General features: G+C 71.5%; 53 protein-coding genes, 2 pseudogenes and 1 riboswitch (1 of these 56 only partly in view). Of the genes and pseudogenes, 17 read left to right on the top strand and 38 right to left on the bottom strand.

The features are described 5' to 3' along the window. From IF37_RS0114815 to IF37_RS0114760, 11 genes are all read right to left on the bottom strand, one after another. On the bottom strand, positions 1-107 hold the start of the coding sequence (locus IF37_RS0114815; RefSeq protein WP_030741942.1) for a hypothetical protein. It extends 256 nt beyond the left edge of the window; only the first 107 of its 363 coding nucleotides appear in the window; the start codon lies at positions 105-107; the stop codon falls past the left edge of the window. Between the two features lie 165 nt (positions 108-272). Further along, positions 273-1,787, bottom strand: coding sequence for an Asp-tRNA(Asn)/Glu-tRNA(Gln) amidotransferase subunit GatB (gene gatB, locus IF37_RS0114810; protein WP_030741940.1), 1,515 nt, complete (start codon positions 1,785-1,787; stop codon positions 273-275). A gap of 16 nt (positions 1,788-1,803) precedes the next feature. Next, positions 1,804-2,043 (bottom strand): hypothetical protein, encoded by a 240-nt coding sequence (locus IF37_RS0114805; RefSeq protein WP_030741937.1) that lies wholly within the window; start codon positions 2,041-2,043, stop codon positions 1,804-1,806. Further along, the gene (gene gatA / locus IF37_RS0114800; protein WP_173456818.1) at positions 2,040-3,545 is read right to left on the bottom strand and encodes an Asp-tRNA(Asn)/Glu-tRNA(Gln) amidotransferase subunit GatA; all 1,506 of its coding nucleotides are present in this window, start codon (positions 3,543-3,545) and stop codon (positions 2,040-2,042) included. Before gatA ends, IF37_RS0114805 begins: the two co-directional genes overlap by 4 nt. Further along, positions 3,542-3,838, bottom strand: coding sequence for an Asp-tRNA(Asn)/Glu-tRNA(Gln) amidotransferase subunit GatC (gene gatC / locus IF37_RS0114795; RefSeq protein WP_003973500.1), 297 nt, complete (start codon positions 3,836-3,838; stop codon positions 3,542-3,544). The genes gatA and gatC overlap by 4 nt, the downstream gene beginning before the upstream one ends. A gap of 94 nt (positions 3,839-3,932) precedes the next feature. After that, positions 3,933-4,427, bottom strand: a complete 495-nt coding sequence (locus tag IF37_RS0114790) for a cupin domain-containing protein (RefSeq protein WP_030741931.1) — start codon at positions 4,425-4,427, stop codon at positions 3,933-3,935. Positions 4,428-4,559: 132 nt separating this feature from the next. Beyond that, entirely contained in the window at positions 4,560-6,797 is a 2,238-nt protein-coding gene (locus IF37_RS0114785) for a bifunctional diguanylate cyclase/phosphodiesterase (protein ID WP_030741929.1), read from the bottom strand. Positions 6,798-7,056: 259 nt separating this feature from the next. Then, entirely contained in the window at positions 7,057-9,252 is a 2,196-nt protein-coding gene (gene ligA, locus IF37_RS0114775; RefSeq protein WP_030741926.1) for an NAD-dependent DNA ligase LigA, read from the bottom strand. 15 nt (positions 9,253-9,267) lie between these two features. Continuing rightward, positions 9,268-10,275, bottom strand: coding sequence for a methionine synthase (locus IF37_RS0114770; RefSeq protein WP_030741924.1), 1,008 nt, complete (start codon positions 10,273-10,275; stop codon positions 9,268-9,270). Positions 10,276-10,396: 121 nt separating this feature from the next. Next, positions 10,397-11,095 (bottom strand): SDR family oxidoreductase, encoded by a 699-nt coding sequence (locus IF37_RS0114765; RefSeq protein ID WP_030741922.1) that lies wholly within the window; start codon positions 11,093-11,095, stop codon positions 10,397-10,399. 7 nt (positions 11,096-11,102) lie between these two features. Continuing rightward, positions 11,103-11,642: a TIGR00730 family Rossman fold protein gene (locus IF37_RS0114760; protein WP_030741920.1), complete on the bottom strand. Its 540-nt coding sequence runs from the start codon at positions 11,640-11,642 to the stop codon at positions 11,103-11,105. 61 nt (positions 11,643-11,703) lie between these two features. On the opposite strand from IF37_RS0114760, the gene IF37_RS0114755 reads away from it, so the two are divergent. Continuing rightward, a complete protein-coding gene (locus IF37_RS0114755) occupies positions 11,704-12,027 on the top strand; it encodes a DUF427 domain-containing protein (protein ID WP_030741918.1) in 324 nt (107 codons plus the stop codon). 38 nt (positions 12,028-12,065) lie between these two features. Continuing rightward, positions 12,066-12,848 (top strand): alpha/beta fold hydrolase, encoded by a 783-nt coding sequence (locus tag IF37_RS0114750; RefSeq protein ID WP_030741916.1) that lies wholly within the window; start codon positions 12,066-12,068, stop codon positions 12,846-12,848. A 428-nt stretch (positions 12,849-13,276) separates the two neighbouring features. On the opposite strand, the gene IF37_RS0114745 is transcribed toward IF37_RS0114750, so the two are convergent. The 4 genes from IF37_RS0114745 to IF37_RS45760 form a co-directional block, all read right to left on the bottom strand. Next, positions 13,277-14,029, bottom strand: coding sequence for a M48 family metallopeptidase (locus tag IF37_RS0114745; RefSeq protein WP_030741914.1), 753 nt, complete (start codon positions 14,027-14,029; stop codon positions 13,277-13,279). Between the two features lie 61 nt (positions 14,030-14,090). Then, positions 14,091-17,750 carry a type I restriction endonuclease subunit R gene (locus tag IF37_RS0114740; protein WP_030741911.1) on the bottom strand — a complete coding sequence of 1,220 codons (3,660 nt, stop codon included), beginning with the start codon at positions 17,748-17,750 and terminating at the stop codon, positions 14,091-14,093. Between the two features lie 105 nt (positions 17,751-17,855). Next, on the bottom strand, positions 17,856-18,206 hold the full coding sequence (locus IF37_RS39375) for an ATP-binding protein (protein WP_253915767.1): 351 nt from the start codon (positions 18,204-18,206) through the stop codon (positions 17,856-17,858). After that, positions 18,173-18,376 carry a hypothetical protein gene (locus IF37_RS45760; protein ID WP_253915766.1) on the bottom strand — a complete coding sequence of 68 codons (204 nt, stop codon included), beginning with the start codon at positions 18,374-18,376 and terminating at the stop codon, positions 18,173-18,175. Before IF37_RS45760 ends, IF37_RS39375 begins: the two co-directional genes overlap by 34 nt. A gap of 270 nt (positions 18,377-18,646) precedes the next feature. Between IF37_RS45760 and IF37_RS0114730 the strand changes: the two genes are divergently transcribed. After that, complete coding sequence (locus IF37_RS0114730; protein ID WP_030741909.1) at positions 18,647-19,498, top strand: helix-turn-helix transcriptional regulator; 852 nt, start codon at positions 18,647-18,649, stop codon at positions 19,496-19,498. 3 nt (positions 19,499-19,501) lie between these two features. Then, positions 19,502-19,705, top strand: coding sequence for a DUF397 domain-containing protein (locus IF37_RS42010; protein ID WP_367647070.1), 204 nt, complete (start codon positions 19,502-19,504; stop codon positions 19,703-19,705). Here IF37_RS42010 and IF37_RS0114725 read toward each other — a convergent pair. The 5 genes from IF37_RS0114725 to mnmA form a co-directional block, all read right to left on the bottom strand. Further along, a complete protein-coding gene (locus IF37_RS0114725; protein ID WP_030741907.1) occupies positions 19,674-20,876 on the bottom strand; it encodes a restriction endonuclease subunit S in 1,203 nt (400 codons plus the stop codon). The two genes, IF37_RS42010 and IF37_RS0114725, sit on opposite strands and share 32 nt — an antisense overlap. Further along, entirely contained in the window at positions 20,866-23,466 is a 2,601-nt protein-coding gene (locus IF37_RS0114720; RefSeq protein ID WP_030741906.1) for a class I SAM-dependent DNA methyltransferase, read from the bottom strand. The genes IF37_RS0114725 and IF37_RS0114720 overlap by 11 nt, the downstream gene beginning before the upstream one ends. A 121-nt stretch (positions 23,467-23,587) precedes the next feature. Then, the gene (locus IF37_RS0114715) at positions 23,588-24,355 is read right to left on the bottom strand and encodes an RloB family protein (RefSeq protein ID WP_079165736.1); all 768 of its coding nucleotides are present in this window, start codon (positions 24,353-24,355) and stop codon (positions 23,588-23,590) included. A gap of 22 nt (positions 24,356-24,377) precedes the next feature. Next, positions 24,378-25,673: an ATP/GTP-binding protein gene (locus IF37_RS0114710; protein WP_030741902.1), complete on the bottom strand. Its 1,296-nt coding sequence runs from the start codon at positions 25,671-25,673 to the stop codon at positions 24,378-24,380. Between the two features lie 120 nt (positions 25,674-25,793). Beyond that, complete coding sequence (mnmA, locus tag IF37_RS0114705; RefSeq protein WP_030741899.1) at positions 25,794-26,924, bottom strand: tRNA 2-thiouridine(34) synthase MnmA; 1,131 nt, start codon at positions 26,922-26,924, stop codon at positions 25,794-25,796. Between the two features lie 60 nt (positions 26,925-26,984). Between mnmA and IF37_RS0114700 the strand changes: the two genes are divergently transcribed. Further along, positions 26,985-27,722, top strand: coding sequence for an N-acetylmuramoyl-L-alanine amidase (locus IF37_RS0114700; protein ID WP_030741896.1), 738 nt, complete (start codon positions 26,985-26,987; stop codon positions 27,720-27,722). On the opposite strand, the gene IF37_RS0114695 is transcribed toward IF37_RS0114700, so the two are convergent. From IF37_RS0114695 to IF37_RS44875, 3 genes are all read right to left on the bottom strand, one after another. Continuing rightward, on the bottom strand, positions 27,719-28,888 hold the full coding sequence (locus IF37_RS0114695) for a cysteine desulfurase family protein (protein WP_030741894.1): 1,170 nt from the start codon (positions 28,886-28,888) through the stop codon (positions 27,719-27,721). The two genes, IF37_RS0114700 and IF37_RS0114695, sit on opposite strands and share 4 nt — an antisense overlap. 110 nt (positions 28,889-28,998) lie before the next feature. Next, entirely contained in the window at positions 28,999-29,277 is a 279-nt protein-coding gene (locus tag IF37_RS0114690; RefSeq protein WP_030741892.1) for a hypothetical protein, read from the bottom strand. A 31-nt stretch (positions 29,278-29,308) separates the two neighbouring features. Next, positions 29,309-29,473, bottom strand: coding sequence for a hypothetical protein (locus tag IF37_RS44875; protein ID WP_030741890.1), 165 nt, complete (start codon positions 29,471-29,473; stop codon positions 29,309-29,311). Positions 29,474-29,653: 180 nt separating this feature from the next. On the opposite strand from IF37_RS44875, the gene IF37_RS0114680 reads away from it, so the two are divergent. Continuing rightward, positions 29,654-30,280, top strand: coding sequence for a TetR family transcriptional regulator (locus IF37_RS0114680; protein WP_030741887.1), 627 nt, complete (start codon positions 29,654-29,656; stop codon positions 30,278-30,280). Between the two features lie 34 nt (positions 30,281-30,314). Here IF37_RS0114680 and IF37_RS39370 read toward each other — a convergent pair. Beyond that, positions 30,315-31,293: pseudogene (locus IF37_RS39370) on the bottom strand (helix-turn-helix transcriptional regulator). Positions 31,294-31,397: 104 nt separating this feature from the next. On the opposite strand from IF37_RS39370, the gene IF37_RS0114670 reads away from it, so the two are divergent. Further along, positions 31,398-31,997, top strand: a complete 600-nt coding sequence (locus tag IF37_RS0114670) for a TIGR03086 family metal-binding protein (RefSeq protein WP_030741885.1) — start codon at positions 31,398-31,400, stop codon at positions 31,995-31,997. Here IF37_RS0114670 and IF37_RS0114665 read toward each other — a convergent pair. Next, positions 31,984-32,844, bottom strand: coding sequence for a thioesterase family protein (locus IF37_RS0114665; protein ID WP_030741883.1), 861 nt, complete (start codon positions 32,842-32,844; stop codon positions 31,984-31,986). The two genes, IF37_RS0114670 and IF37_RS0114665, sit on opposite strands and share 14 nt — an antisense overlap. A gap of 154 nt (positions 32,845-32,998) precedes the next feature. On the opposite strand from IF37_RS0114665, the gene IF37_RS0114660 reads away from it, so the two are divergent. Beyond that, positions 32,999-34,246, top strand: a complete 1,248-nt coding sequence (locus tag IF37_RS0114660) for an esterase family protein (RefSeq protein ID WP_030741880.1) — start codon at positions 32,999-33,001, stop codon at positions 34,244-34,246. Here IF37_RS0114660 and IF37_RS0114655 read toward each other — a convergent pair. The 9 genes from IF37_RS0114655 to IF37_RS0114615 form a co-directional block, all read right to left on the bottom strand. After that, complete coding sequence (locus IF37_RS0114655; RefSeq protein WP_030741878.1) at positions 34,155-34,814, bottom strand: trimeric intracellular cation channel family protein; 660 nt, start codon at positions 34,812-34,814, stop codon at positions 34,155-34,157. The two genes, IF37_RS0114660 and IF37_RS0114655, sit on opposite strands and share 92 nt — an antisense overlap. A gap of 194 nt (positions 34,815-35,008) precedes the next feature. Then, on the bottom strand, positions 35,009-36,778 hold the full coding sequence (locus tag IF37_RS39365; RefSeq protein WP_079165735.1) for an ABC transporter ATP-binding protein: 1,770 nt from the start codon (positions 36,776-36,778) through the stop codon (positions 35,009-35,011). Further along, a complete protein-coding gene (locus IF37_RS0114645; protein ID WP_030741874.1) occupies positions 36,775-37,869 on the bottom strand; it encodes an ABC transporter ATP-binding protein in 1,095 nt (364 codons plus the stop codon). The genes IF37_RS39365 and IF37_RS0114645 overlap by 4 nt, the downstream gene beginning before the upstream one ends. Next, complete coding sequence (locus IF37_RS0114640; protein ID WP_030741871.1) at positions 37,866-38,873, bottom strand: ABC transporter permease; 1,008 nt, start codon at positions 38,871-38,873, stop codon at positions 37,866-37,868. The genes IF37_RS0114645 and IF37_RS0114640 overlap by 4 nt, the downstream gene beginning before the upstream one ends. Before the next feature lie 72 nt (positions 38,874-38,945). Further along, complete coding sequence (locus IF37_RS0114635) at positions 38,946-40,715, bottom strand: ABC transporter substrate-binding protein (protein WP_030741869.1); 1,770 nt, start codon at positions 40,713-40,715, stop codon at positions 38,946-38,948. A gap of 37 nt (positions 40,716-40,752) precedes the next feature. Beyond that, on the bottom strand, positions 40,753-41,751 hold the full coding sequence (locus tag IF37_RS0114630) for an ABC transporter permease (RefSeq protein ID WP_030741866.1): 999 nt from the start codon (positions 41,749-41,751) through the stop codon (positions 40,753-40,755). Positions 41,752-42,101: 350 nt separating this feature from the next. Next, positions 42,102-42,887 (bottom strand): enhanced serine sensitivity protein SseB C-terminal domain-containing protein, encoded by a 786-nt coding sequence (locus tag IF37_RS0114625; RefSeq protein WP_106981786.1) that lies wholly within the window; start codon positions 42,885-42,887, stop codon positions 42,102-42,104. A gap of 315 nt (positions 42,888-43,202) precedes the next feature. After that, positions 43,203-43,994 (bottom strand): enhanced serine sensitivity protein SseB, encoded by a 792-nt coding sequence (locus IF37_RS0114620; RefSeq protein WP_030741861.1) that lies wholly within the window; start codon positions 43,992-43,994, stop codon positions 43,203-43,205. A gap of 72 nt (positions 43,995-44,066) precedes the next feature. Continuing rightward, positions 44,067-44,735, bottom strand: a complete 669-nt coding sequence (locus IF37_RS0114615) for an AAA family ATPase (RefSeq protein WP_030741858.1) — start codon at positions 44,733-44,735, stop codon at positions 44,067-44,069. A 178-nt stretch (positions 44,736-44,913) separates the two neighbouring features. Further along, positions 44,914-45,017, top strand: a riboswitch (glycine riboswitch). Between the two features lie 156 nt (positions 45,018-45,173). On the opposite strand from IF37_RS0114615, the gene gcvT reads away from it, so the two are divergent. The 8 genes from gcvT (at position 45,174) to IF37_RS0114575 (ending at position 52,874) form a co-directional block, all read left to right on the top strand. Then, on the top strand, positions 45,174-46,301 hold the full coding sequence (gcvT, locus tag IF37_RS0114610) for a glycine cleavage system aminomethyltransferase GcvT (protein ID WP_030741855.1): 1,128 nt from the start codon (positions 45,174-45,176) through the stop codon (positions 46,299-46,301). Between the two features lie 135 nt (positions 46,302-46,436). Next, positions 46,437-46,814: a glycine cleavage system protein GcvH gene (gene gcvH, locus IF37_RS0114605; protein ID WP_030741852.1), complete on the top strand. Its 378-nt coding sequence runs from the start codon at positions 46,437-46,439 to the stop codon at positions 46,812-46,814. Between the two features lie 14 nt (positions 46,815-46,828). Continuing rightward, positions 46,829-48,094, top strand: coding sequence for a serine hydroxymethyltransferase (glyA, locus tag IF37_RS0114600; protein ID WP_030741850.1), 1,266 nt, complete (start codon positions 46,829-46,831; stop codon positions 48,092-48,094). Positions 48,095-48,155: 61 nt separating this feature from the next. Beyond that, complete coding sequence (locus IF37_RS0114595; RefSeq protein ID WP_030741847.1) at positions 48,156-49,523, top strand: L-serine ammonia-lyase; 1,368 nt, start codon at positions 48,156-48,158, stop codon at positions 49,521-49,523. Positions 49,524-49,591: 68 nt separating this feature from the next. Next, positions 49,592-49,999: a hypothetical protein gene (locus tag IF37_RS0114590; RefSeq protein WP_030741845.1), complete on the top strand. Its 408-nt coding sequence runs from the start codon at positions 49,592-49,594 to the stop codon at positions 49,997-49,999. Then, positions 49,986-51,143, top strand: a complete 1,158-nt coding sequence (locus IF37_RS0114585; protein WP_030741841.1) for a WD40 repeat domain-containing protein — start codon at positions 49,986-49,988, stop codon at positions 51,141-51,143. The genes IF37_RS0114590 and IF37_RS0114585 overlap by 14 nt, the downstream gene beginning before the upstream one ends. A 53-nt stretch (positions 51,144-51,196) precedes the next feature. Further along, complete coding sequence (locus IF37_RS0114580) at positions 51,197-52,228, top strand: phosphatidylinositol-specific phospholipase C domain-containing protein (protein ID WP_030741838.1); 1,032 nt, start codon at positions 51,197-51,199, stop codon at positions 52,226-52,228. Positions 52,229-52,319: 91 nt separating this feature from the next. After that, complete coding sequence (locus tag IF37_RS0114575; protein WP_030741835.1) at positions 52,320-52,874, top strand: glycoside hydrolase family 25 protein; 555 nt, start codon at positions 52,320-52,322, stop codon at positions 52,872-52,874. A gap of 13 nt (positions 52,875-52,887) precedes the next feature. Here IF37_RS0114575 and IF37_RS0114570 read toward each other — a convergent pair. Beyond that, a pseudogene (locus IF37_RS0114570) lies at positions 52,888-53,613 on the bottom strand (NADPH-dependent F420 reductase); the annotation flags it as partial. Between the two features lie 87 nt (positions 53,614-53,700). After that, complete coding sequence (locus tag IF37_RS0114565) at positions 53,701-53,913, bottom strand: EF-hand domain-containing protein (RefSeq protein WP_030741830.1); 213 nt, start codon at positions 53,911-53,913, stop codon at positions 53,701-53,703. A 173-nt stretch (positions 53,914-54,086) separates the two neighbouring features. Here IF37_RS0114565 and IF37_RS0114560 point away from each other — a divergent pair, with 173 nt between their 5' ends. Continuing rightward, positions 54,087-54,740, top strand: coding sequence for a GNAT family N-acetyltransferase (locus IF37_RS0114560; RefSeq protein WP_030741829.1), 654 nt, complete (start codon positions 54,087-54,089; stop codon positions 54,738-54,740). On the opposite strand, the gene IF37_RS0114555 is transcribed toward IF37_RS0114560, so the two are convergent. Both IF37_RS0114555 and IF37_RS0114550 read right to left on the bottom strand, forming a co-directional pair. Next, positions 54,707-55,891, bottom strand: a complete 1,185-nt coding sequence (locus tag IF37_RS0114555; RefSeq protein WP_030741827.1) for a YncE family protein — start codon at positions 55,889-55,891, stop codon at positions 54,707-54,709. The genes IF37_RS0114560 and IF37_RS0114555 overlap by 34 nt on opposite strands. Next, on the bottom strand, positions 55,891-56,517 hold a 627-nt coding region (locus tag IF37_RS0114550), incomplete at its 5' end, for a polysaccharide deacetylase family protein (RefSeq protein ID WP_030741824.1). The genes IF37_RS0114555 and IF37_RS0114550, both read right to left, overlap by 1 nt.

The following is a 56,517-nucleotide window of genomic DNA, read 5'->3' as shown; positions in this document are numbered from 1 at the left end:
CCGCCGTCCTCGCCGCCTTCGCCGTCCCCGGCGCGTCCGGTGCCCGCGGTGTCCTCGGCGTCCTCGGCTATCGCCGGCTCGGTGTCGGTATCGGTGCGTCCGCTCATGGCGGGCGAGCGTACCGCCCGGGCCGGCGGAGGCGGTGCCACGGTGCCCCGCTGCGCGAGGAGACCGACGGGACGGAACCGCCGGACCGGCTCAAGGACCGTCCGGGGCGCACGCGTACGGCCCCGGAGGGCATGCCTTCCGGGGCCGTACGGCGCGCAGCGGGCTCAGCCCTCGCCGACGCCCAGCTTCTCCAGGATCAGCTCCTTGACGCGGGCCGCGTCGGCCTGGCCGCGGGTGGCCTTCATGACCGCGCCCACCAGGGCACCGGCCGCGGCCACCTTGCCGCCGCGGATCTTGTCCGCGATGGCCGGGTTGCCGGCGATGGCCTCCTCGACGGCGGCGGTCAGCGCGCCCTCGTCGGAGACGACCTTCAGACCGCGCTTGTCGACGACCTCGTCCGGGGTGCCCTCGCCCGCGAGGACGCCCTCGATGACCTGACGGGCCAGCTTGTCGTTCAGGTCACCCTTCACGACCAGCTCGGTGACCCGGGCCACCTGCTGGGGCGTGATCGCCAGCTCGTCCAGCGCGGTGCCGGACTCGTTGGCGCTGCGCGCCAGTTCGCCCATCCACCACTTGCGGGCGGAGGCCGCGTCGGCACCGGCGTCGATCGTGGCGACGATCAGGTCCAGCGCGCCGGCGTTGGTGATCGCCTGCATGTCGGTGGCGGAGATGCCCCACTCCGCCAGCAGCCGGGTACGGCGGGCCAGCGGCAGCTCGGGCAGGGCCGCGCGGATCTCCTCGACCCACTCGCGCGAGGGCGCGACGGGGACCAGGTCGGGCTCCGGGAAGTACCGGTAGTCCTCGGCCTCCTCCTTCACCCGGCCCGAGGTGGTGGACCCGGTGTCCTCGTGGAAGTGCCGGGTCTCCTGGATGATCGTGCCGCCGGAGGAGAGCACGGCCGCGTGCCGCTGGATCTCGAAGCGGGCCGCGCGCTCCACCGAGCGCAGGGAGTTGACGTTCTTCGTCTCGGAGCGCGTGCCGAACTTCTCGGTGCCGTTCGGGCGCAGCGAGAGGTTCACGTCGCAGCGCATCTGGCCCATCTCCATACGGGCCTCGGACACGCCGAGGGCCCGGATGAGCTCGCGCAGCTCGCGGACGTACGCCTTCGCCACCTCGGGGGCGCGCTCGCCGGCGCCGACGATGGGCTTGGTGACGATCTCGATCAGCGGGATGCCGGCGCGGTTGTAGTCCAGCAGGGAGTGGGACGCGCCGTGGATACGGCCGGTGGCGCCGCCGACGTGCGTCGACTTGCCGGTGTCCTCCTCCATGTGGGCGCGCTCGATCTCCACGCGGAAGGTCTCGCCGTCCTCCAGCTGCACGTCGAGGTAGCCGTTGAAGGCGATCGGCTCGTCGTACTGGGAGGTCTGGAAGTTCTTCGGCATGTCCGGATAGAAGTAGTTCTTCCGGGCGAAGCGGCACCACTCGGCGATCTCGCAGTTCAGCGCGAGACCGATCTTGATCGCGGACTCGACGCCGGTCGCGTTGACGACCGGGAGCGCGCCGGGCAGGCCGAGGCAGGTCGGACAGGTCTGCGAGTTGGGGTCGGCGCCGAGCGCGGTGGAGCAGCCGCAGAACATCTTGGTGGCGGTGCCGAGTTCGACATGGACCTCAAGGCCCATGACGGGGTCGTACGACGCCAGCGCGTCCTCGTACGACACCAGGTCGGTCGTGGTGGTCACGGTGAAAACTTCCCTCTCAGCCCAGCAGGACGTCGTCGTCGCCCAGCCGCTTCAGCTCGCGGTAGAGGATGGCGAGGCCGGTGACGATGCCGGCGGCGGTGACGACCGCGTCGACGAGCCGCAGCGTGTCGTTCTCGGCGCGGGCCTTCTTGATCTGCTTGGCGGCGCCGACCGCGCCGAACGCGGTGGCGGCCATGGACAGGTACGTACCGGACTTGGACTTCTTGAAGCCCTTGGCCTTGGACAGTGCGCTCACAGCGACGGTGCCTCCTCCAGCAGCGGGTGACCCCACTTTTCCACGAAGGCGGCCTCGACGGCGGCGCCCACCTTGTACAGCCGGTCGTCCGCCAGCGCCGGGGCGATGATCTGGAGACCCACCGGGAGGTTGTCCTCCGGGGCGAGGCCGCAGGGCAGGGACATGGCCGCGTTGCCCGCCAGGTTGGTCGGGATGGTGCACAGGTCCGCGAGGTACATCGCCATCGGGTCGTCGGCGCGCTCGCCGATCGGGAAGGCGGTGGTCGGGGTCGTCGGGGAGACGATCACGTCGACCTGCTCGAAGGCCTTCTCGAAGTCCCGCGTGATGAGCGTGCGGACCTTCTGGGCGGAGCCGTAGTACGCGTCGTAGTAGCCGCTCGACAGGGCGTACGTGCCGAGCATGACGCGCCGCTTCACCTCGGCGCCGAAGCCCGCCTCACGGGTGAGCGAGGTGACCTCCTCGGCCGAGTGGCTGCCGTCGTCCCCTGCGCGCAGGCCGTAGCGCAGGCCGTCGAAGCGGGCCAGGTTGGAGGAGCACTCGGACGGCGCGATCAGGTAGTACGCCGACAGGGCGAGGTCGAAGGACGGGCAGTCCAGCTCGACGATCTCGGCGCCCAGCTCCTTCAGCAGCTCGACCGACTCGTCGAAGCGCTGGAGGACACCGGCCTGGTAGCCCTCGCCGCGGAACTGCTTGACCACGCCGACGCGCATGCCGGCGACCGAGCCGTTGCGGGCGGCCTCGACCACCGGCGGGACCGGCGCGTCGATGGAGGTGGAGTCCAGCGGGTCGTGGCCGGCGATCACCTCGTGCAGCAGGGCCGCGTCCAGGACCGTACGGGCGCAGGGGCCGCCCTGGTCGAGGGAGGAGGAGAAGGCGACCATGCCGAAGCGCGACACCGCGCCGTACGTCGGCTTCACACCGACCGTGCCGGTGACGGCGGCCGGCTGGCGGATGGAGCCGCCGGTGTCGGTGCCGATGGCGAGCGGGGCCTCGTAGGAGGCGAGCGCGGCGGAGGAACCGCCGCCGGAGCCGCCGGGGATCCTGGTGAGGTCCCACGGGTTGCCGGTCGGGCCGTAGGCGCTGTTCTCGGTGGAGGACCCCATGGCGAACTCGTCCATGTTGGTCTTGCCGAGGATGACGACGTCGGCGGCCTTGAGCCGCTTGGTGAGCGTCGCGTCGTACGGCGGGATCCAGCCCTCCAGGATCTTCGAGCCGACGGTCGTGGGCACGCCCTCGGTGGTGAAGATGTCCTTGAGCGCGAGCGGGACGCCGGCCAGCGGGCCGAGCTTCTCGCCGCGGGCCCGCTTCTCGTCCACGGCACGGGCCTGGGCGAGGGCGCCCTCGCGGTCGACGTGCAGGAAGGCGTGGACCTTCTCGTCCACGGCCTCGATGCGGGCGAGGTGGGCCTCGGTGACCTCGACGGCCGTCAGCTCGCCGGAGGCGATCTTCTCGGCGATCCGCGCGGCCGTGAGCTTGATGATGTTGCTGTCCGTCATGGTCACTCCTCCCCCAGGATCTGCGGCACCTTGAAACGCTGCTGCTCCTGGGCCGGGGCGCCGGAGAGCGCCTGCTCGGGGGTGAGCGAGGGACGGACCTCGTCCGGCCGCATGACGTTGGTCAGCGGGAGCGGGTGCGAGGTCGGCGGTACGTCTTGGTCGGCGACCTCGCTGACGCGGGCGACCGCGCCGATGATGTCGTCCAGCTGACCCGCGAAGTGTTCGAGTTCTTCGGGCTTCAGCTCCAGACGCGCCAGCCGGGCGAGGTGGGCGACCTCCTCGCGCGTGATGCCAGGCATGCAGCGTTCCTCTGGGGTGAGTGTGTGTGGTTTGGGCTCAATCCTATGGGGCGGGGCCCGGTGCCCGTGAAACGGTTTGCCGCGACCCCCGTCCTCAGCGGTGCCGGCCGTCCCAGACCGGGCTCGGCAGGAAGTGGTTGTCGTACCGCTCCTGGACCTCCAGCAGGCTCTCCGGGGTGGCCTCGCCGAGGCGGACGCGCTGGAGGTGGCGGAAGTAGTCGAAGCGTTCGACGCCCGGGGCGATGACGACGAGCAGGTCGGCGGTGGAGCCGGGGACGGCGGCGAAGGCGTGCGGCCGGTCCGGCGGGACGATGACCAGGTCGCCGCGGCCGGCGGTGACGACGTCGTCCCCGGAGAGGATCTCGACCGCGCCGTCGAGCAGGTAGAACATCTCGGCCGAACGGTGGTGCACATGCGGGCGGGCGCCGTCGGCGCCCTCGGCGAGGGTGACCCGTACGGTGGACAGCGCGCCGCCGCCGGCGCTGCTGTCGGCCAGCAGTCTGACCCCGACCGGGGTCCCGCCGAGCAGCTCGGCCTCCGCGTCGCGGACGAGCACGGTGTCGTCGAACTCCGGGACGAACAGTGACATGGCGCGGGGCTCCCTGCCGTGGCGGTCGGCTATGGGACCACGCTACGGCCGCCCGCGCGTTCGGTCGGCGCTGACGCCCCTCGGGACAGGGCAAGGAATCCGATGGCGTCCCGGCCCGGGGACGCGGGCGGGCTATTCGGCGGGCAGCGCGGCGCGCGGCCGCTGCCAGCCGCGGGAGCCGCGCGCCAGCAGCCAGGCGGTCGTCTCGTCCGGCGGCATCGCCGCGGCCACCAGCCAGCCCTGTACGGCGTCGCAGCCCAGGTCGCGCAGCCGCTCCCAGGTCTCGTCGTCCTCGACGCCCTCGGCGACGACGAGGAGGCCCAGGGAGTGGGCGAGGTCGACGGTGCAGCGGACGATCTCGGCGTCCTCGGCGTCGACCGCCAGCCGGGCCACGAAGGAGCGGTCGATCTTCAGCTCGCTGACCGGCAGCCGCCGCAGGTGGACCAGGGAGGAGTACCCGGTGCCGAAGTCGTCGAGGGACATCTTGACGCCGTGGCCGGTGAGCCCGGCGAGGGTGTCGGCGGCCCGCTGCGGGTCCTCCAGCAGCACGTGCTCCGTGATCTCCAGCTGGAGCGCCTGGGCCGGGACGCCGTGCCGGGCGAGCCGGGCGGCGACGGAGCCGGCGAAGCCGGGCGTGTGCACGTCGCGCGGGGAGACGTTGACGGCGACCGGGACCCTGAGGCCCTGCGCCCGCCACTTGGCGACCTGGCCGAGCGCGGTGTCCAGCACGTACTCGGTGAGGTGGGGCATCAGCCCCGAGGACTCGGCTATGGCTATGAACTCGTCCGGCGGCACCTTGCCGCGCTCGGGGTGCACCCAGCGGACCAGCGCCTCCAGGCCGGCGACCTGTCCGTCGAAGCGGACCTTGGGCTGGTAGTGGAGGTGCACCTCGTGCGCGTCCAGCGCCCGGCGCAGGTCGCCCAGGAGGCCGAGGCGGTCCGGGGTGTTGGAGTCCCGCTTGGACTCGTAGACCTCGACGCCGGTGCGGTCCCGCTTCGCCTGGTACATCGCGACGTCGGCGCGGCGCAGCAGTCCCTCGGCGTCGAGGGCGTGGTCGGGGAAGACGGCGACGCCGGCGCTGGCCTCCAGGACGAGGGTCAGCCCGTCCAGGTCGAGCGGGGAGCTGAGGTCGGTGACGAGGCCGCGGGCGACGCGCGTGGCCGACGTGGTGGAGTCGGCGACGGGGAGTAAGACGGCGAACTCGTCGCCGCCGAGCCGGGCGGCCTCGGCGCCGCGCGGCAGGGCGAGCCGCAGCCGGTCGGCTATCTGGAGCAGCAGCCGGTCGCCGGCGAGGTGCCCGAGGGTGTCGTTCACCGACCGGAAGCGGTCGAGGTCGATCAGCATCAGCGCGGAGCGGGCGCCGATGCGCTCGGCGTCGTCCAGGGCGGTCCAGATCCGGTCCAGCAGCCACTGCCGGTTGGGCAGCCCGGTCAGCGGGTCGCGCAGCTGCTCCTCGGCGCGGGCGCGGGCCATCCAGAGCGTGGAGTCCAGGGCGATCAGCGGGATCGCGAAGAGCGGCAGCAGGACCGGCTGGGCTACGGCGACGACGCACAGCAGGGGCGCGATGCCGAGCAGTGCGACGGCGACCAGGCCCTGTCTGACCAGGGTGGTGCGGGCGACGGCGGGCATCCCGCCGTCGCGCGGGGCGTACAGGTACCACAGCAGGCCGCGGCTGACGGCCAGGTAGGCGACCGCGACCAGGACGACCTCGGGGACGGTGGCGACGGTCCAGCTCTCCGGCCGCCAGGGCTCCTCGACGCTGGGGACCCGGCCGAACGCGCCGAGCAGCAGGGCGCCGACGCCGATGCCGAGGATGTCCACCGCGCCGTGCTGCACGCCCTGCCGCCAGCGGTGCCGGCGGGCGACGCAGACCAGGACGACGACGGTGAGGCTGACCAGGCCGGCGGGCAGCCAGCCGTACAGCAGCAGGACGGCGAGGGTCAGGGCGGCGCCCGATCCGGTGCCGCCCCACCAGCGGGCCCGGCCCAGCATGACGAGGTGGCCGACGATGACGCCGGTGAGCAGGGCCAGCGCCCAGCCGACCGTGCCGCAGGGGAAGAGGGCGTGGTGGCCGGTGTAGGCGCGGTGGAAGCCGGCGCCCAGGGCGAGTGCCGCGGCGGCGACGACGGCCGCGGGCAGCGCCGGCCAGGCCGGGTGCCGCTCGGTGTCGGCGCCTGCCGGGCCGGGGGCGCCTTCGACGCCCGACGGCAGGACGGAAGCGGCTTCGACGGCGGCCGGTCCGGCGGGGCGTGTCCGCACGCCCGTACGCACCTCGGCCCACCCGGTCGTCCACCGGTGCCCGCGCCAGGCGCCCGCTCGGCGGCGCAGGCGCAGCCGTGAGTCCGGGGCGGCGCTCTCGGTCGGTTCCATTCCCGTCCCTCTCACAGCCGGCGGTGCCCACGCCACGCGGCCCGATGCCCGACAACCATCAGCAGCTCCGCGTCGAAGAGACCTTCCCCGGACCTGAGGAGGGCACGGAGGCGCCCCAGCCGCAGCTGGGCACGGCAGGCGCACACCTCAACAGTAGGCCGCGGAAGGCTTCCACGGGCAGCGGTCTCCGACGGTTGCCCGAATGCGCCCGGGCCACCCGTATGCAACTGATATGCGCCGAACGAGTGGCCTTCAACCGCTACTCCTCGGCCGAAAGCGCGACTTCGGCCGCCGCTTCGGGACCCTGCTCCAGAAGGACGGCGAAACCTTCCTCGTCCAGGACGGGAACCTTCGCCTGCACGGCCTTGTCGTACTTCGATCCGGGGTTGTCGCCCACGACGACGAACGAGGTCTTCTTCGAGACGGAACCGGTCACCTTCGCGCCCCGGCTCTGCAACGCCTCCTTGGCGCCGTCCCGGGTGAAGTTCTCCAGGGTGCCGGTGACCACGACGGTGAGCCCCTCCAGCGGACGCGGCCCCTCGTCCTCGCCGGACGCCTCGTCCTCCAGCGGGACGCCCGCGGCCTTCCACTTGCGGACGATCTCGCGGTGCCAGTCCTCGGCGAACCACTGCTTGAGCGCGGCGGCGATGATCGGGCCGACGCCGTCGGTGGCGGCCAGCTCCTCCTCGGTCGCCCGCTCGATGCGCTCCAGGGAGCGGAACTCGCGCGCCAGTGCCTGCGCGGCCACCGGGCCCACGTGCCGGATCGACAGCCCGTTCAGGAAGCGGGCGAGCGGGCGGGACTTGGCCGCCTCGATGTTGGCCAGCAGGGCGAGGGTGTTCTTCTTCGGCTCGCCCTTCTGGTTGGCGAAGACCGTGACGACCTTCTCCTCGCCGGTCTTGGGGTCCCGCTTGGGCAGACCGCTGTCCGGGTCGAGGACATGGGCCTTGATGGGCAGCAGCTTCTCCACCGTCAGGTCGAACAGGTCGCCCTCGTCCACCAGCGGCGGGTCGGCCGGTTCCAGCGGCTGGGTGAGCGCGGCGGCGACCACGTCGCCGAAGTGCTCGATGTCCAGGCACTGACGACCCGCCAGGTACGCGACGCGACCCCTCAACTGGGCCGGGCAGGTGCGGGCGTTGGGGCAGCGGAGGTCGATGTCGCCCTCCTTCATGGGCCGCAGCGCCGTACCGCACTCGGGGCACTCGGCCGGCATCACGAACGGCCGCTCGCTGCCGTCCCGCAGGTCGGCGACCGGGCCGAGGATCTCGGGAATGACGTCACCGGCCTTGCGGAGCACCACGGTGTCCCCGATGAGCACGCCCTTGGCCTTGACGACCTCCTGGTTGTGCAGGGTGGCGAACTCCACCTCGCTGCCCGCGACCTTGACCGGCTCGACCTGGGCGTACGGGGTGACGCGGCCGGTGCGTCCGACACCCACCTTGATGTCGACGAGCTTGGTGTTGACCTCTTCCGGCGCGTACTTGTAGGCGATGGCCCAGCGGGGAGCGCGCGCGGTGGAGCCGAGCCGGCCCTGGAGGCGCAGCTCGTCCAGCTTGATCACGGCACCGTCGATCTCGAACTCGACGGAGTGGCGGTTCTCGCCGTAGTACGCGATGAACTCCCGCACCCCGCCGAGGCCGTCGACCACGCGGTTGTGCCGGGAGGTGGGCAGGCCCCAGGTCTTCAGCAGGTCGTACGCCTGGGAGAGCCGGGTCAGGCCGGCGAAGCCCTCCAGGGCGCCGATGCCGTGGACGACCATGTGCAGCGGGCGGGTGGCGGTGACCCTCGGGTCCTTCTGGCGCAGCGAACCGGCGGCGGCGTTGCGGGGGTTGGCGAAGGGCTTGTCGCCGGCCGCGACCAGACGTTCGTTCAGCTTGAGGAACTTCTCCATCGGGAAGTACACCTCGCCGCGGATCTCCACCAGGTCCGGCACCTCGTCGCCCGCGAGGCGGTCCGGGATCTCCGCGATGGTGCGGACGTTCGGCGTGATGTCCTCGCCGCTGAGGCCGTCGCCGCGGGTGGCCGCCCGGATGAGGCGGCCCTTCTCGTAGGTGAGGTTGACGGCCAGGCCGTCCACCTTCAGCTCGCACAGGAAGTGGTACTCCTGCTCGCCGAGTTCCCGCGCGATCCGGTCGGCCCAGGCGGCCAGCGCGTCGTCGTTGAAGGTGTTGTCGAGCGAGAGCATCGGCTGGCGGTGCCCGACCTCGGTGAACTCCGTCGCGTAGGACCCGGCGACCTTCTGGGTGGGCGAGTCCGGGGTGCGCAGCTCCGGATACCGGTCCTCCAGCGCCTCCAGGGACTTCAGGAGCCGGTCGAACTCCGCGTCGCTGATGACGGGAGCGTCCTTCACGTAGTACCGGAAGCGGTGCTCCTCGACCTGCTCCGACAGCTGCGCGTGCTGGTCGCGGGCCTCGGCGGGCACCGCCGTCGTCTCCGCCTGCTTGTCGCCGGCCACCGTGTTGTCCTCCCGTTACTCTGGGTTGTCCGCGAGGGATCTCGCCGCCCGGACGCAGTGGGCGAGCGCCTGGCGTGCCCAGGCGGGCGAGGCGCCCGCCAGACCGCACGCCGGGGTCACCGTGACCGCCTCCGCGAGCAACCCCGGATGCAGCCCCAGCCTGCGCCACAACGTCCTGACACCCATGACGCTACCGGCAGGGTCCGACAACGGGCCGTCCGTGCCCGGCACGACACCGGTGAACAGCCGCAGGCCGCCCTCGACGGCCTCGCCGATCGCCTCGTCGTCACGCTCGGTGAGAAGCGAGAAGTCGAAGGAGACGGCCGCCGCGCCGGCCCGCCGCAGCAGCGCGAACGGCACGTCCGGGGCGCAGGAGTGCACGACCACGGGCCCGCCGTCGTTCACCCCGACGACGTCCCGCAGCGTCGCCTCCACCAGCTGCCGGTCCACGGAGCGGTGGGTGCGGTAGCCGCTCGCCGTACGGACCTGGCCGCGCAGGACCGCGGTGAGGGAGGGCTCGTCGAGCTGGAGGACGGTGCGGGCGCCCGGGACCCGGCGGCGCACCTCGGCGAGGTGCAGCCGCAGCCCCTCGGCGAGCGAGCCGGCGAGGTCCCGGCAGGCGCCGGGGTCCGCCAGGGCGGCCTCGCCGTTCCTCAGCTCCAGGGCGGCGGCCAGCGTCCACGGCCCGACGGCCTGCACCTTGAGGTCGCCCTCGTAGCCCTGGGTGAACTCCTCCAGGGCGTCCAGGTCCTCGCCGAGCCAGGACCGGGCCCGCTTGGTGTCCCGGCCCGGCCGGTCGCCGAGCCGCCAGCCGCTGGGCTCCACGCGCGCGTACAGCTCGACCAGCATCCCCGCGGTACGGCCGATCATGTCGGCGCCGGGCCCGCGCGCGGGCAGTTCCGCGAGGAAGGGGAAGTCCTCGAAGGTGCCGGTGACGGTCTTGGCGGCCTCCCGCGCGTCACCGCCGGGCAGGGAACCGACACCGGTGGCTCCCGGGAACCTGAACTGGCTTTTTTCGCTCACCCCGGCAGGGTACGTAACACCGGCCGCCCGGTTCACGGCCGGTCGGCCCCGGACCGGCGCCGGAGGGTGTGCGGCCGGGCCGCCGCCGGCCGGGCGCGGGGTGTGCGGCCGGCCCTCCCGGTCACCGCCCGGGACGCACCGTCAGGTCGTTGATCTCCGCGTCCGCCGGCAGGTCCAGGGCCGTCAGGATCGTCGTGGCGACCGACTCCGGGTCGATCCACTTCGACGCGTCGTAGTCCTTGCCCTCCTGCTGGTGCACCTTGGCCTGCATGGGGCTGGCGGTGCGGCCGGGGTAGACCGAGGTGACCCGGACGCCCGCCGCGTGCTCCTCCTGGCGCAGGGCGTCGGCGAGGGCCTTCAGCCCGTGCTTGGAGGCGGCGTACGCGGACCAGCCGGCGTGGGCGTTGAGGCCGGAGCCGGAGTTGACGAAGACCACGTGGCCGCGGGCGGCGCGGAGCTGGGGCAGGAAGTGCCGGGTCAGCTCGGCCGGGGCGATCAGGTTGACGTTGAGCTGGTGGTGCCAGGACTTCGGGGTCAGGTCGCCGACGTCACCGAGGTCGACCACCCCGGCGACGTGCAGCAGCGAGTCCACCCGGTCCGGCAGCGTCTGGTGGGAGAACGCCCAGGACAGCCTGTCCGGGTCCGCGAGGTCGCCGACCAGTGTGCGGGCGCCGGGGAACCGGGCCGCCAGTTCCCTGGCGCGGCCCGCGTCGCGCGCGTGCAGTACGAGGTCGTCCCCGCGCGCGTGCAGCCGGCGGGCCACGGCCGCGCCGATACCCGATCCGGCACCGGTGATCACATGAGTTGCCATGTCCGCCATGCTCGCATCAGCGGCGGCCGAGCCGCTCCTCCAGGTGGGCCAGCGCCCCGGCCGGCTCGTCGGCGAAGAAGACCAGCTCCGCCAGCGGACGCGGCAGGAAGCCCTCCGCCTCCATCCGGCGGAACTGCTGCTCCAGGCCGTCGTAGAAGCCCGCCGTGTTCAGCAGTACCACCGGCTTGTCGGTGCGGCCGTGCTTCTTCAGTTCCAGGATCTCGGTGGCCTCGTCCAGCGTGCCGGTGCCGCCCACCATGATCACCACGGCGTCGGCCTTCTCCAGCAGCAGCCTCTTCCGCTCGGCGAGGTCCGCCGCGATGATCATCTCGTCGGCACCGGGCCGCGCCTTGTTCGCCAGGAACTCCACGGAGACCCCCACGAGCCTGCCGCCCGTCTCGTGCGCGCCGTCGGCGACCACTTTCATCAGACCGCTGTCGGAGCCGCCCCAGACCAGGGTGTGACCGCCCTTGCCGAGCAGTTCCGCGAACTCGCGCGCGGGGCGCGTGTAACGCTCGTCGAGGTCGGCGGCGGAGAGGAAGACGCAGATGTTCATGGCTTCCACCGTACGGTGCCCGCGCCGGGAAGAAGCGCGGCCCGTGCGGCGCTGACCGGATATGAGCGAAGGACACACGATCACGATCCACCACAGCGGGCGGCACGTGCGCGTGGAGCGCGACGGCCGGGTGCTCGCGGAGACCGACCGACCCCTGGAGCTGCGCGAGACGGGCTGTCCGGTGCGGTACTACATCCCCGCCGAGGACGTCCGCCTCGACCTGCTGACGCCGTCCGCGACGCACACCGTCTGCCCCTTCAAGGGCACGGCGTCCTACTGGTCGCTGCCGGACGCCCCCGACCTCGTCTGGGCGTATCCCGACCCCGAGCCCGCCGTGGCGGAGATCCGGGACCACTACTGCTTCTACGACGCCGACGTGTCGTGACCCGGTGAGCCCCGTGCCGTGCGGCAGTCTGCACGGCCATGGACAAGAAGACGACTTCCCGCGACGGCACCTCCCTCGCGTACTCGGTGACCGGCCGGGGCCCCACGGTGATCCTGGTGAGCGGCGCGATGTCCACCGGCGGCACCATGGCGCCCCTGGCCGAACGCCTCGCGGACCAGTGCACGGCCGTCGTCTACGACCGCCGGGGCCGCGGCGGGAGCGGCGACACGGCGCCGTACGCCGTCGACCGCGAGGTGGAGGACCTGGCCGCGCTGATCGACGCGGTCGGCGGCGAGGCGGCGCTGTTCGGGGTCTCCTCGGGCGGCGCGCTGGTGCTGCGTGCGGCGGCGGCCGGGCTGCCGGTGGGCCGGGCGGCGGTGTACGAGGTGCCGTACGCCGACCACCTGGCGGACGGTGCCGCACGGGAGGCCGCCTACAAGGAGCGGCTGGGCCGGGCGCTCGGGGAGGGCCGGCGCGGGGACGCGGTGGAGCTGTTCCTGCGGCTGACGGGCCTCGCCGAGGAGATGATCGAGCGGGCCCGCCAGTCCCCGATGTGGGCGGGCATGGAGGCGGTCGCGCCGAGCCTCGCCCACGACGACACGGTCATGGGCGACGGCCTGCTCCCCCGGGACCGGCTCGCCGCGATCGGTGTGCCCGTGCTGGCGGTCGCGGGCGGGGCGAGCCCGGAGTGGATGCGCGCGGCGGCCCGGGAGATCGCGGACACCGTGCCCCGGGGCGCGTACCGGGTCCTGGAGGGGCAGACCCACATGGTGGAGCCGGATGTGCTGGCCCCGGTCCTCGCGGACTTCTTCACCGGCTGACCGGTCTCGGTGACGTAGGGACGGGCCCGGCCCGCCGGGGCGGTGCCAGGCATGTCCTCGTCCTCAGTGGCCACTGCCCGGACCCATCCCCCGGGGGTGGATCCGGACAGCGACAGGGTGTCCCCCGGTCTCGCTCCCCTCCTGTCGAGTCCGGGACCCTGCGTGGGGGGGTGTCTCTGTGTCCTTCGCCGAGGGCATGGTGTCGTGTTCGGTGCTGTTCGGGTTGGTCATGCGGCGAGGGTGATGGCGGAGGTTCTAAATTCGTAGAAGTTGCCGTCTCGTAGCACGGCGAACCAAACGCTCCCGGCATCGAGTGTCAGGACCTGGTGAAGAGAGTGAGCCTCCAGCAGGGTGCTGATCTGTCATCCTCATTTACGATCATTCGCTCGCCACTTCCTGTGCAGACCGCATCGAAGCCCGAGCGCCAGCTAGTGCCTTGGCGAGGAGACAGCTCCGCGCCACAGTCGCGGCTCTTCCTGCGCGAACCGCCGTTCGCGCACGTCGGCGTCGGGTAGGGCGAGCCGGACGGCCCCTCGGAAAGCCGCTCCGTGTCCGGGGTGCTTGAGGTGGCAGAGTTCATGGATCAGGACGAGGTCCACCAGGGCGACCGGGAGCTGTATCACAGCCCAGTGCACGGTGATCGCGCCCTCAGGGGAACAGACACCCCAGCGACGGCCGAGGTCCCGCACCTCGATGCCGGCCGGGTCACGCACTCCGGCCAGTGAGGCCAGCGGCGGCAGCCGGGCGGCGAGCCAGCGCTCCCCGCGGCTGCTGTACCACTCCACAAGGGGTCCCGCATCAGCGGCGGCCGACCGCGATCGGGGCAGCTCCAGCCATCCCTGTCGCAGTCGTGCGTGACTGCCGGCGTCGTCGGCAGTGAGCTTGAGCCGGTATCGGCGGCCCAGGTAGGCGAAGCCTTCGCCGCCGATCAGGTCCTTGACCGGTTCGGCCGCCCGCAGGTCCTGACGGCGGCGGACCTCGGCGGCGAGACGCGGCATGCGGCCACGCACCGCGTCAGCAATCTCCTTGGGATCCGCGTCTGCGGGAATCGCGAAGAGCACACGGCCGTCCTCGGCGATTTCGATGCCGAGTGTGCGGCGCCGGGGCCGCACGACGACATCCCACCGCCATCCCCGGGGCACGGGGAGATCAGCGATGGCCTGTTCGACGACGGTGCTCACCCGTTCTTCCTACCATCCGGGCACGACATCACTCTGCCTCGCGCCATCGGCGGTCACCGATTCAGGTGCCACCGCCGTCCGCCTCGTCGCGCGGCTGGTAACCGAGGAAGTACTCGTGCCTCTCCACGGCCAGCTCTGTCAGATGGCTCGCGAGGTCGCCGATGTCGTCCCAGTCCATGGCGAGCCAGGTCTCCAGGTGCTCACAGAGTTCACTGCGCATGCGGTTGCGGGCGGCGATCTGCGTGTGTATCTGCGGCCGCCGGACGAGCACCGACATCTCCATGGTGAGGCCGCGGGCCGCCCGGATCAGATCGGTTTCCGGCGGCCATGGTTCGCGCACGGCGCCTTCGGCGTGCTGCTGGAGCAGTCCGAGGACCAGTCGTTCGGTCCGGGAGTCGAGGCCGTCGTCGTTCTCCGGCTCCCGCTCCGCCGCGGCCACGTCCCCGACCAGACGCGCCAGGTCGGCCGCGGCCTGCTCGAAGTCGTCCTCCATCCGCGCGATGATCTCTTCGAGCCGGAGACTGAACCGCTGGTAGCCCGCCCGGTCGCCGCCGATTTTCGCGGTGATGCGTAGCTTCAGCGAGCCCGTCATGTACGAGCATCGCGTCCGGGGGTCGGTATTCGCGTCGACCCGTGCCATGAACTCCGGGTCGGTGAGTTCGACGGGTGGGATCCGCTGTCGGATCCCAGTGGTCTCGATGTGCTGCGAGATGAGCCGGCGCACCTTGGCCCCGTAGCGGCGCGGGCTGAACTGTTCGCGGCCGTCGAGGTAGCGGCGTCTGGCCATGTACTGCAGTGTGCCCAGCTGGCCGGCCAGCTCCCGGTACTTCAGGGCCTCCGGGTCCGGCAGGACCGCGTTGAGCGCGGTCAGGAAGTCGCGGACGCGTTCGTCGAACTCGCCGCGCCGCAGCGGGTCGTCGAGGCGCCGGCCGAGGAAGTCCTCCCACTGGGACTCGTCGCCGGGGTCGGTGACCTTCTGCCCGGCCAGGAAGCGGGTGACCTTCGCCCCGAGGTCTTCCAGGAGGGCCTTGGCGGCGGCGTCGGACCGCAGCAGCAGGCCGTCCCGGTCCGGGCCGCGGCCGTCGGGCTGCGGTCCCTCGTAGTCCGGCTGGAGGTGATCCACGGATACGTTCCGGTAGCCGAGGACGTGCCGCAGGTGCTCCTGGTCGTAGGAGGCGAGCGAGCGGGCCAGTTCGGGACCGATGCCGACGTAGTCGACGACCCGGCCCCACTCCTTGGCCGGGTAGGGCCGGTTGGTGCGGGCCACGGCCTGCAGCAGTCCCGCGCCGGACAGCTTGCAGTCCAGGTAGAGGACCTGCTCGACGGGTGCGTCGAAGCCGGTGAGCAGCATCGACTGGACCACCAGGAAGGCCATGGTCTCCGGTGACGCGCCGCCCTCCGTGTCCGGCGGCGCGGGCGGTCCGCCGTCGGCGGGCAGGTCGAGATCGACGTTCCACACCTGACCACCGCTCGCCGGGGTGCCTACGCCGGACGGCTGCAGCCCGTGCGTCCTGACGTTCCACGCCGGGTCGGCCGTGATGTCGCGTGGAGGCAGCCCCTTCTTGAAGCGTTCGATGTGCGCGTCCTGATGGCTCTTGGTGATCCACGGCCGCCAAGCCTCCGGATCGCTGCTGCCCTGCCTGGCCGAGGAGATGACCACGGCCGCGTCGAGCGTGCGCAGTACCTCGCGGTCCGGCAGGAGCATGAGGAGCGCCCGCTCCTCGTCGTCGGCTTCGAGCGCGGCCATGGGGTCGGCGATCAGGGCCGGGTCGAGCGCGTCGAGACGGGCGACGAGCCGGTCGCGGGCGGCGAGCAGCGCGGTGTGGTAGCGGACGGCGGCGAGCCGGGAGACGGTGGCGATCTGCGCCCCGAAGCGGTCGGGCAACGCGGTGCGGGCCCAGTGGTCGAGCATGTGCTCGGCCTTGGCCTCGATCACCGAAGGGGCTTCCAGGATCTCCTTGCGGCGGCCGAACGCGCGCAGCACCTTGGCCCGCAGCTTCGGATCGGTCGGCACCTTCTCGTCGAACCGGGCGTCGAGGGCGGCCTGTTCGATGACTTCGAGCGGTACGGCGTACGCCTCGTAGCGGACGGGCACGACGGACCGGTCGAGTTCGGCGTCGCGCAGGGTGTACGTGTCCGCGTACGAGCCGAAGATCTCCTCGCTGCGTTTGCGGTTGGTGCTGATCACCGGGGTGCCGGTGAAGCCGACGAAGGCGGCGCGCGGGAGCATGGCCCGCCAGCGGGCGTGCTGCCACTTGTCGTGGCCCCGGTGGGCCTCGTCGACGAGGACGACGACATGGTGGTGGGGATTGGCGACCCGGTTCTGTACGTATCCCTCGTCCTCGCCACCGTCCTCGTCATCGTCGTCGTCGGGGACGGTGTCGGGCAGTGACTCCTCCCGGCCGTCGTACGCGGTGTCGTCGCGCTGCGCCTTCTGCAGGGTGACGAGGACGACGTCCCCGACGTCCACCTCCAGGTACTTCCTGGCCCGCTTGACGCTCGGGGCGCGGTGCACCTTCTCCTCGGTGGCGGCGAGGCTCGTCCGGATCTGCTTCTCCAGGTCGAGGCGGTCGGTGACCACGACCACCTTGTGCGACTTCAGAGCGGGACGGCTGCGCAGGTGCCGGACCAGGAACGCCATGGTCAGGCTCTTGCCGGAGCCCTGGGTGTGCCAGACGACACCGCCCCGGTGGCTGACGGCCACACCGGCCGCCGCCTTCCGGTCCCGCTCCTCCAGCTTCCGCGTGAGTGCCTTCACCGCCTTGAACTGCTGGTGGCGGCCGACCAGTTTGACCGTACGGTGACCGCTGCCGAGCCGGGTGGTGAAGTCCCGTACCAGGTCGAGGAGATGGGCAGGGCGCAGCATCCCGGCGACCAGGATCTCCTGGTCGGTGAGGGCTGCCGACGCGGGCTTGTGCACCTCCTCGCGTACGCGGTCCTCGCTCACGGGCGCGACCGTGCGCCAGGGGGCGAAGTGCCGGGGTTCGGCGGTGACCGTGCCGGTCTCGGCGTGGTCGCGGTCGGTGGCGACCAGGACCTGCGCGAAGCGGACGAATTCCGGCACGGCGGCCGGGGAGTTGACGCCCGCGTACCGAAGGACCTGGTCGACGGCGTGGTCCAGGGCGGCCCGCACGTCTCCCTGAGGGCCGGACACCACGGGCGCCTTGCACTCGATCACCACCCAGGGCAGCCCGTTGACGAACAGCACGAGGTCGGGCGTGACGGGAGCGGCGTCCTTGCGCTCGATGCGGAACTGGGAGACGACGAGCAGGTCGTTGCCGCCGCCGGGAGTGTCCGGCCGCTCCCCGAACTCGCCGTCCCAGTCGACGAGCCGTACGTGCTCGGGGTCGCCCTTCGTCCAGCCCGGCAGGGTGCGGGCGTTGAGGCCCTTGCGCAGGAGGTCGGTCACCTCCAGGTTCCCGGCGACACCGCGTTCCTTCGGGCCCTGCCCCGGCGCGGTCCCCTGGACCAGGGCGAGGAGGTGGTCGAGCTGTGCGTCGCTCAGCCAGGGTTTCCCGTCCGACGGCCTCGGGTTGATCCTGGCCACGGCGGCCTTGAAGCGGTCCGCGTACACGACGGTCTCGAAGCTCGTACGGTCCGAGGCGCCCGGCGCGGTGGCGGGTCCGGCGGTCGGGCCGCCCCGGAGATGGGTCCAGCCCATCGCCGTCAGCTGCTCGATCAGCGGCCGCTCGGTCCTGACGTACTCCGGCTGCTCCGCCACGCGCCTGCCCTCCCCGGCCACCGGCCTCGATACCTGCCCTCCGGTACAGGACAGGTGATCGAAACTCTATCGGCGGCCGGGGAGCGTGGGCGAGGTGCGCGCGGATCAGGCCGCGAGCACGGGTGAGGGTGGCTGGAAACCATCCCCGAGAGCGAGTTCGAACCAGATGGTCTTGCCGCCCCGCCCGCCGTTCGGCCCGTCGACGGACCCGCAGCCGCCCCACCGGTCGGCGAGACCCTCGATGATCGGCAGCCCGCGTCCGGAGGGAGCGGTGGGATCGGGCATCGCCGCGCCCGGCGCGAACGGAGGCAGATCCGGACTCGCGTCCCACACGCTCACGCGCAGCGCGGGGCACAGCCACTGCATCCGGACGATGACCGGGCCCTTGGTATGCCGCACGGAGTTGGTGGCGAGTTCGCAGGTCAACAGCTCGGCTCGGTCGGCGAGTTCAACGATGCCATGTGCGTGGAGTACGGCGCGGAGGGTGCCCCGGACGATCCGGGGGCCGCGTGGATCGCAGGGGAGGTGAGTTCGTACACCCAGGGGGCGGTGAAGAGGAGGGGGGCGGGGTGGTCGCCGTAGTTGGCGTCGTGACTGAGGGGGTGGGTCGGTTCGTTGCTGCTCACGAGGGTGTACCTCCGTGGTGCGGAACGGGTTCTTTGGGGCGCCTGTTTGCGAACTGCCGGCCGGCGGTGGCAGTGCCGGGATCCTGCCTTCCGGAGGGCAGGGGGCCGGTGCGCTTCCGCGGGCGGCGGGAACTTGAGTGACGCGCTACACAATGTAGAGCGATCCACTTAACCCGTGCCATGCTTTGAACTGGAACGAGTGAATAATTGGATTCGGTTGGACCCGCCCCACCAGCGTCGGCACACTGTGCGCGAGCAAGGAGGCTGCAAATGGCACCGAAGCACCAGCCCACGATCCGTCAGCGTCGACTGGGCGCCGAGCTGCGTCGGCTCAGAGAGTCCGCAGGCATGTCCGCTCCCAGGGCAGCCGAGTTGCTGGGCACCGACCGCACCAACATCTCCAACATCGAGGCCGGTCGGTACGGCATCAGTGAGGATCGTCTGCGTCGTCTCCTGAGCATCTACGAGTGCGACGACGAGGAACTCATCGATGCCCTGGCATCCATGACCGGCGGCCGACGGAACGGCTGGTGGGAGGAGTACCGGGGCAAGATCCCGCCCGATTTCCTCGACACATCGGAACTGGAGCACTACGCCACGAGCCTGCGCTCAGTCCAGACAGCCCATCTTCCCGGCATCTTCCAGACCGAAGACCACGCGCGCGCCCTCTTCGACATGTTCATCCCGGCCCTGCCCCGCCTTGAGGTGGAACTCCGCATCGCTCATCGGCTGGCGCGGCATGCACGGATCGCAGACGAGCCCGGCATCCCCTACGTCGGACTCATCCACGAATCCGCGCTGCGTATGCAGGTGGGCGGGCGCAAGGTGGCCAAAGCCCAGCTCACTCGCCTCCTGGAAGAAGGCGAGCGTGACAACGTCACACTCCGGGTCATCCCGTTCTCGGCGGGCGGCTTCCCTATGGCCGGCGACTCCGTGATGTACGCGGTAGGCCCCAGCCCTCACCTGGACACCGTCCTGGTCGACTCCCCGCTCGGCGCCGCTTTCTTCCACTCCTCCACTCAACTCGCCAACTTCCGTCGGCGACTGGACGCGATCGAACAGGTGGCGTTGAATCCGGAGCAGTCATCAGATGCCATCGTCAAAATCGCCAACGACCTGTAAGAGGTGCCCGTCGTGTCCGCCCTGAAGTGGATCAAGTCCTCCTACTCCGAGGCCAGTGGCAACAACTGCGTTGAGGTCGCCTGGACGCAGACAGGAGTCGCCCTGCGGGACAGCAAACGCCCGGCGGATGTGATCGTCATCGGCCGGGCGTCGCTTGGTGCGCTGATAGGAAGCCTCAGGTCCGGTTCACTCGGGACCGACCGCTGAGGAGGTCCTCGATCACGCCCTGCTGGATCGTGCGGAGCTTGGCGATCTGCCGCTGAACACCCTGACTGCGCTTCCGGCTCGCAGAAACCGCAGCGACCGCCTTCCGCTGCACGTCCTTCGGAACGTCCGGGACCATCAACTGCCGCACCGCGCTCTGGCCGATGTTCTTCATGCTGGCACTCGTACCGGTGGCTCGCGAGCGCACCTGACTGCGTACTGACGGGCTGAGCAGCGCGAGTTCGATGAACTCCGCATCGGCCACGCTCGTGTCGGGCACGAGTCGCAACGTCTTGTCGCTCAACATCAGGCGTTCGGCGCGTTCCCGAACCACGCAGGCAAGTCCGACGAGTTCCTCAGTGTTGGCACGCGTCATGAGAAGGTCTCCGGTGGAAACCGCGTACCGTGCGTTAATGAACTCCGCCTCGCGAATGACCTTGTTCTCAGTAGCCTTGAACCATCCCGGTTGCACGGCGCTCACCTTCAGGACGCCCCACTCGCCATCGCCCGCAGGTGTGTCCTCAGCCATGGGACTCTTGCCCGCCTCGATGGAACTCAGCCATCGACCAAGCTCAATACGTCCTCCAGCCTCGGCCATCGTCCCAGCCACAACGGCGTCCTCGACGGTCCTAAGCTTGGCCAGCTCCCGCTCCAACGCCCCGATCCGCCGCTCGAACGCCTCGTTCGCGGCGACGATGTCGCGTTGTTCGGGCAGCGGCGGCAAGGGAATCCGCAGGTTCTCGACCAGCGAGGCACTGATCTTGACCATGCTCTCACTCGTGCCGCGAGCCCCCGCCTGAATCTCCCTCCGAACATCCGAAGACCGGAGCACGATCTCCAAGTACCTGGGAAGGCAGCGATCGGCCTGCGGTCGCAGCCTCATCATGAGATCCGGGTAGATGCAGGCCGTCCCAATGTCCGTGAAGCGGCCTACGAGACCGACCAGTTCACGTGTATTGGCCCGGCTCATCAGCAAGTCGCCGTTGACCAGCGTGAACCGCCGCGCCGTTGCGCTGTCTGGCACATTCTTCAGCTGGCTCGGCGCAAACCCCCTCGGTGTCAGACACCCGAGCCCGAGCGCCTTCAACCCAGTCCACTCCGGAACGTCCTTGGGCGAGTAGCCGTTCTTCGGCGGCGACTCCAGCACGCTGCCCAGTCGAACCTCAACGCTCATAACCCAGCACCCTCAACCACTCCCCAAGCCCCTTCGCCGCGTCATCGCTGGCGTTCTCCAGGTCCGTCAGCGACACCTCGTACTTCTCGGCCCAGCGTCGGAAGGAAGCGACGATCTCGCGGCGGCCCGCCGCCAACGCCGCGTTCAGGCGGTCGGACAGGTCACGGCGGAGGACGGCGAGGACGACGCCCTCCGGGCCGCCCGGTTCGGACAGTTTCCGCTCGGCCGCCTTTTTCAGCTCCGGCAGGAAGCTGTCGTCCAGCTCCTTGCGCTTCTTGCGCGCCGCCGTCAGGGACCTCTTGGCCGCTGTCAACGCCTTGTCCAGGGCGGCGAGCTCCTCCGGGGCGACCGGCTCCGCCGGTTCACCGGACGCGGACTCGGACTCGTCGTCCACGTCCGTACCCGCATCCGTCACCGCCGCCCTCGCCTCAGCCGCCGTCTTCGCCGCGGCCTCCGCCTCCGCGACGGCCTTGTCGGCCGCCTTGACCAGCTCCAGGAACTCCGGGATCAGCTCCCGTACGACCGGCTGGTCGAGGGCCCTGCGTCGCTCCGCCGGGGAGACCGACGTGCGCTTCGCGTCATCCGCGCCGCCACCCGGCACCGCCGGGTCGACGATCGCCTCGACGGAGTCGACCCAGCCTTCCAGGACCCGCTCGAAGCCGCCCGCCGCGAGGGCCTTCATGTCGTAGCGGTTCTCCGTCCACCAGGCGGCGATGATGCCGGCGGTCGTGAACTCGTCGAGAACCCCGGCTCCGCCGACCGCAGCCGTGAACCCGTCGAGAAGCCCGCCGCGCAGGTCCATCAGCTTCCGGTCCGCCGCAAGCTGGGCGAAGAGACCGGAGCTCTTCATCCACCACTCGTCGAACGTCTCTCGCAGCTCAGCCTCCCGCGCGTACGTCAGTCGCGGAATACGGGCGGCCGTGGCCTCCGCGCCCTCCGGCAGGAAGTCGTAGTACTCGCCTGAACCCTCCCGGCGCGCGAACAGCGAACCGGCGTCGACCCCGTACGCCTTGAACAGCCCCTCCTTGGCCGCGACCTCGGCGACCGGCACGCCCCCGTACAAGTGCGCCCGCACGTCCTGCGGCTCCGCGGGCGGCGAGTTGTCCACCCAGCGGCGGATGTTGAAGTTCGCCTCGGGGACGCCCTTCGCGTCGGGGGCGAGGAGTTCGTCGCGGTGGACCTCGCGCGAGTAGCCGTCGATGAGGCGCCATTCGCGGAAGACCGTCACGATCTTCTCGACGTGTTCGGGGCCGAGTTCGTTCTGGTTCCGGCCGGGAGTGAAGTCCCGGTCAGCGTTGATGAAGAGGACCTTCTCCCGGCGCTTCGGGGCGGTCTTCCCGTGCGGGGGCCGCAGGATCAGGATGCAGGCCGGGACGCCCGCGCCGTAGAACAGGTTCGGGCCGAGGCCGATGACGGCCTCCACGCAGTCCGCGCGGAGCATCCCGATGCGGATCTCGCGTTCCTTGCCGCCCCGGAAGAGCACCCCGTACGGCATGACGACGGCCGCTCGCCCGCCGTCCTCCTCCAGGACGGACACCATGTGCTGGACGAACATCAGGTCGGCCTTCTTGCCGCTCCCGGGCGTCCAGCCCCAGTGCATCCGCTTGCCGTGGTCCTCGTCGGCCTTGGCGACGGCGTCCTCGTCGTACGGGAGGGAGAACGGAGGGTTGGACAGGATCGCCGAGAACTTGCGCAGCCGCCCGTTCTCGTCGAGGTGGAGCGGCTCGGCGAGGGTGTCGCCGTGCTGGAGGTCGAAGGTGTGGATGCCGTGCAGGACCATGTTCATACTGGCCATGGACCAGGACGGGCCGTTCTTGTCCTGCCCGTTGACCGACAGTTCCTCAGGGTCGCCGCCGTGTTCCTCGACGTGCTCGCGGGCCGCGATCAACATGCCGCCGGAGCCCGCGCACGGGTCGTACACCGACTCCCCGGCCTGTGGATCGACCAGGCGCACCATCATCCGCACCACCGAACGCGGCGTGTAGAACTCGCCGCCGCGCTGGCCGGCCGAGTCCGCGAACCGGCCGAGGAGATATTCGTACGCCGCGCCCAGCATGTCGGGGAACTCGAAGTCCTCGTTGCGCAGCCGGTAGAGGCTGAAGTGCCGGACCAGCGAACGGAGCTCGGGGTCGGTGAAGCGCGGCTTGGTGCCAACCACCTCGTTGAAGCTGATGTGTGAGGCGATGCCCGCGAGCAGGTCGTTGCCCTCCTGAAGCGCCACCAAGGCCTCGTCGAGGCCCTGGCCGACGTTCTCGGTCAGGGCCATGATGCCGGGCGCCGGGGTCTGCGGCCTCTCCGGGTCGTGGTGTGGTCCACGCCACCAGCGGGCCCGCGGCGGCACGTAGAAGACGCGGGGGTAGGCGGCCGGGTTGTTCGCCTTGGCCAAGGCCCTCGCCTCGTCACCGCCGGTCTGCGCGAGCCGCTCCTCGTACACCCGCTTCCACTCCGGCTCGAACTCGTCCGAGGCCCGCTTCAAAAAAAGCATCCCGAAGATGAAGTCGCGGTACTCGGAGGCGTCCATCCGGCCGCGCAGGATGTCGGCGGCCGAGAAGAGATGGCGTTCGAGCTCGGGCAGGGTGATTCTGGCCACGCGCGGATCCTTCGTACGGAAAGTGGAGGTGCTACGGAAGGTTAGACGGCCCGCCGGTGCGGGAGCCAACCCGCGCGGAACCCGGACATCGCCGCTGCACGGCGAGGGGCGCGGCCGTCGCTCAGACCTTGACGATGCCCAGGCTGACCAGGAGCCGCCACACGTCCGTGGACGGGTCGCGGCTCAGGACCTCGCAGTTCTTGGCGTGCCCCGAGCGGGCGGCCCGTTCCTTCGCCGAGCGACCGTACTTCGGAGCCTCGAAGGTGGCATTGGCGGGCTTGCACGAACCGTGCTCGCACTGACCGACCAGGGCTCGCGCGTGCTGCACCGCCGCCTCCTCCTTGCCCTTCAGCGCCTTGGTACGGGCATCACCCAGACTCTTGTCGGGCTTGTCGAACCGCTTGTAGGCAGGGTCGGCCTTGCGCAGCTTCTCCAGGACGTGCGTGTTCTTCGCCGCGCCCTGGGCGCCGCCGAACGGCTGGAAGTGCAGCAGCAGCCACAGTTCGAAGGAGGGGTGGGAGAAGCAGACCTCGGTGTCCGAGGCCGCTGCGGCCTCGAAGGCCTCCGGGATGTCGTGGTGGCTGTCCCGGTCGAAGAGCACCCAGGTCTCGTCCTCCCCCTGAGCGGCCTCGACCACCGCCTTGACGGCACGGGACGGGATCAGGCCGTCGGCCTTGCGGACCGGCTTGATGGTGAAGGCCGGCCGGCCGGTCTCGCTGTCCCCGCTCCCGTACTCCTTGTTGAGGTAGCGCAGGTAGTCGTACTCGGTCGCCTCGCCTTCGCATCCCACGTACAGCACCCGCTCGCGACGTGAGTACTGCGACGGAGGCGCCTGCGGCGGCATCACCGTGCTCGCCGCGTCCTTCTTCGACCTGCGCCTGCTGCTCATGCTCCGTGCCCACCCCGCTCGCTCACGCCGTCGCTGCCGCCTTCTCCTCGAACCACGACACCTCACGGGCGATCTCGCCCGGGGTCACCCGGGGCACCCCCCCGTACCGGCCCCGCAGATAGCCCCGCTCCAGGTCCTCGCCGGCCTCCGGGTGTGCGGCGACCAGCGGATACAGCTCGGTCGCGCCGGACTTCGTCTTCGCGGTGAGCCATACCTGGTCGCGGCCGAGCGGACGGTCCAGCACGGCGTTGCCGAGCAGCGTGGCGTCATGGGTGGTGAAGATCAGCTGGGCACCCTTGGCATTGGCCTTACGGTCCTGGAAGAGGCGGACGACCTCGGCGGCCAGCGTGGGATGGAGACTGGAGTCGAGCTCGTCGACCAGCAGCGTCGTCCCGTTGTCGAGGACGGTGAGCATCGGGCCGAGGAAGGCGAACCACGCGTGTGTGCCGAAGCTTTCCTCGGTGAGGAAGTCGAGGGCCACGGCTTCCGTCCCCTCCGTCCGGTGCCGAAGGGAGACCGCACCGGTGTCCGGATCGAGATCGAAGCCGGTGACGCCCAGGTCGGCGGCGGCCAGGAGCTGGACGAGCCGTTCGCGATAGCCGGTGTCGTCGTGGAGCTCGGTGAGGCGGCGCTTGGTCCAGTCGGCACGGTGTGTGATGTCCTCACCCGGGGTCATCAGCCACAGGTTGTTCAGGAACCAGCGGTGCAGGGCGGACAGCTGAGGGTCGTTGAGGGTGGCCGCCGTGGAGAGGAAGAGGGCGTTCGGCCGGGTGAGTGCGACCAGGTCGTCGCGGCGGCCGGTGAAGGCCGGGCTCTCGAAGAGGTACTCGTCGCCGTCCTCCGCCGGGCGGTCCGCCTCCCTGTCGAACCACACCTCCCGGACGCCGCCCGGGTAAGCGTGCAGCCATTCGGCCTCCACCCGGTCGTCGGAGAGCTCGAAGCCGTAGGTGTAGCGGACGGGAGTGCGGGCGCCGAGGACCAGGTCGACCTCGAAGAGGGTGGTCTCCTCGGCGCTGGCCGCGTCCAGCTTGAAGGGCTGCCGGTGAGGTACCCCGGGATACTTGGCCCAGTCCGCGAAGGAGGTACGTACCGCCTCCCGCATGGCATGGAACGCGCTGAGCATGTTGCTCTTGCCGGAAGCGTTGGCACCGAAGATCCCGGCCACGGGCAGCACCGGCACGGGCCCGCCATCGCCCTGGGCGATCCCGCTGTCCCGCGCGATGCTGTCGGCACTGTCCACACTGCCCGCAGCAACAAGTGTCAGCTCGGCCTCGTCCCGGATCGAGCGGTGATTCGCCACTCGAAAGCGCAGAAGCACCGTCCACCTCCCGAAGGGGCGGGGAAGTCCCGCCGCCGGCTCACACTGCGCGGACCTTCCGCGACGGCCAGCCTATGCCGGGCTGGGCGGACCGTGCCAGCTCCTGCGAGCCCTCGATGATCAGGCTGTGGCAGCTTCCCGGCGAGCCGTGGCCGCGATCGTCGCCGAGCCCACCACGCGCGTGCCGTCGTAGAGCACGATCGCCTGGCCGGGGGCGACCCCGCGGACCGGCTCGGTGAAGGTGACCCGCAGTTCGCCGTCGACCGGTTCGGCCCTCACCTCGGTCTCGCCGCCGTGGGCGCGCAGCTGGGCGGTGTAGGTGCCGGGTCCGGTGGGGGCGGCGCCGCACCAGCGGGGCTTGATCGCGGTGAGCGCGGTGACGTCCAGGGCGGCGGCCGGGCCGACCGTGACCGTGTTGGTGACCGGCGAGATGTCCAGCACGTAGCGGGGCTTGCCGTCCGGGGCCGGGGTGCCGATCCGCAGCCCCTTGCGCTGGCCGATGGTGAAGCCGTACGCGCCGTCGTGCGTGCCCAGCTTCGCGCCGGACTCGTCCACGATGTCGCCCTCGGCCTTGCCGAGCCGCCGGGCGAGGAAGCCCTGGGTGTCGCCGTCGGCGATGAAGCAGATGTCGTGCGAGTCGGGCTTCCTGGCCACCGCCAGGCCCCGGCGCTCGGCCTCCGCGCGGATCTCGTCCTTGGTGGTGACCGTGTCGCCGAGCGGGAACAGCGCGTGCGCGAGCTGCCGGTCGTCCAACACACCGAGCACGTACGACTGGTCCTTGGCCATGTCGGAGGCGCGGTGCAGCTCGCGGGAGCCGTCCTCGTTCACGATCACCTTGGCGTAGTGGCCGGTGCAGACGGCGTCGAAACCGAGGGCCAGCGCCTTGTCGAGCAGCGCGGCGAACTTGATCTTCTCGTTGCAGCGCAGGCACGGGTTCGGGGTGCGGCCGGCCTCGTACTCGGCGACGAAGTCCTCGACGACGTCCTCGCGGAAGCGGTCGGCGAGGTCCCAGACGTAGAACGGGATGCCGATGACGTCGGCCGCGCGGCGGGCGTCGCGCGAGTCCTCGATGGTGCAACAGCCCCGCGCGCCGGTGCGGAAGGACTGCGGGTTCGCGGAGAGCGCGAGGTGGACGCCGGTGACGTCATGACCTGCTTCCGCGGCGCGCGCGGCGGCGACGGCGGAGTCGACCCCGCCGGACATGGCGGCGAGGACGCGGAGGGGGCGGGTGCGCTGCGGGGTGTCAGTCATAGCCCTTCCAGGGTACGGGGGCGCGGGAACCAGGTCCGCCGGATATGCGTTGTGCTTCACATGGGGGCGACGGCAGGGGCGGGCACGGGTGCGCCGGCGGGCGACGGGGACCGGCGGCCGGGGCGGCGGGCCCTGCTGATCGGCGGCGCCGTGGCGGCCGCGGGCACGGCGGTGCTGGCCCGTCAGGAGCTGTCCCGGCTGTGGTGGCGGCTGCCCGGGGTGGGCAGGCCGCGGGTGGCGGGCGCGGTGGACTTCCGGGGCGCGCGCTGGGTCGGGGCCTCGGCGGCGAACTTCCGGCGGGCGGACCGGCCGGCCGACTACCGGGTGGACCGGGTCGTCGTCCACGTCACCCAGGGCGGGTACGCGTCGGCGGTGCGGGCGTTCCAGGACCCGGAGCACGGCGCCGCCGCGCACTACGTCGTGCGCCGGGACGGCCGGGTGACCCAGCTGGTCCGCGAGCTGGACGTGGCCTTCCACGCGGGCAACCGGCAGTACAACGAACGCAGTGTCGGCATCGAGCACGAGGGCTTCGTGGAGGACGCCTCGTCCTTCACGGACGCCCTGTACGCGGCCTCGGCCCGGCTGACGGCGGCGGTCTGCGGACGCTACGGCATCCCCGTGGACCGGGAGCACCTCATCGGGCACGTGGAGGTGCCGGGAACGGACCACACGGACCCGGGGCGCTTCTGGGACTGGGAGCGGTACCTGCGCCTGATCCGCACCGAGCGGGACCGGGCCGAGCGGGACCGGGCCGGTCCGGACGGAACCCCTGACGCGACCCCGTCCGGGAACCCCTAGGTGAGTCCGGCCGCCCGCGCCCGTTCCACCGCGGGGCCGATCGCCTTCGCTACGGCCGCCACGTCGGCCTCGGTGGAGGTGTGGCCGAGGGAGAAGCGCAGGGTGCCGCGGGCCAGGTCCGGGGCGGTGCCGGTGGCGAGGAGGACGTGGCTGGGCTGGGCGACGCCGGCGGTGCAGGCGGAGCCGGTGGAGCACTCGATGCCCTGGGCGTCCAGCAGGAGCAGCAGGGAGTCGCCCTCGCAGCCGGGGAAGGTGAAGTGGGCGTTGGCCGGCAGCCGCCCCCCGGGGGCCGGGTCGCCGCCGAGGATCGCGTCGGGCACGGCCGTGCGGACGGCGTCGACCAGCTGGTCGCGCAGGGCGCCGATCTCGCGCGCGAACCACTCGCGCCGCGCGGCGGCGAGCCGGCCCGCGACGGCGAAGGAGGCGATGGCCGGCACGTCGAGCGTGCCGGAGCGGACGTGCCGCTCCTGGCCGCCGCCGTGCAGCACCGGTACGGGCGTGTGCTCACGGCCGAGGACGAGGGCGCCGATGCCGTACGGGCCGCCGACCTTGTGGCCGGACACCGTCATCGCGGCCAGGCCCGAGGTCTCGAAGCCGACCGGGACCTGACCGAACGCCTGGACCGCGTCGGCGTGCAGCGGGACGCCGAACTCGGCCGCGACGTCCGCCAGTTCACGGACCGGCATGACCGTGCCGATCTCGTTGTTGGCCCACATCACGGTGGCCACGGCGACGTCGTCGGGGTTGCGGGCGATGGCCTCGCGCAGTGCCTCGGGGTGGACACGGCCGTGGGAGTCGACGGGGAGGTACTCGACGGTGGCGCCCTCGTGCTCGCCGAGCCAGTGCACGGCGTCGAGGACGGCGTGGTGCTCGACGGGGCTGGCCAGGACGCGGGTGCGGCCCGGGTCGGCGGCGCGGCGGGACCAGTACAGGCCCTTGACGGCCAGGTTGTCGGCCTCGGTGCCGCCCGAGGTGAAGACGACCTCGCTGGGGCGGGCGCCGAGTGCTTCCGCGAGGGTCTCGCGGGATTCCTCGACCGTACGGCGGGCCTGCCGGCCGGACGCGTGGAGGGAGGATGCGTTGCCCGTGATGCTCAGCTGGGCGGTCAGTGCCTCTGCCGCCTCCGGGAGCATCGGGGTCGTCGCGGCGTGGTCGAGGTATGCCATGGTGCCGCCGATTCTACGGCGCCGGGCCCCCGCGGTCGGCTCCGGCCGCGTGTCTGGCCGGTCCGCGCGGGTGCGTGGCCGTGGCCGGGCGGCGGACCGCCCGCCGCCGGTCACAGGCTCCAGGACACCGTGCCCGTGATCTCCATCGCGGCCACCAGGACCACCAGGTCGGCGACGCCCAGGCCCAGGCCCAGGTAGGCGCGGCCCGGACGGCCGGTCCCGCGCCAGAGGGCGGCCAGGGCCAGGACGATGGCGATCGGGCCGAGGAAGACGTTGAGCACGAGCAGGCCGAGGAGGCCGAGGATGAAGGACGCGACGGCCATGCCGTCGGCGTCGCGCGGAAGCGAACCGGTGTCGGTGCGGCCGGTGGCCGGTGCGGTGAGACGCATGGTGCTCAGCTCCTGAGGTCGTGGGCGACGGTCAATTGGCCGGATTCCGGCGGCGGCCGTGGCGCTCGCGGAGCGCGAAGACGCCGAGCCAGACGGCGATGACGGCGGCCAGGGCGCCGGTGACGGCGAGCGGCGCGTGGGCCACGGTGCCCAGGACGACACCGAGCAGCATGAGTGCGGCGACGAGGAACAGCATGGGATCGGATCCCCCTCCGAGATGCCTCGTGTCCGGTCGGGCGTTCGGCCGGACATCCAGCCGGACGTTCAGCCGGTGTGAAGTTCTGGTGAACAGTTGTAGTAACAGTTGTTCACTGACTTTGAGTCTAACGCCTCCCGCGGCTTTCCAATTCCGGAGAACAGTTGTTAACTGGATGACATGAGTCACACCCTCGGTGTCCGGCAGGCCCAGAAGCAGAAGACCCGGCAGGCGTTCCTCGACGCGGCACTCGTCCTGCTGGAGGAGCAGAGCCTGAGCAGCCTGGGCCTGCGCGAGGTCACCCGGGCCGTCGGTGTCGCCCCGACCGCCTTCTACCGGCACTTCCGCTCGACCGCCGACCTCGGTGTGGCCCTGGTCGACGAGGCGCTGGGCAGCCTGCACCCGATGGTGCGGACGACGGTGTCCACGTCGGGCGACAGCGGGGAACGCATCACGCGCGCCGTCGAACTGATCGCCCGTCATGTGGACGCGTACCCCGCACATGTCCGTTTCATCGCCCGGGAGCGACACGGCGGTGTGCAGCCGGTGCGCGAGGCCATACGGGCCCAGCTGGTCAGGTTCGCCGAGGAGGTGAAGGCCGAACTGGCCAAGGACCCCGAGGCCGCGGGCTGGAGCGACGACGACCTGCTGATGCTCGCGCACCTCTACGTGGATCAATTGCTGATCACCGCCTCGCTGTTCCTGGAGGCGCTGGAGGCTCCCGAGAGGGAGCGCGAGCGGGTGACCCGGCTCGCCACCCGCCAGCTGCGGCTCATCACCCTGGGCCGCGGCCACTGGCTGGACTGACGCGACCGCACGGCACCCCCGCCCCGCCCCGGGCTCAGCCGTCGGCCGGGTCCGTCCCCCGGTACACGGCCGCGACGGAGCGGGCCGCCGCCAGCAGTTCCGCGCGCGCCTCGGGCGGGTCCAGCAGCTCGACCCGGTCGGAGAAGGCGAGGAGCTGGCGCACCGCCCGAAGGCTGGGATAGGCCAGACGCGCGGTGACCCACTCGCCCGTGCCGTCGTCCTCGGGCGGCGCCGTCAGCTGGGCGGCGGCCATCCGCTCGAACATGTCGCACAGTTCGCGCCGGACCCGCACGGTCACCCGTACGGCGTCCGCCCGCTCCTCCACCCGTCGGCGCAACACCTCCCAGACGTCGGCGAGTTCCACCCCGGGCCGGCGCCGTACGGGTTCGTCCAGCGGACGGGCCGTGCGCACCCGGTCGGCGCGGAACAGCCGCGGCCGGCCGCGGCTGTCGGCGACCAGGTACCAGACCCCGGCCTTGGCGACGAGGCCGTACGGGTCCACGGTGTGCGTGCGCGGCTCCCGCTCCCCGCTGTGCCGGTACCGCAGCCTCAGGCGCCGGTCGGCGAAGACCGCGTCCCGGAGCACCGCCAGGTCCACGGCCCGCTGCGGGCCGCTCTTCCAGCGGGTGGGCGTCGACCAGGACCCGGCGGCTGGTCACCTCGGCGGCGGGGCGGTGCGGCGCCGGCAGCGCGGCCATCACCTTGCGCAGCGCCGAGCCGAGGGCGGCGTCCAGACCGAGCGCGGCGTGGGCGCCCTGCGCGGCCAGGACGAACAGGGCCCGGGACTCGTCGGCGGTCAGCCCCGTGACATCGGTGCGGAAGCCGGCCAGGAGCGCGATGCCGCCGTGCCGGCCGCGCTCGGCGTAGACCGGGACCCCGGCGGCGGAGAGCGCCTCGACGTCCCGGTAGACGGTGCGCACCGACACCTCAAGCCGCTCGGCGAGTTCGGGGGCCGGGACGCGGCCCCGGGTCTGGAGGAGCAGCAGGATCGACAGCAGCCGGTCGGACTTCACCGCGCCAGCATCCCGCCGCGTGGGGGACCGGAACAATACCTGACGGTCGTTGTCAGGTTTTCCGTTGATCATCCGCCTTGCGACCCGACGAAGAGAGGCCGGTCATGACCACCGATCCCCGCCCCCTGTACGCCCGTGCCACCGCCCAGGCGGCCGCCCTCATCCGGACCGTGCGCCCGGACCAGCTCTCCCTGCCCACCCCGTGCACCGAGTACGACGTGCGCGCGCTGCTGGGCCATGTCGTCGGCGTCACCCGGCGGATCGCCCTGCTCGGCGAGGCCGTCGGGCGGGGCGAGGTGCCGGACGCGCCGTCCACCGCGCCCGGCGCCCCGGACGTGCCCGACGACCGCTGGGCACCCGCCTACGAGGAGGTCAGGGAGCGGGCGCTGAAGGCGTGGGACAGCGACGAGCTGATGGCGTCGACGGTGCGGGTGCCCTGGGGCGAGGTGCCGGGCCGCGCCGCCCTGGCGGGCTACGTCATGGAGATCGTGGCGCACACCTGGGACCTGTCCGAGGCGGTCGGGCATCCGCTGCCGCTCGACCCGGAGCCGGCCGAGTTCGCGCTCGAGGCCGCGCGGGCGGCCCTGCCCGCGGGACCGCGCGAGGGCCGCCCGTTCGACGCGCCGGTGCCGGCCCCCGAAGGAGCCGGCGCCCACGAGCGCCTGGCGGCCTGGCTCGGCCGCGTGCCGCTCAGCCGAGCCTGACCCGGGCCAGCTGCCGGGACTGGGCGACCAGCCGGTCCGTGCTGTCCCACACCTCTGCGTCCTCCTCCAGGAAGCCGCCGGCCAGGTTGCGGGTGGTGATCGCCACCCGCAGCGGGCCGGGAGCCGGGCGGTGGCGGACGTGGACGGTGAGTTCCACGGTCGGCACCCAGCCCTTGAGGCCCATCTCGAAGGCGGTGGGCGGGAGGGCGTCCACGGCGAGGAGCAGCGAGAGCGGGTCGGCGTCGCGGCCGTCGGCGAGGCCGAACCAGGCGCGCATCTCGCCCTTGCCGGAGGGCGAGCCGAGCGCCCAGCCGAGGGTGGCGGGGTCCAGCTTGATCATCAGCCGGTCGGCGATGGCGTTGCTGCCCTCGATCGGGGCGGGCCCGTCCTCGGGGCCGAAGCACTGCCCCAACGGCGGGATCGGCGGCGGGGTGGCCGTCGTGCGGACGTCGTCGGGGAGCGCGCCGAGGTCGCCGTAGGAGGCGAGGACGCGGATGCGCTCCACCTCGTCGCCCTCGTCGTCGTACTGGAAGAGGGATGCCTGGCCGGTGGAGAGGGTCCGGCCGGTGCGGACCGTCTCGCTGCGGATCACGGCCGGTCCGGGCCGGGATGCGGTGAGGTAGTGCGCGGTGATGGAGAAGGGGTCCGGGTGCGGCAGGGTGTCGGCGAGGGCCCGGCCGATGACGGCCAGCAGATAGCCTCCGTTGACGGCGCTGATGATGGTCCAGCCGGCCGAGAGGTCGATGTCGTGGACGCCGGGCTCGCGCCGGGTGACCGCGGTGTCGCGGTCGAACTCGCTGTCGCCGATCGCGGCCCGCGATCCGGGGACGGTAGCTGCATCTGGCATGCGTGAACGGTACAGCAGGAAACTACTAAGCGGTAGCTTTCTTATCTGACCACCGGATGACCCGATCTTCCCTCCGGGTGAGGTTCCGGCAATTTCTCGGTAAGTGTCCCGACACGTCCACAACCCCCGGCCCCCGATCTCCCTCTATGGGGACATGAGCCTCACCGGGACCCCGTTCCTCTACACGACCCTCGTGCTGTCGGTCGTCGCCCTGATACTGCCACTCCTGCTGTGGTCACGGATGCGCGGGCCCAGACCGCTCAGGACCGTGGCCCGCGTCCTGATGCTGCTCTTCGCCCAGGGCACGGCCGTCACCCTGGTCTTCGTACTGGTCAACAACGAGAACAACCTGTACGACAACTGGGCCGACCTGCTCGGCACCGGCGACCACGTCCAGCAGGCCGCCGACCTCGGCCGGGACGGCACCGGCGGCATCGCGGTGCGACGGCTGCCCAGGGTCGCGCAGACCTTCACGGCGGCCGGCGGACCGGGTATGCGCGCGGCCGGCGGGGTCCGCGTCACCCAGCTCAGGGGCCGGGTCTCCGGGGTGAACGCCGAGGTCTACGTCTGGCTGCCGCCGCAGTACGACGACCCGGCCTACCGGCACAAGAGGTTCCCCGTGGTGGAGCTGCTGCCGGGCTACCCCGGGTCCGCGACGGCCTGGTTCGGGGCGCTGCGGGCCCACGAGCAGCTGCTGCCGCTGATGCGCGGCGGCGAGGTGGCGCCGTTCATCCTGGTCGCCCCGCGCACCAACCTGCTGGCCGGCGTGGACACCGGCTGCGCCAACGTCCCCGGCCAGGTCAACGCCGACAGCTGGCTCAGCGTCGACGTGCCGAAGATGGTCATGGACAACTTCCGGGCCCAGCCGGCCCCCCGCGGCTGGGCGGTGGCCGGCTACTCGGCGGGCGCGCACTGCGCGGTCAAGCTGGCCGTGGCCCACCCCGACCGGTACCGGGCCGCGGTGAGCATGTCCGGCTACAACGACCCCATCGGCGAACGCGACTCCCTGGCCGCGCAGACCCCCGCCCTGCGCGCCGCGAACAACCCCTACCTGCTGCTGCGGGAGGCGGCCGAGGCGCCCCCGGTCGCGCTGTACCTCTCCGGCGAGTCCGGCGACGGCTACCAGGCGGGCATGGCCCTGGAGTCCGCCGCCAAGGCGCCCACCACCGTGCGCGTGGTCTTCCTGCCGCGCAGCGCGGGCGGTCACACCATGGCGCTGTGGCGCCCGCAGGTCGACACCGTCTTCCGCTGGCTGACCCTCCAGATGGGCCAGAGCCGCGCCAAGGGACGGGACACGTCCGTCGCCGGGGCTACTCCTCCGTCACCGTCGACCGGCGGTTCCACGCACGAGGCGCTCGCCAGTGGAACCGCATCGCGAGCAGGCGCAGCACGAAGGCCGTGACGACCGCGAGTCCGCTGGTGAACGGGGTCAGGACGTCGTAGCGGATGAACAGCACGACCATCGTGGCGCCGACGATGGCCGGCACCGCGTACAGGTCGCGGTCCCAGCGCAGCAGCGACGGCACCTCGTTGGCCAGCACGTCCCGCAGCACACCGCCGCCCACGGCGGTGGCGAGGCCCAGCGACGCCGACGCGGTCAGCCCGAGGCCGTAGCCGTACGCCTTCGTCGTACCGCTGACGCAGAACAGGCCGAGGCCCGCCGCGTCGAAGACCAGCACCGCCGCCTGGATGCGCTCCACGTGCGGGTGCAGGAAGAAGACGACGAGCGTGGCGAGCAGCGGGGTGACGAAGTAGCCGAGGTCCGTGAAGGCGGACGGGGGCACGGCTCCGATGACCAGGTCCCGGAACAGCCCCCCGCCCAGCGCGGTGACCTCGGCGAGCACGGCGATGCCGAAGACGTCGAAGTTCTTGCGGACGGCCAGCAGGGCGCCGGAGATCGCGAACACGAAGATGCCGATCACATCGAGCGTGTGCTGGACGGAGGGACTGAAGAGTTGCTGGAGCTGCACCCTGACATTCTCACCTGTCGCGGGGCCTGGACCTTACAAAGCCAGGTGGCGAGGCGCCCCGGACACGCCGAACGGGAGAGTGCCGTGAGTCGTCCCCTCCGAGCGCGCCGATCGGCGGCCGGACACGGAGGACTCCGCACTCTCCCGTTCAGGCAGGTACACGACTTCACTCGGTCGTCATGCGCTGCCCCGCGTCACTTCCCGGTCGGCTCCTCGGAGTCCGACGGGGCGGCGGCCTTCGCGGTGGTCGACTTCCCGCTGGACGCCTTGCCGGTGGTCGACTTGGCAGTGGTCGACTTGGCGCCGGGGCCGGTCTTCTCCTCCGAGGTCTCCACCGCCGCGGCGGCCTCGGCGGCCTCGGGAGCGGCGGCCGTGTCGGACGCCTCGGCGGTGGCCTCGGCGGTCGCGGCCTCCGCCGACTCGGTGACTTCCGACGTTTCCTTCGACTCGGTGGCCTCCGCAGCCTCGGTGGCTTCCGACGCCTCCTCCGACTTGGCGGCCTCCGCCGACTCAGTGGCCTGCGACGCCTCCTCCGGCTCGGCGGTCTCCGCCGGTTCGGCGGCCTCGGTGGTCTCCGCCACCTCAGCGTTCTCCGGCGTCTCGGCAGCCTCCGCCGGGGCCGGAGCCTCGGCGGTCCCGGAAGCCTTCGCCTCCGCGGACTCCTCCGCCTTCTCGGGCTCCTCCGCCTCGGCGGACTTCTCCGCCTTCTCGGGCTCCTCCGCCTCGGCGGACTTCTCCGATCCGGCGGACTCCTCCGCCTTCTCGGCAGCCGACGGCTCGGCCGGCTCCGCCGGCTCCGCGGGCTCCTCCGCCGGGCCGTCGGAGACGACCGCGTCCGGGACCAGCTCCGACGCCTCCTTCGCCGCCGACAGCAGGACCGTGTCCTGCGGCGCCTGGTCGGCGAAGTTCTCCGGGTGGTGACAGGCGACCCGCTGCCCCGGCTTCAACTCCACGAGCTGCGGCTCGGTCGTCGCGCAGATCTGCGTCGCCTTCCAGCACCGGGTGTGGAAGTGGCAGCCCGACGGCGGGGCGATCGGCGACGGGACGTCACCGCGGAGCAGGATGCGCTCGCTCTTGGCACCCCGGCGCTTGGTGTCCGGCACCGGCACCGCCGACATCAGCGCCTTGGTGTACGGGTGCATCGGCGCCTCGTACAGCGAGGTGCGGTCGGCCAGTTCGACGATCTTGCCGAGGTACATCACCGCGATGCGGTCCGAGACGTGCCGGACCACCGAGAGGTCGTGGGCGATGATCACGTAGGTCAGGCCCAGTTCCTCCTGGAGGTCGTCCATGAGGTTCACGACCTGCGCCTGGATCGACACGTCCAGCGCGGAGACCGGCTCGTCCGCCACGACCAGCTTCGGCTTCAGGGCGAGCGCGCGGGCGATGCCGATGCGCTGGCGCTGACCGCCGGAGAACTCGTGCGGGTAGCGGTTGTAGTGCTCGGGGCTCAGACCGACCAGCTCCAGCAGCCGCTGGACCTCCTTCTTCACCCCGCCCTCGGGCTCCACGCCCTGGAGCCGGAAGGGCGCCGAGACGATGGAGCCGATGGTGTGCCGGGGGTTCAGGGAGCCGTAAGGGTCCTGGAAGATCATCTGGATGTCGCGGCGCAGCGGGCGCATCTGCGCGGTGCTCAGCCGCGTGATGTCCTTGCCCTCGAAGGTGATCTTCCCGCCGGTCGGGTCCTCGAGCCGGGTGATGACCCGGCCCATGGTCGACTTGCCGCAGCCCGACTCGCCGACCACGCCCAGGGTCTCGCCCTTGCGCACCTCGAAGTCGAGGCCGTCGACGGCCTTCACGGCGCCGACCTGGCGCTGGAGGATGCCCTTCTTGATCGGGAAGTGCTTGGTCAGACCCTCGACCCGGAGCAGCACCTCCCGCTCCGCCGAGCCGTCCTCGGGAGCCGACGCCTGCTTCGGGACCGCGGCCTCGGCGACGGTGTCCGTCTTCTTGGTCTCACTCACAGCTTCGGCGCAATCTCTTCGGTCCAGATCCGCTGGCGGTCCTCGGTCGGGAGGTGGCAGGCGGACCAGTGCCCGGTGCTCACCTGCTCCAGCTCGGGGCGCACCGTGCGGGTGACGTTCCCCTTCGGGATGTCCGCGTACGGGCAGCGCGGGTGGAAGGCGCAGCCCGAGGGGACGTTGATGAGGCTCGGCGGGGAGCCCTTGACCGGGATGAGCCGTTCGGAGGTCTCGCGGTCGATGCGGGGCATCGAACCGAGCAGGCCCCAGGTGTAGGGGTGCTGCGGCTGTTCGAAGACCTCGTCGGCCGGGCCGCGCTCCACGCACCGGCCGCCGTACATCACGAGCACGTCGTCGGCGATCTCGGCGACCACGCCGAGGTCGTGGGTGATCATGATGACCGCGGAACCGAACTCCTTCTGGAGGTCCCGGATCAGGTCCAGGATCTGCGCCTGGACGGTGACGTCCAGGGCGGTGGTGGGCTCGTCCGCGATGAGCAGCTCGGGGTTGTTCACCAGCGCCATGGCGATCATGGCGCGCTGGCGCATACCGCCGGAGAACTCGTGCGGGTAGCCGTCGACGCGCTTGGCGGGCTCGGGGATGCCGACCCGGTCGAGCATCTCGATGGCCCGGGCGCGGGCCACCTTCCTGCTGACGTCGTGGTGCACCCGGTAGGCCTCGACGATCTGGTCGCCGACCTTGTAATAGGGGTGCATGGCGGACAGCGGGTCCTGGAAGATCATCGACATCTCCCGGCCGCGGAGCTTGCGCACCTCGTCCGGGGAGGCGGAGACCAGTTCCTTGCCGGCCAGCCAGATCTCGCCGGACATCCGCACGTTCTTGCCGCGGGTGCCGAGCCGGTGCAGGCCCATGATGGCCTGCGAGGTGACGGACTTGCCGGAGCCGGACTCGCCGACGACGGCGAGGGTCCGGCCCTTCTCCAGCGAGAAGCTGAGCCCGTCGACGGACTTGACCAGGCCGTCGTCGGTCGGGAAGTGCACCTTGAGGTCGCGGACCTCGAGGAAGGCCTCGGGCGCCTTGCCGGTGGAGGCGGGCTCCTCCGTCGCGGCACCGGTCTTGGAGAGTTCGGTCACGAGAGCCTCACCCGCGGGTCGGCGGCGGCGTAGAGCACGTCCACCACAAGATTTGCGATCACTACGAAGAAGGCGGCGAGCAGGGTCACGCCGAGGATCTTGGGCAGGTCGTTGTCGGTGATGCCCTGCACCGCGTACTGGCCGATTCCGGGCAGCGAGAAGACGCTCTCGGTGATCACGGCACCGCCGAGCAGCAGACCGATGTCCATGCCGAAGACGGTGATGATCGGAGTGAGCGCGGCCCGCAGACCGTGCCGGACGACGACGTTGCGCTCGCGCAGGCCCTTGGCGCGGGCCGTGCGGATGAAGTCCTCGTTCATCGTCTCCAGCATGCCCGAGCGGGTGAGCCGGGCGTAGATGGCCGAGTAGAGCAACGCCAGCGAACACCACGCCGGGATCAGGGTGTTGGCCCACTGCGAAGGGTTCTCGGTGAGCGGGACGTAGTCCCGTCCGAAGATCGGCCAGTTGAAGACGAAGAGCAGGATCGCCAGGTTGCCGGTGAAGAACATGGGCAGCGAGACGCCGGCGAGCGCCACGCCCATGAACGTCCGGTCGAAGAGCGAGCGCGGCTTCAGCGCCGAGATGACACCGATCGCCACACCGGACACCAGCCACAGCACGGCGGCGCCCGCGGCCAGCGAGAGGGTGATCGGAAGGCGGGAGGTGAGCTGCGGCCAGACCGCGACGTGGTCCTTGAAGGAGTAGCCGAAGCAGGGAACGTCGCAGTGCACCGTGGTGGGGCCGAGGTTGTAGTCGGCGCCGGCCACGATCCCCTTGATGAAGTGCCAGTACTGGACGTAGACGGGCTGATCCAGACCGAGGTTGTGCTTGACAGCGGCGATGTCCGCCTGCGACGGGCTCTTGCCGATGTACTGCTGCGCCAGCTGGTCCGCTGTCTGGCCGACGAGCCGTGGCAGCAGGAAGAAGATGGCGAAGGTGACCGCGGAGACGACCAGCAGCAGGATCACTGCCGCGAACGTCCGGCGGAGGATGTACGAGATCACGGGGACCGGCGCTGGTGCCCGCGGGCCGCGAAGCCCGCGGGCACCAATGCCTTCACCTGCCTTCCGGGGCTGCTACTTCGACGCGACGCCGATGTTGAGGTAGTCGTACTGACCGCTGAAGGCCGCCGTGGAAACCAGGTTGGTGTAGTTCTGCGGGCGGGCGAGCAGGACCTTGAAGTAGGTCAGCGGGACGAGGACGGCGTCGTCCATGGTCTTCTTGTCGATCTGCGTGTACAGGCTGTTGCGCTCGGTGTCGTCCTGCGTACCGATCGCCTTGCCCAGCAGTGCGTTGACGTCCTTGTTGTCGTACTGCGACAGGTTGGTGTTACCGGACTGGCTGATCGCCTTGCCGTTCAGGATCTGCTGGAGGAAGCCGTAGCCGGAGGGCCAGTCGGCGCCCCACTGCATCATCTCCAGGCCGATGTTCTGCTTCTTGGTGAACTTCGGCACACCCGCGTAGTCGGTGAAGTACTTGCCGGACGGGTACTGCTTGAGGGTGGCGTTGATGCCGACCTTCTTCAGCGACGCGATGATCGCCGTGGCGGCGTCGATCTCCTGCGGACGGTCCGAACGGGCCGAGATGTTGGTGGAGATCGAGGACTTGCCGCAGGCCTTCAGCTGGTCCTTGGCCTTGGCGGCGTCGCCCTTGTTGTCCTTGGTGGCGTAGACGTCGGACTTGGAGTAGCCCGGGATGTCCGGCGGCAGGACGGTGGAGGCGATCTCACCGCGGATCGGGCCGCCCTCGGCGGTCTGCACCGAGAACTTGTCGATGGCGTACTGCACGGCCTTGCGGCACTCGACCTTGTCGAACGGCGCGACGGTGGTGTTGATCGCCAGGTAGACGAGACGGCCGCCGTAGGTGTTGTCCGTGTTGGCCTTCTTCGCGGCGTCGGTGATCACCTGCGCCTGCGTCGAGGCCTGGACACCTGTGCCGGCGAGCTCGATCGCGTTGCCCGCGAGGACGTCCTTGTCGATCGTCTCCGGGTTGACCTTCAGCTTGACGACGATCTTGTCCGGCAGCTGCTTGCGCAGCGGGTCCGTCTTGGCGTCCCAGTTCTCGTTGCGCACGAGGACGGCCTGCTTGCCCTCCTCGTAGCTCTGGAACTTGTACGAGCCGGAGGAGACGATGTGCTTGACGTAGTCGACGCCCGTGTCCTTCGCCTTGGGCACCGGAGCCGTCTGCGGGGCGGCGACCAGGTAGTCGAACTCCTGGAAGGCCTGCTTCAGGTGGAAGACGATGGTGGTGTCGTCCGGCGTCTCGATGGAGGACAGGCCCTTGTCGCTCTTGTCCTTGTACGGGCCCTTGTACTTGTCGCCGCCGGCCATGAACTGCTGGAAGTAGTTCGGGCCGAGGGAGAGCACGTCACGCGCGAAGTTGGAGCGCTCGACGGCGTACTTGACGTCCTTCGAGGTGATCGGCGTGCCGTCCTCGTACTTGACGCCGGTACGCAGCTTGTACGTCCAGGTCTTGCCGCCGTCGCTCGGGACGCCCTTGCTCGCCGCGAGGTCCGGGACGAGGGTGTTGCCCTTCTGGCCCGCGCCGGGCTGGAAGGTCATCAGCGGGCGGGCGTAGAGCCGGCTGAGGTTGTACATGTAGGCGTAGTACGTGTTGCCCGGGTCGAACGAGTCCGGGACGTCGGACAGCTCGTAGGTGAGCGTCCCGCCCTTCTTGTCGGACACGTTGACGACGCCCTTGGTCGCGGCGTTGGCCCCGGCCGACTTGCCGTTCCCGTCCTTGTTGTCATCGGCCTTGCTGCAACCCGCGAGAAGCAGGCTGACGGAGCCGATGGCCGCCATAGCGGCCAGCGCTGACCTTCGCATGATGGGCGCTTTCCCCTCCATTGTTGGAAAAAAATTTTCGGGCTCTCGACAGCAGACGTCAGCGGCTGCGCGGGTCGAGAGCGTCGCGGAGACCGTCGCCGAGCAGGTTGAACGCGAGGACGGTGACGAAGATGGCGAGACCCGGAACGATCATGAACGCCGGGTCGACCTGGTAGTAGTTGACCGCCTCGCGGAGCATTCCGCCCCAGGACGCCTGCGGGGGCTGGATGCCGACGCCGAGGAAGCTCAGGGACGCCTCGAAGAGGATGTTGGTCGGGATGAGCAGCGTCGAGTAGACGATGATCGGGCCGACCAGGTTGGGCATCAGTTCCCGGAACAGGATGTACGGGGCCTTGGCGCCCATGCCGCGGGAGGCCGACACGAACTCGCGCTCGCGCAGGGCGAGGGTCTGGCCTCGGACGATCCGGCCCAGATAGGGCCAGTTGAAGAAGCCGATGACGAAGATCAGCACGCTCAGGTGGAGCGGGAGTCCGTCGAGGCCGAAGGCGCCGCCCTGGAGGGTGGCGGAGATGGAGATGGCGAACAGCAGGAGGGGGAAGGCGAGGAAGGTGTCCATCAGCCGGCTGATGACGGCGTCGACCCGACCGCCGTAGTAACCGGCGACGACGCCCATGATCGCGCCGATGACGTTGGACAGGATGGTCGCCCCGAAGGCCACCACCAGCGACACCCAGGAGCCCTCCAGGATGCGGGTGGCGATGTCCCGGCCGAACTTCGGGTCCACGCCCAGCGGGTGGTCCAGGCTCATGCCGCCCCAACTGCCCTTGGGCAGCGAGGTGTCCGGGGTGATCAGGTCCTGGTGGAAGGCGTTGGGGTCGAGCCCGAAGACGGACTGGATGGGGCGGGAGAGGATCGCGAGGAGGACCAGCAGGAGCACGATGACGCCGCCGGCGACGGCGACCTTGTCCTTCTTGAACCGGGTCCAGGCGATCTGGCCCAGGGAACGACCCTCGATCTGCCCCTTGCCGGCACCCTCCAGCACAGCCTCCGGCTGTGCCTCGGCTGCCGCTCCGGTGGTCTCGATCGGTGCGGTCACGGTGAGCGACCCCTCTCGCCGGTGGTGACCGGCCTGCGCCTGCCGCGGATTGCGGCTTTGTCGACTTGCCATCGATCACGAGGTCTCGACCTCGTGTCTGAGTCGCGAGTCTTCAGCGTCGTCGTGATCAGCCGCCAGGTCTGACGGTGAAAGTATGCGCAACCGTGATGCAGTTCGGAGGATTCCGTTATCCGAACAGTGGGTAACACCCCTCGGACGTGTGCCAGTTGGGACAGAGCGGCGAATCTACGCGGTTCGGGACGTTCAGCCGAAGTCTACGCGCGCAGAAGCCCGCCTCCAGCGGACATCTTGCACTTCGGGTCAGGAGCCGTGCGGAGCGTGCCAGTCGGTCAGTAGCCGCCGTGCACCGGCGGATAGCCGTACCCGCCGGCCGGGGACTGCGGCGGGACGGGGACCTGGAGCCGGGGCTGCGGCGCGGCCGCGTGGGCCTCGCGGTCGTAGAAGGGGCGCGCGTTGGCCCGCATCCACAGCACCACCGGGTCGTAGCCGTCCGTCATCGCGACCGTGGACACCGGCAGTCCCTCCGGGACCGCCCCGATGGACTGCTGCATCATGGCGCGCACCGAATCGACCGCGGCGGGCGAGGTCTCGTACACGTCCAGCCCGATGGCGAGGTACGGCGCCCCGAGCGCGGGCTGCACCCAGGCGCGGCGCAGCGAGCGCAGCGCGGGGGTGCGGTGCGCGTTCTGCGCGAGCAGGGCGTAGAACGGGGAGATCTCGATGGCGGGTTCGGACAGGCGCAGCGGGCCGGCGGGCTGGCGGTCCAGACCGGTGGCGATGCGGCGCAGGTCCAGCCAGGGGACGCCGACACCGCCGCCCGGGGCGTGCGGGTTGAGCCAGAGGCCGTAATGGTCGGGGTAGAGGGTGCGGGCCACGTCCAGGCCGTCGACCACCTCGTAGGACCGGTTCCAGCCGCTGGCCGACAGCTCCTGGGCGGAGGTCACACAGGGGGCGTAGTGGAAGCCGTCGACCTCCATGTCCCCGTACTGGGCGTCCGGGGAGCCGGCCTGGCCGTGCCACAGGAGCATCCAGATCTGGCCGGAAGAAGGGGTGGCGAGGGCGCGCAGCAGAGCCTCGTAGGCGTCGTAGCGTCCGGGCGTGACCTGGCGCAGCATGTGCTCCACGCTGCCGGTCACGCCGCCGCTGTGGCTCGCGCTCACCTGTCGTGCCCTTCTTTTCAATGGCCCGCGTTCTGGAAACAGCTTAAGCGCCCGGTGGCTCCGGGCCTTCGGCCGATGCCCGGCCGCGAGCCCCTAGGTCCTGTCGTCAAACTCCCGCCGTCCGCCCGGAGGGCGGGCCTCGCGGCGTCAGGTGCGTGCTCTCGGCGTGCCGGGCCCCGTCCCTCGTACTGGACGTACTTGGTTCGGGGCCCGGTGCGGCGAGAGTGCGTGCATGGCGTCGCGAGGCAGGCGGGAGTTTGACGACAGGACCTAGTGGCCGTGCTGGTAGAAGGGGCGGACGTTGTTCTTCAGCCAGCCGGCCACCGGGTCGTCGGTGACGTCCAGCAGGACCAGGTTGACCGGCCAGGCGACCGGGGCCATGCCGAGGGCCTTGCCGAGGGCCTGGAGCGGTAGGGCGCGCAGGTCGCCCTCCCACTGGGAGAGTTCCACGCCCACGAACATCACCGGGTCGGCCGTCTCGACGGCGGCCAGGCAGCGGCGGGCGCTCAGCACCACGCCGGTCTCGGCGAACTCGGCGGAGGCGGCGGAGAGGAAGTCGACCGGGTCGTCCTGCCAGTCGGGCTCGAAGAGGCGGACCCGGCCGCCGCTGCCGGGGCCGTCGAGCGGGGTGCGGCCCGTCCGGCACAGCTCGGCCACGGCCTCGGGCGGCAGCGGTATGCCGACCACGCCCTCGGGGTTGACGGCGATGCCGAGCTGCGGGGGCAGCCCGCGGGCGAACTCCACCGCCGGGGCGATGGTGTACGCCATGTGGGGGCCGGCGACCTGGCGGAGCTGCTCCTCGGAGCTGAACACCGGGACGTACGCCTGGCCGTCGATCTCGAGCGTCGGCAGGTCCAGCGGGCCGCTGTCCGGGCCCCCGCCGTTGGGGAGCGGGACCCACAGGAAGCTGCGCCCGAGGACCTCGACGATCCGGGCGCCCGCCGAGGGGATGCCGAGGGAGGCCGACAGCACCTCCTCCAGCTCGTTACCGGGCCAACCGCCGTGCGGGTGGGGGTGCGCCTGTGCCGGGAAGTCCGCGGGAATGTCCGCCGGGAAGTCCATGTGCCTACCGCCTGCCGGGAATCACTGGTGTGACCAAGAACAAGAAGGCTATCGGGTGGCCGTGACAGCGCCTCACCGAGCGAAGCCGACCCGGCCGAGGACGTCCGCCGCGTCCCGGTCCAGCAGCACCGCCGCACCGCAGCCGGCGGGCGGTCTCCCCTGCTCCACCGCGCGCAGCAGCCGGGCGGTGGTGCGGCGGTGGCGGCGGAAGGCGTAGCGGGAGACGCCCCGGCCGCGCTCGCGCTGGCCCTGCCGGGCCGTCTCGGCGGGGACGTCGAGGAGGATCAGGTGCAGGGTGGCGCCGCGGCGCCGGGCCTCGCGGGCGAGCCAGGCGCGCACCCAGGGCTGGGTGCCGCAGTCGTGCACGACGACTCCCTCGCCGCTGCGCAGGGCGCGGCGCAGTCCGGCGTAGTGGGCGAGGCGGACCAGCGGGCGGTACAGGGCGTAGGGGAGCCGGCGGGGGACGCGGGCGTCCCAGCGGTCGCGGGTGTCCTGGGAGTCGACGCGCCGGCCGGTGACCGCGCGGCGCATCAGGGTGGACTTGCCGCTGCCGGGCAGGCCGGTGATCACCACCAGGTCCCGGGGGCCGAAGAGCAGGGCGTGCGGGCTGCGGCCCGCGCGGTCGCGCAGATCGCGGACGACGGGCGCGGGGCGGTCCGCCGCGCGCCCGCGGGCGGGGGCGGCAGGTTGCTCCGGCATCGCGACCCCGGCGTGGGCGGCACAGGCCGGCGTCCTGTTCACCATGATCGTCCTCCCCCTGGGCTCGGTCATCCCCATGCCCGTTGTATGTAAAGAGAAGGTAATGGGCAAGGGTCGGCGCCGCGTGCGCGTACGGCCACAGGTCGGTTACAACCGGCACGCTCTGGATGGCCGGGGTGCGGCGTGCAATGATGAGGCCGCCAACTGCATACCGGCCGTTTGAATCCGCGCGGGAGAGTCCCCAGGTCCCCTTGGACCGCTTGGGGCGCCGAAGGAGCAAGTCCCTCCCTTGAATCTCTCAGGCCCCGTTACCGCGCGGGCGAGGCACATCTGAAAAGCGGGCCGCCGCACCGGCGGCTCCACCCAAGGTGCAAGCCGTGATCGCCCCCGTGGCGGTCGGGGCGAACCTCTCAGGTTCCGATGACAGATGGGGAGGAACGTTCCTCGCCCGTCCTTCGTGCCCTGGGAGACGACCGACCGATGAGCAGTACCGAACCCGTTGAGCCGCGCCGCACCGCGCTGGACGCGCTGCACCGCTCGCTCGGCGCGACGATGACCGACTTCGCCGGCTGGGACATGCCCCTGCGCTACGGCTCCGAGCGCGACGAGCACATCGCCGTGCGCACGCGCGCCGGTCTCTTCGACCTCTCCCACATGGGCGAGATCACCGTCACCGGTGCCGGTGCGGCCGACCTGCTGAACTTCGCCCTGGTCGGCAACATCGCCTCCGTCGGTGTCGGCCGTGCCCGCTACACCATGATCTGCCAGGCCGACGGCGGCATCCTGGACGACCTGATCGTCTACCGGCTGGCCGAGACCGAGTACCTGGTCGTCGCCAACGCCTCCAACGCCCAGGTGGTGCTGGACGCGCTGACCGAGCGCGCCGCCGGCTTCGACGCCGAGGTCCGCGACGACCGGGACGCCTACGCGCTGATCGCCGTGCAGGGCCCGGAGTCCCCCGGCATCCTGAAGGCCCTCACCGACGCCGACCTGGACGGCCTCAAGTACTACGCCGGGCTGCCCGGCACGGTGGCCGGCGTCCCGGCGCTGATCGCCCGCACCGGCTACACCGGCGAGGACGGCTTCGAGCTGTTCGTGCGGCCGGAACACGCCGTGTCGCTGTGGCAGGCGCTGACCGAGGCCGGCGCGGGCGTCGGGCTGGTCCCGTGCGGCCTGTCCTGCCGGGACACGCTGCGCCTGGAGGCGGGCATGCCGCTGTACGGACACGAGCTGACCACCTCCCTGACCCCCTTCGACGCCGGGCTCGGGCGCGTGGTGAAGTTCGAGAAGGAGGGCGACTTCGTCGGGCGCGAGGCGCTCGCGCGGGCCGCCGAGCGGGCCGCCGCCGAGCCCCCGCGGGTCCTGGTCGGGCTGGTCGCCGAGGGCCGCCGGGTGCCGCGCGCCGGGTACGCCGTCGTCGCCGGCGGCGAGGTGATCGGCGAGGTCACCTCCGGCGCCCCCTCCCCCACCCTGGGCAAGCCGATCGCCATGGCCTACGTCGACGCGGCGCACGCGGCGCCGGGCACCGAGGGCGTCGGCGTGGACATCCGGGGAACCCACGAGCCGTACCGGGTCGTGGCCCTGCCGTTCTACAAGCGCCAGAAGTAGAGACCGCACGGTCGCCCGGCCACGGGGCCCGGCTCCGGGGCCGACGCGTGACCCTGCGCACATTCACCCGCCCACCAGCGGTTTCCGTACTCCCCCCGTCATCAGCACGCCCGCGCGTACAGGAGAATTCAGGCCATGAGCAACCCCCAGCAGCTGCGCTACAGCAAGGAGCACGAGTGGCTGTCGGGCGCCGAGGACGGCGTCTCGACGGTCGGCATCACGGAGCACGCGGCCAACGCGCTCGGCGATGTCGTCTTCGTCCAGCTCCCCGAGACCGGCTCCACGGTGTCCGCGGGCGAGACCTGCGGCGAGCTGGAGTCGACGAAGTCGGTCTCCGACCTGTACTCGCCGGTCTCCGGTGAGGTCGTTGAGGTCAACGAGGACGTCGTCAACGACCCGTCGCTGGTGAACTCCGCCCCCTTCGAGGGCGGCTGGCTCTTCAAGGTGCGCGTCGCGGAGGAGCCGGCCGAGCTGCTCACCGCGGACGAGTACACCGCCTTCACCACCGGCTGAGGAGTCGTAGCCCCATGACTGTCCTGAACACGTCCCTGCACGAGCTGGACCCGGAGATCGCCGCCGCGGTCGACGCCGAGCTGGTCCGCCAGCAGTCGACGCTGGAGATGATCGCCTCCGAGAACTTCGCGCCGCTCGCGGTCATGGAGGCCCAGGGCTCGGTCCTCACCAACAAGTACGCCGAGGGCTACCCGGGCCGCCGCTACTACGGCGGCTGCGAGCACGTCGACGTCGCCGAGCAGATCGCCATCGACCGGGTCAAGGAGCTGTTCGGCGCCGAGTACGCCAATGTGCAGCCCCACTCCGGCGCCTCCGCCAACCAGGCGGCCCTGTTCGCGCTGGCCCAGCCCGGGGACACCATCCTCGGCCTGGACCTGGCGCACGGCGGCCACCTGACCCACGGCATGCGGCTGAACTTCTCCGGCAAGCAGTTCAACGTGGTCGCCTACCACGTGGACGACGCCGGCCTGGTCGACATGGCCGAGGTCGAGCGGCTCGCCAAGGAGCACCGCCCCAAGGTGATCATCGCGGGCTGGTCCGCCTACCCGCGGCAGCTGGACTTCGCCGAGTTCCGCCGGATCGCCGACGAGGTCGAGGCGTACCTGTGGGTCGACATGGCGCACTTCGCGGGCCTGGTCGCGGCCGGTCTGCACGCGAACCCCGTGCCCTACGCCGACGTGGTCACCTCCACCACGCACAAGACGCTGGGCGGCCCGCGCGGCGGCATCATCCTCGCGCGCGGCAAGGACTTCGCGAAGAAGCTGAACTCCTCCGTCTTCCCGGGCTTCCAGGGCGGTCCCCTGGAGCACGTGATCGCGGCGAAGGCGGTCTCCTTCAAGGTCGCCGCCTCCGAGGAGTTCAAGGAGCGCCAGCGGCGTACGGTGGAGGGTGCCCGCATCCTCGCCGAGCGCCTGACGGCCGCCGACGCCCGCGAGGCCGGGGTGGACGTGCTGTCCGGCGGTACGGACGTGCACCTGATCCTGGTCGACCTGCGCGCGTCCGAGCTGGACGGTCAGCAGGCGGAGGACCGGCTGCACGAGGTCGGCATCACGGTCAACCGCAACGCCGTCCCGAACGACCCGCGCCCGCCGATGGTCACCTCCGGACTGCGCATCGGCACGCCGGCCCTGGCCACCCGCGGCTTCACGGCCGAGGACTTCGCCGAGGTCGCGGACGTGATCGCCGAGACGCTGAAGCCGTCGTACGACGTGGAGTCCCTGAAGGCGCGCGTGCGGGCGCTCGCCGACAAGCACCCGCTGTACCCGGGTCTGAACAAGTAAGTCCCCGGCGGGGTACCCGGCACCCGGGTACCCCGCCACCCCCCTGTCTTGAGGAGTGACCGTGGCCATCTCGGTCTTCGACCTGTTCTCGATCGGCATCGGCCCGTCCAGCTCCCACACGGTCGGCCCGATGCGGGCGGCGCGCATGTTCGCCCGCCGGCTGCGCAACGAGGGCCTGCTCGGCTCCGTGGCGTCCCTGCGCTGCGAGCTGTACGGCTCGCTCGGCGCGACCGGCCACGGCCACGGCACCCCGAAGGCGGTGCTGCTCGGCCTGGAGGGCGCCTCGCCGCGCACGGTCGACGTGGAGACGGCCGACGAGCGGGTGGCCCGCATCAAGCGGGCGGGCCGGCTCTCGCTGCTCGGCGAGCACGAGATCGCGTTCTCCTTCGACGACGACCTGGTCCTGCACCGCCGCAAGGCGCTGCCCTACCACGCGAACGGCATGACCGTGTGGGCGTACGACGCCTCGGGCGCCGAGGTGCTGTCGAAGACGTACTACTCGGTCGGCGGCGGCTTCGTGGTGGACGAGGACGCGGTGGGCGCGGACCGCATCGTGCTGGACGACACGGTCCTGAAGTACCCCTTCCGCACCGGCGACGAGCTGCTGCGCCTGACGAAGGAGACGGGCCTGTCGATCTCCTCGCTGATGCTGGAGAACGAGCGGGCCTGGCGCACCGAGGAGGAGATCCGCGCCGGCCTGCTGGAGATCTGGCGGGTGATGCGCGAGTGCGTGCGGCGCGGCATGTCCCGTGAGGGCATCCTGCCCGGCGGTCTGAAGGTCCGCCGCCGCGCGGCCGTCTCGGCCCGCCAGCTGCGCGCCGAGGGCGACCCGCTGGCGCACGCCATGGAGTGGCTCACGCTCTACGCGATGGCGGTCAACGAGGAGAACGCGGCGGGCGGCCGGGTCGTGACGGCCCCGACGAACGGCGCGGCGGGCATCATCCCGGCGGTCCTGCACTACTACATCGACTTCGTCCCCGGTGCCGACGAGGACGGCGTGGTCCGCTTCCTCCTCGCCGCCGGCGCGATCGGCATGCTCTTCAAGGAGAACGCCTCCATCTCGGGCGCCGAGGTCGGCTGCCAGGGCGAGGTCGGCTCCGCCTGCTCCATGGCCGCGGGCGCCCTCGCCGAGGTGCTCGGCGGCTCCCCCGAGCAGGTGGAGAACGCGGCCGAGATCGGTATGGAGCACAACCTCGGCCTGACCTGCGACCCGGTCGGCGGCCTGGTGCAGATCCCGTGCATCGAGCGCAACGGCATGGCCGCGGTGAAGGCGGTCACGGCCGCGAAGATGGCGATGCGCGGCGACGGCTCCCACAAGGTGTCCCTGGACAAGGTCATCAAGACCATGAAGGACACCGGCGCGGACATGAGCGTGAAGTACAAGGAGACGGCCCGGGGCGGGCTGGCGGTGAACATCATCGAGTGCTGAGCCGACCGGGTGACGGCGTGTCGTGACGATAAGCTGTTTTCCTGTCACCGAGCGCTACCATCGGTACCGTGATCGACCTGTACCCCGCGCTGTGGGGGCTGCTCGGCAGCGGTGTCGCCGAAGCACTGAACCTCTCGGCGCTGATGCGACCGTCCGGCCCGCGCAGTCGCTGGCGCTGGCCGTGGCGCAACCGCGCCGACCGTCCGGTGATGCTGGTCGCCATCGGACTGCGGCTGTTCGCCGGTTTCGGCCTCACCGCGGCGCTGGGGAACTCGGGGCAACTGCCCAACGCCACCGCCGCGTTCGCCGTCGGGGTGACGACCCCCCTGGTCGTGGCCAAGTTCTTCCAGTCGATCCCGCTCGCCGGCCCGGTCGCCGGACAACCTCCCGAGCCCCCGCTGCCCACCGCACGCCAGGCGGGCGAGGAGACCGACGAGGCGCTGTCGCGGCCGAGGGGGTCCAATGCTGCGAGCTGACAGCCCGCTCGGCCGTCTGGTGTGCGCGCTGGCCGCACGCCCCCCGCACGGGCCGGTGGTTCCGCAGGCACGGCCGGGCGCCCGGCTGGTGGCGGCGCTCGGGGCGCGACCGGTGCCGGTGCCCAGGGCGCCGGTGCCGCCCGGGCCCCGCCCGGTGCCGTACCGGCCGTCGCAACGGGGGCGCTGGCTGTCCGGGCTGCTCACCGGCTGGCTCGTCGTCCTGACCTGCCTGACCGCGGCCGCCGTGCAGGAGGTGCTGCCCACGCCCTGGCAGCGGGCGGAACCGCGGCGGACCGGCGGACTCCCCGCGGAGCACTGGCGGCCCGTCAGCGGTGGCCGGCTCGCGCCGCGCGGCCGGGCCGACGCGCTGGCGTTCACACCGGACGGGGGCTCGCTGGTGACGATCAGCCGCTCCGCGACGGAGACGTGGGAGGTGTGGGACCCCGAACATCCGCAGCGCATCGTCTCGCCGCACGGCATGCGGCATGTGACGGCCGTCGGGACCAGCCCCGACGGCCGCACTCTCGTGGCGGCGGGGGCGGAGGGGGTACGCGGACTGGCCCTCGGCTCGGGGACGACCCGCTGGTCCGCCGCGGGCGTCAGCGGGCAGGTGAAGGCCCTGCTGGACACCGGCCGCGAGGTGCTGCTGGCCGGCGCCACCCCGGACGGCGCCACCGAGCTGGCCGCGCTGGGCACGGAGACCGGGCGGGCGCGGCGGCTGAGCGGGCTCGGCCGCACCGCACGGTCCGCCCAGTTCTCCCCCGACGGCCGCGCCCTCGCCGTCGCCGACGCCGGTGGAGCGGTCCGGCTGTGGGACGTGTCGGACCCCAGGCACCCGCGGGCCGAGGCGCTGCTCCCGCCGCCCTCCGGTCACGAGACCACCGCGCTCGCCTTCAGCCCCGACGCCCGGGTGCTGGCCACCGTGGACTCGGGGCGGACCGTACGGCTGTGGGACCTCACCGAACCCGCGCACCCGCGTGCCCTGGGACACCCCTTCGAGGACCGTGCCGAGCGGGTCGCCGGGCTCGCCTTCAGCCCCGACGGCCGGCTGGTGGCCACGGTGGGCACCGACGGGGCGGCGAACCTGTGGTGGCGCGCGCACGGTGCGGAGGCCGATGTTCGACCGGGGGCTACCCCGGAGTAACCGATCAGCCCTAGGCTGCCGCCAACTCGGCGACGGTGAGAGGGAGTTCGGGCATGCGGGTGATGAGACGGCTGGCGGCGCTCGCGGGTGCCGCCGCTCTGCTGGCGGTGGCACCGGGCAACGCCCACGCGGCGTCGCCGAAGTTCTCCGAGACGACGGCCATCGGCACGCACAACGCGTACGAGAAGGCCAAGTACGCCTACTTCGCCCAGGCGCTGGACTCCGGGGCCTCGCTGCTGGAGCTGGACGTCTACGCCGACAGCCTCAGCCGCCGCTGGCGGGTCAGCCACGGCAACCCGCTGGGCAACGACAACAACTGCGAGGCGGCGAAGACGCCGGGCGAGCTGTACGGCAAGAGCCGCGACCAGGACCTCGGCAGCTGCCTGGACAACATGGCGGCCTGGAACCAGCTCCACCCCGACCACCCGCCGATCGTCGTCAAGGTGGAGTTCAAGGTCGGCTTCAACGACAACGCGAACCTCGGCCCGGACGAGTTCGACACCCTCGTCGCACAGAGGCTGGGCGGCAGCGTCTACAAGCCGGCCGACCTGCTCGGCGGGACGTACGGCTCGCTGGACGCGGCGGCGAAGGCCGACGCCTGGCCCGCCCGGGACTCCCTCCGGGGCAAGTTCCTCTTCGAGATGATCCCGGGCACGGTCGAACAGGCCAACCCGTTCGACCACTACTGGACCGACCAGGAGTACGGCGACCACCTGCGGGACCTGTACGCGGCCGGACGGATCGGACAGGCCCAGGCGTTCCCGGTCGTGCTCGGCGCCGCCGGCGGCGACCCGCGCACCAGCCGTTACGACGCCTCGATCCGCCCCTGGTTCGTCTTCTTCGACGGCGACGCGGCGACCTACGTGAACAACGGCTACGACACGTCGTTCTACTCCGCGAACCACTACATCCTGATCGCGACGGACGCCCACAACGTGTCCCCGGCGATCTCCTCCACCGCCCCGACGGACGCCGAAGTCGCCACGCGCCTCGCCCTGCTGGCCCGGAACCACGCGAGCGTCATCACCTCCGACTGGGCCGCCAAGCCGGCGTCGGTGCTGGGATCGGTGGTCACCCGCGGCTGAGGATTTCCGGGCGGCCGGGCGGGTCACCCACGCCGGAACGGGGCATATATCGGACAACTCCTATCCCCCACCGGCACTTTGGGAGCTCCCCATGCTCCACGGCATCGACCTCAGCGCGTACCAGTCCTCCTCGTACGACACGCACGGCCTCTCCTTCGTCTTCCTCAAGGCGACGGAGGGGCGTTCGTACGTCAACCCCCGCCTGACCGCGCAGACGAAGAGGGGCCGCGACGCCGGGCTCGTCATCGGCTTCTACCACTTCCTGTGGCCCGGCGACCTCACCGACCAGGCCGACTACTTCCTGCGGCACGCCCCGGACCGCCCCGGCGACATCCTCGCCGTCGACTGGGAGACCACCGGCGACGGCACGCACGCGAGCAACGCGGAGAAGGACCGCTTCATCCGCAAACTGAAGGAACGGCGGCCGGACAACCGGGTCGTCCTCTACTGCAACCGCCACTTCTGGCTGGAGATCGACCGCACGTCGTACGCCGGCGACGGGCTGTGGATCGCCGACTACGTCTCCGCGGGCAAGCCCCGCATCAAGGCCAAGTGGCGGTTCCACCAGTACACCAGCGAGCCCCACGACAAGGACGTGGCCCGGTTCGCGGACAAGGACGACCTGCGCGACTGGGCCACGCCCTAGGTCCTGAGGGTCCTCAGGCCCGGAAGTCCGCCGGGCGTTCCGGGGACGCCTGCGCGAGCGCCTCACGGACCGCCGCCACGCCCGCCCGCAGGCCGTAGACCGGGGTGCCCGGCTGCTGGCGCCAGGAGTCGGCGATGGTACCGGCGTCGACCGTGTCGAAGCCGAGCGCGTCGATCAGCTCGCGGACGGTCCGCTTGGCCGCCTCGTCGTCACCGGCGACCGGCAGGGCCAGGCGGTCCGGGTCGCCGACGGGGCGGGGGCGGTCCAGGATGTCCTGGGCGTAGGTGCCGTTGAAGGCCTTGACCACCCGGTGGCCGAGGTGCTGCTCGGTCCAGCGGCTCTCGGTGAGCCCGTCGTCCTCGATGGCGGCGATCCGGCCGTCCCGCTGCGGGTAGTAGTTGCCGGTGTCGATCACCGCGACGTCCTCGGCCGCGCCGTCCAGCAGGCCGGCGGGCAGGTCGGGGACGGCCTTCAGCGGGACGGTGACGACCACGACACGGGCGCCTTCGGCCGCCTCCGCGGCCCGGACCGGGGTCGCGCCGGTCTCCTCGGCCAGTTCCCTGAGCGTCTCGGGACCGCGTGAGTTGGCGACGGAGACGTCATGGCCGAGGGCGGTGAGCCGCCGGGTGAGGTTGCCGCCGATGTTCCCCGCACCGATGATGCCGATCTTCATGGCCGACCTTCCGGATGATTCATGCGCGTGCATGCTTCTGTCGGCAGAAGCAACCACGCGGGAATGCCGACTATTCCGGTCGCTGCGCCAAACGGGGCGACGGCAGGGGGTGTCCGGTCCGCGCGGGACGGGACACCCCCCGGCGCCGGCGGGTCACTTGCTCAGGTAGGCCCAGAACTCGTCGAACGACAGCACCTTGTCGCCGTTGAGGTCACGGGTCCTGATGACGGCCTCCGCGACCGTCTCGGTGACGTTCCAGTCACCGGCCTGCGCCAGGGCGGACTTGAACTCCGCCGCGGTGATGAATCCGTCACCGTCCGCGTCGATCCGCTGGAACTCCTTGCGCGCTTCCTCGATGTCCGCCACCGATCCGCCCCTTTTATTCGTGTTTCTGATGCCGTGCTGGCGTACTGACGCTGGTCAGATTAACGGCCCGCTCGAGCCGTCGGTGCCGCGACCACCCCGGCGGAGTCCGGTGCCGCCCCCGGTCGTGTCTGCCAGGGTGGGTCCGTCAGTGGACGGCGAATCAGGGAGCGGCCGTGGAGACCTTGCGGGACGTCCTCGACGCGGCGGCGGCCGGTGTCTTCCCGCCGGCGGACGGCGGTACGACGATCCTGCCGCAGCCCTCGCCGCGGGACGCGGGAGTGCTGTCCTTCACCGGGCACGCGGTGGTCTTCACCGACGAGGACCCGCACTGGGTGCGCGGGACGCTGCGCGGCACGGACTGCGACGCCCTGGCGGCGCCGATGAACCCGCGCTTCCTGGCCGCCCTGCTGGACCGGACGGGACGGCACACCGAGACCGTCGACGTGCTGCTGGTGGGCGGCCCGCTGCCGGGCGGGCCGCCGCCGGGGCTGCAGGAGATCGAGGACACCGGTCACCCCCGGATCGTCTACGCCCGCCGGCGGCGGGACGACGTGCGGGTCTGGACGGCGGACGGCGGGGTGCTGGTCCTGGGGCGCGGGGTCGCCGGGCGGCTGGAGGTGTCGGTCGAGGTGGACGAGGACGCCCGGCACCGGGGGCTCGGGCGGCGGCTGGTGACCGCCGCCCGGCGGCTCGCCGCGGAGCCGCTGTGGGCGCAGGTCTCCCCGGGGAACGCCCGCAGTCTGCGGGCGTTCCAGGCGGCCGGGTACCGTCCGGTGGGCTCGGAGGTGCTGCTTCAGCGGAAGACGCCGGTGTGCCCCAGTGAGTAGCGGCCCGGCTGCGGGTAGACGGCGAGGCCGTGCGGACCGTTGCCGACCCCGATCCGGGCCAGCTGGGCGCCGGTGCGGGTGTCGATCGCGTAGACCTCGGAGTTGTAGCGGCCGGACAGCCACAGCACCTTGCCGTCTGCGGAGACCCCGCCCATGTCGGGGCTGCCGCCGCCGGGCAGGCGCCACTTCCTGGTGAGCCGGTTTCGGGTGAAGTCGAAGACGGAGACGGTGCCCTCGCCCCGGTTGGAGATGTACATCTCGCGGGAGTCGCGGCTGACGTAGAGGCCGTGGGCGCCCTTGCCGGTGGCGAGGAGCCGGGGCGGGGTGAACTTGTCGCCGTCGAGGACCCACACCCCGTCGGCCATCATGTCGGCGATGTAGAAGAGCTTGCCGTCCGGGGAGACCTTGACGTCCTGCGGCATCGCGCCGCGCAGCGGCAGCTTCTCCTTGCCGAGCACCTCCATCCGCGCGGTGTCGACCTTGAGGAGCTCGCCGCTGAACTCGCAGGAGACGATGAAGTAGCGGCCGTCGATGGAGAAGTCGGCATGGTTGACGCCGTAGCAGGCGACCGGGACGGTCTTGACGGTCTTCATGGTGTGCGCGTCCCGGAAGACGAGCTGGCGGTCCATGGAGGCCATCACGACGGCGTACCTGCCGTCGGGCGTGAAGTAGAGGTTGTAGGGATCGTGCACGTCGACCGGCCGGCCGGCCCGGCCGGTGCGCGGGTCGATCGGGGTGAGGGTGTTGCCGAGGTCGTTGTTGACCCAGAGGGTCTTCAGGTCCCAGGACGGTACGACGTGCTGGGGCTGGCGGCCGACCGGGATGGTGTCGACGACCCGGTAGGTCGCGGGGTCGATGACGGTGACCGTGTCGGAGTTGGTGTTGGGCACGTAGACCCGGGACGGGAAGCCGGCGACCACGGGCGACAGCCGGTTCGGCCGGTCGGCGGAGTACAGGTCGGCCGGGTCGTCGACCGGCGGCATCCCGGGCAGCACGTTCACCCGCGGCTTGGCCGCCCGCGGCTGGACCGGCGTCTTGCCGACCCGGGCCGCGCCCTCGGGGTCCCCGGTGTCGCCGTCGCACGCGGTGAGCAGCGCCAGGGCGGTGACGGCGGCGGCGGCCAGCAGGCGGGCGGCTTTCGTGGTTCGCATCAGCTCAGCAGCTCCGTGGTGGTGACCGCGCGCAGCCCGCGGCGGCCGAGTTCGGTCAGGACGTCGGGAAGGGCGGCGACCGTGTCCGGATAGCCGAAGTGCAGGCTCACCACCGACCCCCGGCGCACCCCGTCGAGGACGTTGCGGGTGACGGCGGCGGCGCCCGGGCCGGTGTAGTCGAGGGAGTCGACGTCGTACGACAGCACGTGCGGGTAGCCGGCGGCGCGGGCCAGCCGGGTGACGAGCGGGGAGGCGGCCGGGGCGCGGGAGGGGCGGAACCAGCTGCCGATGGAGCCGGTGAGCCGTTCCAGCCGGTCGGCGCAGTCGGTGATCTCCCGGCGGGCTTCCGGCTCGGCGAGGGTGTTGACGCCGATGTGCCGCTGGGTGTGGTTGCCGAGGTCATGGCCGCCGTCGAGGACGCGGCGGGCGAGGTCCGGGTGCGCGTCCAGCCAGCTGCCGACGGCCAGCACGGTGAGCCGGGCACCGTGCCGTTCGGCCGTGCCGAGCAGGGCGTGGGCGAGGGTGGGGTCGCCCTGGCCGTGGAAGGTGAGGGCCACCCGGGGGCGGTCGCGCGGTCCGTGGGTGATCTGGTCCGGGAGGCCGGGGTAGGCGCGGGGGGCGGGGGC

The organism is Streptomyces sp. NRRL S-31 (assembly GCF_000718775.1).
GTDB lineage: Bacteria > Actinomycetota > Actinomycetes > Streptomycetales > Streptomycetaceae > Streptomyces.
The sequence above is the reverse complement of the archived record's forward strand: the minus strand, read 5'-3'. Positions and strand labels throughout refer to the sequence as shown.

Excerpts from the sequence above, each read along its gene's own strand:
- IF37_RS0114660 (WP_030741880.1), top strand. The coding sequence starts at position 32,999 with ATGAGCCTCACCGGGACCCCGTTCCTCTACACGACCCTCGTGCTGTCG.
- IF37_RS0114670 (WP_030741885.1), top strand. The coding sequence starts at position 31,398 with ATGACCACCGATCCCCGCCCCCTGTACGCCCGTGCCACCGCCCAGGCG.
- IF37_RS0114715 (WP_079165736.1), bottom strand. The coding sequence starts at position 24,355 with ATGAGCAGCAGGCGCAGGTCGAAGAAGGACGCGGCGAGCACGGTGATG.
- gcvH (WP_030741852.1), top strand. The coding sequence starts at position 46,437 with ATGAGCAACCCCCAGCAGCTGCGCTACAGCAAGGAGCACGAGTGGCTG.
- IF37_RS0114760 (WP_030741920.1), bottom strand. The coding sequence starts at position 11,642 with ATGAACATCTGCGTCTTCCTCTCCGCCGCCGACCTCGACGAGCGTTAC.
- IF37_RS0114785 (WP_030741929.1), bottom strand. The coding sequence starts at position 6,797 with ATGGAACCGACCGAGAGCGCCGCCCCGGACTCACGGCTGCGCCTGCGC.
- IF37_RS0114690 (WP_030741892.1), bottom strand. The coding sequence starts at position 29,277 with ATGCGTCTCACCGCACCGGCCACCGGCCGCACCGACACCGGTTCGCTT.
- IF37_RS0114625 (WP_106981786.1), bottom strand. The coding sequence starts at position 42,887 with ATGCTGCGCCAGGTCACGCCCGGACGCTACGACGCCTACGAGGCTCTG.
- IF37_RS0114620 (WP_030741861.1), bottom strand. The coding sequence starts at position 43,994 with ATGGACTTCCCGGCGGACATTCCCGCGGACTTCCCGGCACAGGCGCAC.
- IF37_RS0114765 (WP_030741922.1), bottom strand. The coding sequence starts at position 11,095 with ATGGCGGACATGGCAACTCATGTGATCACCGGTGCCGGATCGGGTATC.
- IF37_RS0114585 (WP_030741841.1), top strand. The coding sequence starts at position 49,986 with ATGCTGCGAGCTGACAGCCCGCTCGGCCGTCTGGTGTGCGCGCTGGCC.
- IF37_RS0114665 (WP_030741883.1), bottom strand. The coding sequence starts at position 32,844 with ATGCCAGATGCAGCTACCGTCCCCGGATCGCGGGCCGCGATCGGCGAC.
- IF37_RS0114755 (WP_030741918.1), top strand. The coding sequence starts at position 11,704 with ATGAGCGAAGGACACACGATCACGATCCACCACAGCGGGCGGCACGTG.
- IF37_RS0114750 (WP_030741916.1), top strand. The coding sequence starts at position 12,066 with ATGGACAAGAAGACGACTTCCCGCGACGGCACCTCCCTCGCGTACTCG.
- IF37_RS0114730 (WP_030741909.1), top strand. The coding sequence starts at position 18,647 with ATGGCACCGAAGCACCAGCCCACGATCCGTCAGCGTCGACTGGGCGCC.
- IF37_RS0114725 (WP_030741907.1), bottom strand. The coding sequence starts at position 20,876 with ATGAGCGTTGAGGTTCGACTGGGCAGCGTGCTGGAGTCGCCGCCGAAG.
- gcvT (WP_030741855.1), top strand. The coding sequence starts at position 45,174 with ATGAGCAGTACCGAACCCGTTGAGCCGCGCCGCACCGCGCTGGACGCG.
- IF37_RS0114695 (WP_030741894.1), bottom strand. The coding sequence starts at position 28,888 with ATGGCATACCTCGACCACGCCGCGACGACCCCGATGCTCCCGGAGGCG.
- IF37_RS0114700 (WP_030741896.1), top strand. The coding sequence starts at position 26,985 with ATGGGGGCGACGGCAGGGGCGGGCACGGGTGCGCCGGCGGGCGACGGG.
- IF37_RS0114575 (WP_030741835.1), top strand. The coding sequence starts at position 52,320 with ATGCTCCACGGCATCGACCTCAGCGCGTACCAGTCCTCCTCGTACGAC.
- IF37_RS0114555 (WP_030741827.1), bottom strand. The coding sequence starts at position 55,891 with ATGCGAACCACGAAAGCCGCCCGCCTGCTGGCCGCCGCCGCCGTCACC.
- IF37_RS44875 (WP_030741890.1), bottom strand. The coding sequence starts at position 29,473 with ATGCTGTTCCTCGTCGCCGCACTCATGCTGCTCGGTGTCGTCCTGGGC.
- IF37_RS0114790 (WP_030741931.1), bottom strand. The coding sequence starts at position 4,427 with ATGTCACTGTTCGTCCCGGAGTTCGACGACACCGTGCTCGTCCGCGAC.
- glyA (WP_030741850.1), top strand. The coding sequence starts at position 46,829 with ATGACTGTCCTGAACACGTCCCTGCACGAGCTGGACCCGGAGATCGCC.
- IF37_RS0114635 (WP_030741869.1), bottom strand. The coding sequence starts at position 40,715 with ATGGAGGGGAAAGCGCCCATCATGCGAAGGTCAGCGCTGGCCGCTATG.
- IF37_RS0114580 (WP_030741838.1), top strand. The coding sequence starts at position 51,197 with ATGCGGGTGATGAGACGGCTGGCGGCGCTCGCGGGTGCCGCCGCTCTG.
- gatC (WP_003973500.1), bottom strand. The coding sequence starts at position 3,838 with ATGCCTGGCATCACGCGCGAGGAGGTCGCCCACCTCGCCCGGCTGGCG.
- mnmA (WP_030741899.1), bottom strand. The coding sequence starts at position 26,924 with ATGACTGACACCCCGCAGCGCACCCGCCCCCTCCGCGTCCTCGCCGCC.
- IF37_RS0114680 (WP_030741887.1), top strand. The coding sequence starts at position 29,654 with ATGAGTCACACCCTCGGTGTCCGGCAGGCCCAGAAGCAGAAGACCCGG.